Annotated in this window: 63 protein-coding genes and 1 pseudogene (2 of these 64 only partly in view); 31 read left to right on the top strand and 33 right to left on the bottom strand. The window is 68.3% G+C overall.

Annotation, left to right across the window (positions count from 1 at the left end; translation table 11 throughout):
• From ACZ5TV_RS11165 to ACZ5TV_RS11155, 3 genes are all read right to left on the bottom strand, one after another.
• Nucleotides 1-129, bottom strand: partial view of an RNase P subunit p30 family protein gene (locus ACZ5TV_RS11165; RefSeq protein ID WP_464383842.1) — the 5' portion only. It extends 711 nt beyond the left edge of the window; only the first 129 of its 840 coding nucleotides appear in the window; the start codon lies at nt 127-129; its stop codon lies beyond the left edge, outside the window.
• 140 nt (nt 130-269) lie between these two features.
• Nucleotides 270-467 carry a DUF5800 family protein gene (locus ACZ5TV_RS11160; protein WP_379783478.1) on the bottom strand — a complete coding sequence of 66 codons (198 nt, stop codon included), beginning with the start codon at nt 465-467 and terminating at the stop codon, nt 270-272.
• 123 nt (nt 468-590) lie between these two features.
• Complete coding sequence (locus ACZ5TV_RS11155; RefSeq protein ID WP_379783480.1) at nt 591-770, bottom strand: DUF5786 family protein; 180 nt, start codon at nt 768-770, stop codon at nt 591-593.
• A 197-nt stretch (nt 771-967) separates the two neighbouring features.
• Between ACZ5TV_RS11155 and ACZ5TV_RS11150 the strand changes: the two genes are divergently transcribed.
• Nucleotides 968-2,218 carry a polymer-forming cytoskeletal protein gene (locus tag ACZ5TV_RS11150; protein ID WP_464383841.1) on the top strand — a complete coding sequence of 417 codons (1,251 nt, stop codon included), beginning with the start codon at nt 968-970 and terminating at the stop codon, nt 2,216-2,218.
• Between the two features lie 2 nt (nt 2,219-2,220).
• Here the strand turns inward: ACZ5TV_RS11150 and ACZ5TV_RS11145 are convergent, their stop codons facing one another.
• The 4 genes from ACZ5TV_RS11145 to ACZ5TV_RS11130 form a co-directional block, all read right to left on the bottom strand.
• Nucleotides 2,221-2,997, bottom strand: a complete 777-nt coding sequence (locus tag ACZ5TV_RS11145) for a ribonuclease H-like domain-containing protein (protein WP_379783484.1) — start codon at nt 2,995-2,997, stop codon at nt 2,221-2,223.
• Nucleotides 2,998-3,096: 99 nt separating this feature from the next.
• On the bottom strand, nt 3,097-3,864 hold the full coding sequence (locus tag ACZ5TV_RS11140; protein WP_464383840.1) for a metallophosphoesterase: 768 nt from the start codon (nt 3,862-3,864) through the stop codon (nt 3,097-3,099).
• Complete coding sequence (locus tag ACZ5TV_RS11135; protein WP_464383839.1) at nt 3,861-4,562, bottom strand: J domain-containing protein; 702 nt, start codon at nt 4,560-4,562, stop codon at nt 3,861-3,863. The genes ACZ5TV_RS11140 and ACZ5TV_RS11135 overlap by 4 nt, the downstream gene beginning before the upstream one ends.
• A gap of 215 nt (nt 4,563-4,777) precedes the next feature.
• A complete protein-coding gene (locus tag ACZ5TV_RS11130) occupies nt 4,778-5,035 on the bottom strand; it encodes an MTH865 family protein (RefSeq protein ID WP_379783591.1) in 258 nt (85 codons plus the stop codon).
• A 142-nt stretch (nt 5,036-5,177) separates the two neighbouring features.
• Between ACZ5TV_RS11130 and ACZ5TV_RS11125 the strand changes: the two genes are divergently transcribed.
• The 11 genes from ACZ5TV_RS11125 (at nt 5,178) to ACZ5TV_RS11075 (ending at nt 13,787) form a co-directional block, all read left to right on the top strand.
• Entirely contained in the window at nt 5,178-6,230 is a 1,053-nt protein-coding gene (locus ACZ5TV_RS11125; protein ID WP_464383838.1) for a M42 family metallopeptidase, read from the top strand.
• Between the two features lie 98 nt (nt 6,231-6,328).
• Nucleotides 6,329-6,610, top strand: a complete 282-nt coding sequence (locus tag ACZ5TV_RS11120) for a 50S ribosomal protein L44e (protein ID WP_209484564.1) — start codon at nt 6,329-6,331, stop codon at nt 6,608-6,610.
• Between the two features lies 1 nt (nt 6,611).
• Nucleotides 6,612-6,785 carry a 30S ribosomal protein S27e gene (locus ACZ5TV_RS11115; protein WP_379782678.1) on the top strand — a complete coding sequence of 58 codons (174 nt, stop codon included), beginning with the start codon at nt 6,612-6,614 and terminating at the stop codon, nt 6,783-6,785.
• An 18-nt stretch (nt 6,786-6,803) separates the two neighbouring features.
• Nucleotides 6,804-7,604, top strand: a complete 801-nt coding sequence (locus ACZ5TV_RS11110) for a translation initiation factor IF-2 subunit alpha (RefSeq protein WP_379782675.1) — start codon at nt 6,804-6,806, stop codon at nt 7,602-7,604.
• A 52-nt stretch (nt 7,605-7,656) separates the two neighbouring features.
• Complete coding sequence (locus tag ACZ5TV_RS11105; RefSeq protein WP_379782673.1) at nt 7,657-7,839, top strand: RNA-protein complex protein Nop10; 183 nt, start codon at nt 7,657-7,659, stop codon at nt 7,837-7,839.
• A 96-nt stretch (nt 7,840-7,935) separates the two neighbouring features.
• Nucleotides 7,936-8,694, top strand: a complete 759-nt coding sequence (locus ACZ5TV_RS11100; protein ID WP_379782671.1) for a proteasome assembly chaperone family protein — start codon at nt 7,936-7,938, stop codon at nt 8,692-8,694.
• A gap of 92 nt (nt 8,695-8,786) precedes the next feature.
• A complete protein-coding gene (locus tag ACZ5TV_RS11095) occupies nt 8,787-9,953 on the top strand; it encodes a thiolase domain-containing protein (protein WP_464383837.1) in 1,167 nt (388 codons plus the stop codon).
• A 119-nt stretch (nt 9,954-10,072) separates the two neighbouring features.
• Nucleotides 10,073-10,510: a Zn-ribbon domain-containing OB-fold protein gene (locus ACZ5TV_RS11090; RefSeq protein ID WP_464384342.1), complete on the top strand. Its 438-nt coding sequence runs from the start codon at nt 10,073-10,075 to the stop codon at nt 10,508-10,510.
• Nucleotides 10,507-10,953, top strand: coding sequence for a GNAT family N-acetyltransferase (locus tag ACZ5TV_RS11085; protein ID WP_379780573.1), 447 nt, complete (start codon nt 10,507-10,509; stop codon nt 10,951-10,953). The genes ACZ5TV_RS11090 and ACZ5TV_RS11085 overlap by 4 nt, the downstream gene beginning before the upstream one ends.
• A 24-nt stretch (nt 10,954-10,977) precedes the next feature.
• A complete protein-coding gene (locus ACZ5TV_RS11080) occupies nt 10,978-11,844 on the top strand; it encodes an SDR family oxidoreductase (protein ID WP_379780575.1) in 867 nt (288 codons plus the stop codon).
• A gap of 122 nt (nt 11,845-11,966) precedes the next feature.
• Nucleotides 11,967-13,787, top strand: coding sequence for a S8 family peptidase (locus ACZ5TV_RS11075; RefSeq protein ID WP_379780577.1), 1,821 nt, complete (start codon nt 11,967-11,969; stop codon nt 13,785-13,787).
• Nucleotides 13,788-13,845: 58 nt separating this feature from the next.
• On the opposite strand, the gene ACZ5TV_RS11070 is transcribed toward ACZ5TV_RS11075, so the two are convergent.
• Entirely contained in the window at nt 13,846-14,352 is a 507-nt protein-coding gene (locus ACZ5TV_RS11070; protein ID WP_379780579.1) for a hypothetical protein, read from the bottom strand.
• Nucleotides 14,353-14,633: 281 nt separating this feature from the next.
• Between ACZ5TV_RS11070 and ACZ5TV_RS11065 the strand changes: the two genes are divergently transcribed.
• The 3 genes from ACZ5TV_RS11065 to ACZ5TV_RS11055 all read left to right on the top strand — a co-directional run bounded on the left by ACZ5TV_RS11065 (nt 14,634) and on the right by ACZ5TV_RS11055 (nt 17,767).
• Complete coding sequence (locus ACZ5TV_RS11065) at nt 14,634-16,559, top strand: beta-CASP ribonuclease aCPSF1 (RefSeq protein WP_379780581.1); 1,926 nt, start codon at nt 14,634-14,636, stop codon at nt 16,557-16,559.
• A 96-nt stretch (nt 16,560-16,655) separates the two neighbouring features.
• Nucleotides 16,656-17,093 (top strand): methylglyoxal synthase, encoded by a 438-nt coding sequence (locus ACZ5TV_RS11060; RefSeq protein WP_379780583.1) that lies wholly within the window; start codon nt 16,656-16,658, stop codon nt 17,091-17,093.
• A 44-nt stretch (nt 17,094-17,137) separates the two neighbouring features.
• Nucleotides 17,138-17,767 carry a DUF7332 family protein gene (locus ACZ5TV_RS11055; protein WP_379780585.1) on the top strand — a complete coding sequence of 210 codons (630 nt, stop codon included), beginning with the start codon at nt 17,138-17,140 and terminating at the stop codon, nt 17,765-17,767.
• A gap of 99 nt (nt 17,768-17,866) precedes the next feature.
• Here ACZ5TV_RS11055 and ACZ5TV_RS11050 read toward each other — a convergent pair whose 3' ends face one another.
• The 3 genes from ACZ5TV_RS11050 to ACZ5TV_RS11040 all read right to left on the bottom strand — a co-directional run bounded on the left by ACZ5TV_RS11050 (nt 17,867) and on the right by ACZ5TV_RS11040 (nt 19,720).
• Entirely contained in the window at nt 17,867-18,394 is a 528-nt protein-coding gene (locus tag ACZ5TV_RS11050) for a DUF6517 family protein (protein ID WP_379780588.1), read from the bottom strand.
• Nucleotides 18,395-18,521: 127 nt separating this feature from the next.
• A complete protein-coding gene (locus ACZ5TV_RS11045) occupies nt 18,522-18,848 on the bottom strand; it encodes a transcription factor S (RefSeq protein ID WP_379780590.1) in 327 nt (108 codons plus the stop codon).
• Between the two features lie 50 nt (nt 18,849-18,898).
• Complete coding sequence (locus ACZ5TV_RS11040; RefSeq protein WP_379780592.1) at nt 18,899-19,720, bottom strand: alanyl-tRNA editing protein; 822 nt, start codon at nt 19,718-19,720, stop codon at nt 18,899-18,901.
• A gap of 203 nt (nt 19,721-19,923) precedes the next feature.
• On the opposite strand from ACZ5TV_RS11040, the gene ACZ5TV_RS11035 reads away from it, so the two are divergent.
• Nucleotides 19,924-20,625, top strand: a complete 702-nt coding sequence (locus ACZ5TV_RS11035; protein ID WP_379780594.1) for an HD domain-containing protein — start codon at nt 19,924-19,926, stop codon at nt 20,623-20,625.
• 11 nt (nt 20,626-20,636) lie between these two features.
• On the opposite strand, the gene ACZ5TV_RS11030 is transcribed toward ACZ5TV_RS11035, so the two are convergent.
• Nucleotides 20,637-21,335, bottom strand: coding sequence for a TetR/AcrR family transcriptional regulator (locus tag ACZ5TV_RS11030; RefSeq protein ID WP_464383836.1), 699 nt, complete (start codon nt 21,333-21,335; stop codon nt 20,637-20,639).
• A gap of 133 nt (nt 21,336-21,468) precedes the next feature.
• Here ACZ5TV_RS11030 and ACZ5TV_RS11025 point away from each other — a divergent pair, with 133 nt between their 5' ends.
• Both ACZ5TV_RS11025 and ACZ5TV_RS11020 read left to right on the top strand, forming a co-directional pair.
• The gene (locus tag ACZ5TV_RS11025; protein WP_464383835.1) at nt 21,469-23,178 is read left to right on the top strand and encodes a COG1361 S-layer family protein; all 1,710 of its coding nucleotides are present in this window, start codon (nt 21,469-21,471) and stop codon (nt 23,176-23,178) included.
• A gap of 78 nt (nt 23,179-23,256) precedes the next feature.
• A pseudogene (locus tag ACZ5TV_RS11020) lies at nt 23,257-25,767 on the top strand (efflux RND transporter permease subunit); the annotation flags it as partial.
• Nucleotides 25,768-26,305: 538 nt separating this feature from the next.
• Here ACZ5TV_RS11020 and ACZ5TV_RS11015 read toward each other — a convergent pair.
• Nucleotides 26,306-27,337: a glutathione S-transferase family protein gene (locus ACZ5TV_RS11015; protein ID WP_379782352.1), complete on the bottom strand. Its 1,032-nt coding sequence runs from the start codon at nt 27,335-27,337 to the stop codon at nt 26,306-26,308.
• 268 nt (nt 27,338-27,605) lie between these two features.
• On the opposite strand from ACZ5TV_RS11015, the gene ACZ5TV_RS11010 reads away from it, so the two are divergent.
• Together ACZ5TV_RS11010 and ACZ5TV_RS11005 are read left to right on the top strand one after the other, a co-directional pair.
• A complete protein-coding gene (locus ACZ5TV_RS11010) occupies nt 27,606-28,478 on the top strand; it encodes a DUF7388 family protein (protein WP_464383834.1) in 873 nt (290 codons plus the stop codon).
• Nucleotides 28,479-28,521: 43 nt separating this feature from the next.
• Nucleotides 28,522-29,745: an NAD(P)/FAD-dependent oxidoreductase gene (locus tag ACZ5TV_RS11005; RefSeq protein ID WP_464383833.1), complete on the top strand. Its 1,224-nt coding sequence runs from the start codon at nt 28,522-28,524 to the stop codon at nt 29,743-29,745.
• Nucleotides 29,746-29,751: 6 nt separating this feature from the next.
• Here ACZ5TV_RS11005 and ACZ5TV_RS11000 read toward each other — a convergent pair whose 3' ends face one another.
• The gene (locus ACZ5TV_RS11000; protein ID WP_379781539.1) at nt 29,752-30,183 is read right to left on the bottom strand and encodes an Hsp20/alpha crystallin family protein; all 432 of its coding nucleotides are present in this window, start codon (nt 30,181-30,183) and stop codon (nt 29,752-29,754) included.
• Nucleotides 30,184-30,185: 2 nt separating this feature from the next.
• The gene (locus ACZ5TV_RS10995) at nt 30,186-30,341 is read right to left on the bottom strand and encodes a DUF7559 family protein (protein ID WP_379781537.1); all 156 of its coding nucleotides are present in this window, start codon (nt 30,339-30,341) and stop codon (nt 30,186-30,188) included.
• 32 nt (nt 30,342-30,373) lie between these two features.
• Here ACZ5TV_RS10995 and ACZ5TV_RS10990 point away from each other — a divergent pair, with 32 nt between their 5' ends.
• Entirely contained in the window at nt 30,374-31,885 is a 1,512-nt protein-coding gene (locus tag ACZ5TV_RS10990; protein WP_464383832.1) for a DNA methyltransferase, read from the top strand.
• Between the two features lie 5 nt (nt 31,886-31,890).
• Nucleotides 31,891-32,823, top strand: coding sequence for a hypothetical protein (locus tag ACZ5TV_RS10985; RefSeq protein WP_379781533.1), 933 nt, complete (start codon nt 31,891-31,893; stop codon nt 32,821-32,823).
• Nucleotides 32,824-32,968: 145 nt separating this feature from the next.
• On the opposite strand, the gene ACZ5TV_RS10980 is transcribed toward ACZ5TV_RS10985, so the two are convergent.
• The 3 genes from ACZ5TV_RS10980 to ACZ5TV_RS10970 all read right to left on the bottom strand — a co-directional run bounded on the left by ACZ5TV_RS10980 (nt 32,969) and on the right by ACZ5TV_RS10970 (nt 34,120).
• Nucleotides 32,969-33,364 (bottom strand): hypothetical protein, encoded by a 396-nt coding sequence (locus tag ACZ5TV_RS10980; RefSeq protein ID WP_379781531.1) that lies wholly within the window; start codon nt 33,362-33,364, stop codon nt 32,969-32,971.
• Between the two features lie 128 nt (nt 33,365-33,492).
• The gene (locus ACZ5TV_RS10975) at nt 33,493-33,948 is read right to left on the bottom strand and encodes a type II toxin-antitoxin system VapC family toxin (RefSeq protein WP_379781529.1); all 456 of its coding nucleotides are present in this window, start codon (nt 33,946-33,948) and stop codon (nt 33,493-33,495) included.
• Nucleotides 33,884-34,120 (bottom strand): antitoxin VapB family protein, encoded by a 237-nt coding sequence (locus ACZ5TV_RS10970; RefSeq protein ID WP_379781527.1) that lies wholly within the window; start codon nt 34,118-34,120, stop codon nt 33,884-33,886. Before ACZ5TV_RS10970 ends, ACZ5TV_RS10975 begins: the two co-directional genes overlap by 65 nt.
• A gap of 231 nt (nt 34,121-34,351) precedes the next feature.
• On the opposite strand from ACZ5TV_RS10970, the gene ACZ5TV_RS10965 reads away from it, so the two are divergent.
• Nucleotides 34,352-36,220 carry a radical SAM protein gene (locus tag ACZ5TV_RS10965; RefSeq protein WP_464383831.1) on the top strand — a complete coding sequence of 623 codons (1,869 nt, stop codon included), beginning with the start codon at nt 34,352-34,354 and terminating at the stop codon, nt 36,218-36,220.
• 2 nt (nt 36,221-36,222) lie between these two features.
• Entirely contained in the window at nt 36,223-37,092 is an 870-nt protein-coding gene (locus ACZ5TV_RS10960) for an MBL fold metallo-hydrolase (protein ID WP_379783927.1), read from the top strand.
• Between the two features lie 54 nt (nt 37,093-37,146).
• Here the strand turns inward: ACZ5TV_RS10960 and ACZ5TV_RS10955 are convergent, their stop codons facing one another.
• Nucleotides 37,147-37,767, bottom strand: coding sequence for an HAD family hydrolase (locus ACZ5TV_RS10955; RefSeq protein ID WP_464383830.1), 621 nt, complete (start codon nt 37,765-37,767; stop codon nt 37,147-37,149).
• Between the two features lie 127 nt (nt 37,768-37,894).
• The gene (locus ACZ5TV_RS10950) at nt 37,895-38,380 is read right to left on the bottom strand and encodes a DUF7321 family protein (protein WP_379779781.1); all 486 of its coding nucleotides are present in this window, start codon (nt 38,378-38,380) and stop codon (nt 37,895-37,897) included.
• Nucleotides 38,381-38,578: 198 nt separating this feature from the next.
• Here ACZ5TV_RS10950 and ACZ5TV_RS10945 point away from each other — a divergent pair, with 198 nt between their 5' ends.
• From ACZ5TV_RS10945 to ACZ5TV_RS10915, 7 genes are all read left to right on the top strand, one after another.
• Nucleotides 38,579-39,403, top strand: a complete 825-nt coding sequence (locus ACZ5TV_RS10945) for a DUF7319 domain-containing protein (RefSeq protein WP_379779779.1) — start codon at nt 38,579-38,581, stop codon at nt 39,401-39,403.
• A gap of 96 nt (nt 39,404-39,499) precedes the next feature.
• Nucleotides 39,500-40,156, top strand: a complete 657-nt coding sequence (locus tag ACZ5TV_RS10940; RefSeq protein WP_379779777.1) for a halocyanin domain-containing protein — start codon at nt 39,500-39,502, stop codon at nt 40,154-40,156.
• Complete coding sequence (locus ACZ5TV_RS10935) at nt 40,153-40,542, top strand: DUF7318 family protein (protein WP_379779775.1); 390 nt, start codon at nt 40,153-40,155, stop codon at nt 40,540-40,542. Before ACZ5TV_RS10940 ends, ACZ5TV_RS10935 begins: the two co-directional genes overlap by 4 nt.
• A gap of 7 nt (nt 40,543-40,549) precedes the next feature.
• Nucleotides 40,550-41,359, top strand: coding sequence for a cytochrome b (locus tag ACZ5TV_RS10930; protein ID WP_379779773.1), 810 nt, complete (start codon nt 40,550-40,552; stop codon nt 41,357-41,359).
• 4 nt (nt 41,360-41,363) lie between these two features.
• On the top strand, nt 41,364-42,182 hold the full coding sequence (locus tag ACZ5TV_RS10925; RefSeq protein WP_379779771.1) for a cytochrome b family protein: 819 nt from the start codon (nt 41,364-41,366) through the stop codon (nt 42,180-42,182).
• A gap of 33 nt (nt 42,183-42,215) precedes the next feature.
• On the top strand, nt 42,216-42,644 hold the full coding sequence (locus ACZ5TV_RS10920; protein ID WP_379779769.1) for a DUF7315 family membrane protein: 429 nt from the start codon (nt 42,216-42,218) through the stop codon (nt 42,642-42,644).
• A gap of 3 nt (nt 42,645-42,647) precedes the next feature.
• Nucleotides 42,648-42,920: a DUF7314 family protein gene (locus ACZ5TV_RS10915; RefSeq protein WP_379779767.1), complete on the top strand. Its 273-nt coding sequence runs from the start codon at nt 42,648-42,650 to the stop codon at nt 42,918-42,920.
• Between the two features lie 403 nt (nt 42,921-43,323).
• On the opposite strand, the gene ACZ5TV_RS10910 is transcribed toward ACZ5TV_RS10915, so the two are convergent.
• The 13 genes from ACZ5TV_RS10910 to ACZ5TV_RS10850 form a co-directional block, all read right to left on the bottom strand.
• Nucleotides 43,324-43,767 carry a DUF7313 family protein gene (locus tag ACZ5TV_RS10910; RefSeq protein ID WP_379779765.1) on the bottom strand — a complete coding sequence of 148 codons (444 nt, stop codon included), beginning with the start codon at nt 43,765-43,767 and terminating at the stop codon, nt 43,324-43,326.
• A 14-nt stretch (nt 43,768-43,781) separates the two neighbouring features.
• The gene (locus tag ACZ5TV_RS10905) at nt 43,782-44,624 is read right to left on the bottom strand and encodes an NAD(+)/NADH kinase (protein WP_379779763.1); all 843 of its coding nucleotides are present in this window, start codon (nt 44,622-44,624) and stop codon (nt 43,782-43,784) included.
• Between the two features lie 83 nt (nt 44,625-44,707).
• Nucleotides 44,708-46,033: a M28 family peptidase gene (locus ACZ5TV_RS10900; protein WP_379779761.1), complete on the bottom strand. Its 1,326-nt coding sequence runs from the start codon at nt 46,031-46,033 to the stop codon at nt 44,708-44,710.
• 95 nt (nt 46,034-46,128) lie between these two features.
• Nucleotides 46,129-46,716: a DUF420 domain-containing protein gene (locus ACZ5TV_RS10895; RefSeq protein WP_379779759.1), complete on the bottom strand. Its 588-nt coding sequence runs from the start codon at nt 46,714-46,716 to the stop codon at nt 46,129-46,131.
• Nucleotides 46,717-46,827: 111 nt separating this feature from the next.
• On the bottom strand, nt 46,828-47,880 hold the full coding sequence (locus ACZ5TV_RS10890; protein WP_379779757.1) for an NAD(P)-dependent glycerol-1-phosphate dehydrogenase: 1,053 nt from the start codon (nt 47,878-47,880) through the stop codon (nt 46,828-46,830).
• Between the two features lie 153 nt (nt 47,881-48,033).
• The gene (locus ACZ5TV_RS10885; RefSeq protein ID WP_379779755.1) at nt 48,034-48,726 is read right to left on the bottom strand and encodes a LysE family translocator; all 693 of its coding nucleotides are present in this window, start codon (nt 48,724-48,726) and stop codon (nt 48,034-48,036) included.
• Nucleotides 48,727-48,829: 103 nt separating this feature from the next.
• The gene (locus ACZ5TV_RS10880; RefSeq protein ID WP_379779753.1) at nt 48,830-49,555 is read right to left on the bottom strand and encodes a metal-dependent transcriptional regulator; all 726 of its coding nucleotides are present in this window, start codon (nt 49,553-49,555) and stop codon (nt 48,830-48,832) included.
• A 72-nt stretch (nt 49,556-49,627) separates the two neighbouring features.
• Entirely contained in the window at nt 49,628-49,924 is a 297-nt protein-coding gene (locus ACZ5TV_RS10875; protein ID WP_379779752.1) for a bZIP transcription factor, read from the bottom strand.
• 614 nt (nt 49,925-50,538) lie between these two features.
• Entirely contained in the window at nt 50,539-50,868 is a 330-nt protein-coding gene (locus tag ACZ5TV_RS10870) for a hypothetical protein (protein WP_379779750.1), read from the bottom strand.
• The gene (locus ACZ5TV_RS10865; RefSeq protein WP_379779748.1) at nt 50,869-51,141 is read right to left on the bottom strand and encodes a DUF7385 family protein; all 273 of its coding nucleotides are present in this window, start codon (nt 51,139-51,141) and stop codon (nt 50,869-50,871) included.
• A gap of 114 nt (nt 51,142-51,255) precedes the next feature.
• Nucleotides 51,256-52,272, bottom strand: coding sequence for an aldo/keto reductase (locus ACZ5TV_RS10860; protein WP_379779746.1), 1,017 nt, complete (start codon nt 52,270-52,272; stop codon nt 51,256-51,258).
• A 55-nt stretch (nt 52,273-52,327) separates the two neighbouring features.
• Nucleotides 52,328-53,182, bottom strand: coding sequence for an endonuclease V (locus tag ACZ5TV_RS10855; RefSeq protein ID WP_379779744.1), 855 nt, complete (start codon nt 53,180-53,182; stop codon nt 52,328-52,330).
• Nucleotides 53,183-53,664 carry the 3' end of a rhomboid family intramembrane serine protease gene (locus ACZ5TV_RS10850; protein WP_464383829.1) on the bottom strand. 484 nt of this gene lie beyond the right edge of the window, so 482 of the gene's 966 nt are visible here — the last part of the coding sequence; the start codon falls outside the window, past its right edge; it ends in the stop codon at nt 53,183-53,185.

The raw sequence follows: 53,664 nt of genomic DNA, 5'->3' as shown, positions 1-53,664 counted from the left end.
GGCGGGTCCGTCCGCTAACGCCTCCCGCGTGCGGACGACGAGCCCGTCGTACCCGTACCGCGCCGCCGTGGCGGCGTGGCGCGCGACGGTCGCGTCGCCGTCGGGATATGCGTGGACCGCCTCGTACATACGCCTCCATTCTCGCCGAGACGGTATCGGCGTTGCGCTTTCGGCGGCGGCCGCGGCGGGAACGGGGCACACGGACCGTCAAGACCGCACTTATAAGAGGCCGCCAGCGCGGCCGGTATACCACGTCGCCAGACCGGCCGCTATAACACGTCGCCGATCCGGACCGGCTCGCCGTCCAGTTCAGGGTCCGTCGCGACGATCTGGATGACCTCGTGGTCCGTCACGTCGCGGTACCCCTTTCCGGTGGCCTCCTCGATCAGGCTCTTTTCCAGCTCGAACTCGGTGCCCTCGTAAACGACGTCGACGCCGTCCTCGTTGAAGGTTAACTCCGTGCTCATAGGAGGCGATAACCAGGCGGGCGATAAAAGGGGCGTGACACGGCTGCGGACCGGATCCGGGGAGTCAATGCGGCCGCGGCGTCCGGATCCGCCTGGCCGTCCCAACCGTCCGGGTCGCTCGCGCTACTCCTCGTCTCCGTCCTTCATCTCCGCGAGGCGGCCGACCAGCTCGTCGGTGTCGGCGTCACCCTCTACGGAGACGTCGCCGTCGTGGTCGTGTTCGTGGACGTTCACCGCGCCGTCCTCGTCGGTGTCCACGTCCTGTTTCCCCTGTTCGCTTTCGTCGTACGATCCGAATCCCATATCGGGACGTTCCGGCCCCCGGTTGAAAAGAACGGTGACCGCCACGCGCTTCGGGAGGGACTCACACGCGCCGGCGGTTCGGGCCGACCGACTCGGCCGATCCGTTCGGCGGCGTCCGGGCCGATCCGGTTCCGTCGAGTCCGACGCGCGTCCGACGCCCCATATCGTTTATATCTCCCGGGGGATTGCGTTCGGGTGTGTCATTACGCGGGGGCGGTCCGATAGACGAGCTCGCGGTCCCCTCGGGGACCACCGTCGAGGAGCACGACGTCGTCGTCGACGGCGACGTGCTCGTCGGCGGCCAGTCGACCGTCGAGTTCGGGCTCCGCGGCCGCAACGTCGCGATCGGCGAGCGAGTCGAGGTCGGCGACGACATCGAGGCGGACGGCGATTGCCGGCTCGACACGTGGTGTACCGTCGACGGCAACGTGCTCGTCGGCGAGGACGCGTACCTCGGCGAACGCGTCACCGTCACGGGGCGACTGATGGTCTCCGGCGACCTCGACATCGGTGACGACGTGAACATCGAAGAGGGGTTCGAGGCGAACGGTTGGATCGTCATCCGGAACCCGGTCCCCACGCTCGTGTTCTACTTCATCGTGCTCTCGCAGCTGCTGCGGGCGGGCGAAACCGACGCCGCCGACGAGCTCGCGGAGGCGCTCGCCGACGGCGACGACGTCCGGGAACCGCTGTTGATCCCGCGGGGCGCGGAGGTATCAGACGACGCGTGGCGCGTCTCCACGCCCGCCAGCGTCGGCGACGACTGCCGGATCCACGGGAACCTGCGTGCCGAGTCGATCACGGTCGGCGAGCGCAACGAGGTCTTCGGCTCGCTCCGCGCCCGTGAGGGCGTCACCGTCGGTGCGGATACCACGATCCACGGCGACGTGACGACCCGTGGCGGGACGGTAACGGTACGGGCCGGCGCGCGGATCCTCGGGGACGTCTCCGCCGGCGACCTCGTCGTCTACGACGGCGCGGAGATCGACGGGACCCTCCGCGCCCGTGGCGAGATGAAACTCATTCAGTCGGTTCCGGAGGAAGACGAAACGGGATCCGGAGCGGAGGACGGGACGGAAACCGACTCCGAACCCGAGCTAGCGGATGAACGAGAGGAGGAGGCCGAATCGACGGGGCCCGAGGACGGAGACGAGCCTCAAAGCGAAGGCGAGGAAGCCGAATCCGAAGGCGAGGAAGCCGAATCCGAAGGCGAGGAAGCCGAATCCGAAGGCGAGGAAGCCGAATCCGAAGGCGAGGAAGCCGAATCCGAAGGCGAGGAAGCCGAAGACGGGGTGGCCCCCGACACCGACGAAGACGGGTCGACACAACCCGATGCCGACACCGCCACCGAGGCCGACACGGAGGACACGACCACCGGAGCCGGCGTGACGACCGAGGCCGAGGAGTCGGACGCGGCGGTCGGGGACGTGCCGAACGAGCCGCAGTGAGTTCAGCGCCGACCGAGTGAGCCGTCGAGCGTGGCGGGGAACACCGCCTCGTCGAGCCGTTCACACACCGTGTCCGCGAGCGTTCGCAGGTTCTCCGTGTCCTCGCGGTTGTACGACACCAGCGTGTCGAGCGCGTCCTCGTCACCGCGTTCGTACTCGTGCCACAGTCGAACCGCGTCACGTCCGGAGAGGTCCCGCCGGTCGCGGCCGATCCCGAGCTCCCGCTCGATCGGTTTCAGCCCGCCGGAGAGTCCGATCCGCTTACACGGGTACATGAGGTCGAGGTGCGGCGTGTCGACGTCGATCCCGAAGGCGGTCTCCAAGAACGGGACGTCGAACCGCGCGCCGTTGAACGTCGCCAGCAGGTCCGCCTCGCGGAACTGCCGTTCGAGCCGGCGATCGGTGAGGTCGTCGCCGGCGACGAGCGTCGTCGTCTCGCCGTCTTGATGGAAGCTGACGGTGGTGACTCGATCCCGGCGCTCGTCGAGCCCCGTCGTCTCGATGTCGAAGAAACACGTCGTGTCGCGGAACTCCTCGTAGAGCCGCCAGCGCTCGCTGCTCGGGAACTGCCGGTCGAAGTACGGGGCGTCGCGGTCGTCGAGGTGTGCCCGCGCGTCCGCGATGAACGACTCGATCCGGTCGGCGGTGGTCGTCCCGACTCCCGCCACGTCGACACCGCGGTCGAACTCGTCCCACGTGTGGACCCCCTGCTCCCAGAGGCGGCGCTCGGTCCGTTCGCCGACCCCCTCGACCGGGATGAAACTGTTCTCGATACGCATGTCCGGTGTGGGGCGACGGGCGGGCAAAAACCCCGCGGAGGTGACTTCTCCCTCACTCGATCCCAATGGTGTCCGTGGCGGAGCGCGTCGGGCGACCCCTCACAACAGCCGTCTGAGCTCGCCGAGCGGGGGGAACCGGAGCGCGTCGTCCGTCCCAGCGTCGTACACGACCGGTTCCAGCCGGTCCACGTCGTCGACGAGCGGGGTGTCGAGCTCGCTCGCGCGCCAGTCGGTAACCTCGACGCCGGGGGCCAACCGCGTGAACGCGGGGAGACAGAGAACGTCGCCGTCGCGGTCGCTATCGGCGTTGCCGTCGCCGTCGTGGTTTCCGTCGCCATTGCTCCCCTCGCCGTAGAGGAAACAGGGTCGGCGGTCCCCCTCGATCCCGATCGTCGGGTGAAGGTGCCCGAACACGTACAGGTCGGCCTCGTTGCCCGGCGGTTCGTGGCCGTGCGTGACTACGCACCGACCGAAGTCGCCGTCGGCGGCGACGACGAGCTCGTCGTGAAGCGGGCCGTCCCACGCGCCGGACAGCGCGGTGTCGTGATTGCCGGCGACGAGTTCGAGGTCGGCCCCTGCCCGTCGGCACGCGTCGTGGAGTCGGTCGAGCGTCTCCCGACTCCGGGCTGTGACCCGGTCGAAGGTGTGGACGACGTCGCCGGCGACGACGACCGTCCCCGGATCGAACCGCGAGAGGGCGGCCGCGAGCCGGTCGCCGAGGTCCTCGCCCTCGCCGAGCGGGAGCGACACGTCCGAGGCCTCGTCGCGACCGACGTGGAGGTCCGCGAGCACCAAGGTGTCGGCGTGGGCGAGATACGCCGCCCGCCCGTGGAACGCGATCCCAGGAACGACTCGGTCACCGGTCACCGTCGGACCCCGGTCTCGGATTCCGGGGGACCACCGTACTCACCCGCCGCGTTGCCCTCGGCGTAGTCGCTTGCGGTTGCGTACGCCTTCTGGACGCGTTTGAACGCCGCCCGGTCGCCGCCCCGATCGGGGTGGGTCTCCTTGACGCGCTCGCGATACGCTCGCTTCACGTCCGCGGCGTCCGCGTCGGCCGACAGGCCGAGCTCCGAGAACGCGGCGTCGACGCCGTCGGATCGGTCGGGGCGCTCCCGGAACCCCGCTCGGCGACCGGCCCGGTCGGCGCCGGAGCCCCACGACGGCTCCTCGACGTCGAACGGGAGCCTGCGGCCGAGCCCCCGACCGGGCATCTCGTGTTCACAGAGGATCGCGTACACGCCCTCGCCGTCGAGTCGGAAGTAGTCGTGTGCATCGAACGTGACCGCGACGTCGCGTTCGGGGAGATAGAAGGGAACGGTGACGCCGCCGATCGGGTGGTCCTCCTGGAACTGCTCGCCGATCGCAGTCAGGTACGCGCGGATCTCGGCGTGGCGGCGTTCGTCGCCGGCGGAGTCGGAACGGGCCCCAGTGCCGTGATCGGGCGTCGGGGCGAGGCGGCTCCCGGCGTAGAAGACGAGCGCGACCCCGACGGATGCGACGATCCCGAGCGCCGCCCCGAGGAGGATCCACGGCGGAACGACGGTGATTCCCTCGGCGACCACGACCGTGGTTACGGCTCCGTCCGTATCAACCTCACGTCGGGATCGAACCCTGGGAGCGGGCGGTGCGCGGCGGCGACGTGTTGACGGTACTGGGCGGTGTGCGGCGGCGACGTGTTGACGGTACTGGGCGGTGCGCGGCGGCGACGTGTTCCCCTACCGGGTGATACGCGGTGGGAAGCGAGGATGGGATCGGAGAAACCGAGTCAGTCGCGCGGTTAGATCATCCCCTTCGCTTCGAGGCCCTCCATCACGTCGTCGACGAGGGACTCGACGTCGTCGTAGGGGAACTCCTGTTCGCTGCCGAGTTTGGCGGCGAGCTCCATGGCAGTGAGGCTCACGTCGCCGGCCTCGAACTTCGTGCCCGGCCCGTTCGGGAGCGCCGGCACGAGGTCCATCTGGTTCTCGACCGGGTAGTCGGCCCCACCGAACGCGTCCATGAACTGTTCGCGGAGTTCCGCTTTGACATCTGCCATGCTCTCATGTGCCCGGAGCCCCCGCAAAAGCGTTGCGGAACCACAATAAACTTGTTTATGGTTTGGTTTGCGAGCGCGAGAGACAGCGGCGGCCGGTGCCGGATCCTGCGGTACTTTGAGCCTGGGGCGGCCAGCTGCGTGTATGTCGTTCGAGTTCGATTACGACCTGCTGTGTGAGCTGACGGAGGCCCGCGGGGTTCCCGGGTACGAAGACGCCGTCCGCGAGATCGTTCGCCGGGAGTTCGACGATCGTGTCGACCGCGTCCGAACGGACGCGATGGGGAACGTCGTCGGGACGATCGAGGGCGACTCGGACTACTCAGTCGCCATCGCCGCCCACATGGACGAGATCGGGTTCATGGTCCGGCATATCACCGACGAGGGGTTCGTCCAGGTCGACCCGCTCGGCGGATTCGACGCTCGTGTGCTCCGCGCACAGCGAGTGACCGTCCACGGCGAGGAGGATCTCACCGGCGTGATCGGTTCCGTCCCGCCGCACACCCTGACGGAGGAGCAACAGGAGAAGGACGACGAGGTGTCCGACGTGTTCATCGACCTCGGTCGCGAGAGCGACGAAGTCGACGACCTCGTGAGCGTCGGCGACCTCGTCACCCTCGACCAGACGACGACGCGGATGGGCGACCGCGTGACCGGTAAGGCGCTCGACGACCGCGTTTGCCTGTTCGCGATGCTGGAGGCCGCCGCGCGGATCGACGACCCCGAGGTGACGCTCCACTTCGCGGCGACCGTGCAGGAGGAGGTCGGCCTGCGCGGCGCGCGAGCGCTCGGCGTCGACATCGACCCGGACCTCGCGGTCGCGCTCGACGTCACGGTCGCCAACGACGTCCCGCAGATCGGCGAGGAGGCGGACGCCGTGACGGACCTCGGCGCGGGGACGGCGATCAAGCTCAAGGACTCCTCGGTGATCACCAGCCCGAAGGTCCACGGTCGACTCACCGACGTGGCCGAGGCCGAGGGTATCGAGCACCAACACGAGGTGTTGCCCGCGGGCGGCACCGACACCGCCGGCTTCCAGAACACCCACGGCGCGAAACCCGTCGGCGCGATCTCGATCCCGACGCGGTACCTCCACACCGTCACCGAGACCGCCGACGGCGACGACATCGCGGCGACGATCGACCTGTTGACCGCGTTCCTGGAGTCGGAGACGGGGGAGCACGACTACACCCTATAAATACGCGCTGCCGGGAGGGGGCCTGTCGAAGTGGCGTCCGCCACAGACCAAACTCGTTTTAAGCGTCGGTGTCGAACCGGGACCCAAGGTAGATATCCATGGAAATGCCACGTCGTTTCAACACGTACTGCCCTCACTGTGACTCCCACCAGGAGCACGAGGTCGAGAAGGTTCGATCGGGTCGGGCAACCGGAATGAAACGCGACGCACGCCAGCAGCGTCGTGCGCTCGCGACGATCGGCAACGCCGGCGGGTACTCGAAGGTTCCCGGTGGCGACAAGCCGACGAAGAAGACCCACCTGAACTACCGCTGCAGCGACTGCGGCAAGGCCCACATGCGCGAGGGCTGGCGCGCGGGCCGACTCACGTTCCAGGAGTAACATGGCGGGAAGCTTCTACCTCCTGGCGTGTGACGAATGCGGAAACGAACAGGTCGTCTTCGGCAAGGCCGCTTCCACGGTGTCGTGTGCCGTCTGTGGCGCGACGCTCGCGACCCCGACCGGCGGGGAGGCCGAGCTGCACGGCGAGATCGTCGAAACCGTTGAGGCACGGTAACCGCCTCGCCATCTCGATATGAAGTACAGCGGCTGGCCCGAACCCGGGGAGCTCGTGGTCGGCGAGGTCGACGAGATCGCCGACTTCGGCGTGTTCGTCGATCTCGACCAGTACGAGGAGAAACGCGGCCTCTGCCACATCAGCGAGGTCGCCTCCGGCTGGATCAAGAACGTCCGTGACCACGTCCGCGAGGGACAGACGGTCGTCGCCAAGGTGCTGGAGGTCGACGAGTCCTCCAACCAGATCGACCTGTCGATCAAGGACGTCAACGAGCACCAGCGCAAAGAGACGATACAGGACTGGAAGAACGAGCGAAAGGCCGACAACTGGATGCTCATCGCCCTCGGCGAGGACGTCGCCGACGAGCAGTACACCGAGGTGGCCAACGCGCTCCTCGTCGAGTACGAGTCGTTGTACGACGCCTTCGAGGCGGCCGCGATCCGCGGCGAGGAGGCCCTCGAAGACGTTGCGATCGACGAGGACGCGGTCGAGGCGGTCGTCGCCGCGGCCCGCGACAACGTCTCAGTCCCCTACGTCGACGTCACCGGCTACGTCGACCTCGAATCACCGGCACCGGACGGCGTCGACGACGTGAAAGCTGCCCTCGATGCGGCGGAGGGGAACGGCGAGATCCCCGACGGCGTCGAGCTCGAGGTGGGGTACGTCGGCTCCCCGGAGTACCGGATCAAGGTCCGCGCGCCCGACTACAAGACGGCCGAAGACCAGCTCGAGGCGGCCGCGGGGCGCGCCCGCGAGTCGATCGAGGCGGCCGGTGGTGCCGGCGAGTTCCATCGCGAGCGCCGCGAAGACGACGAGTAACCCCCCGATATCCGGTTCCTTCTACACCCCGAACCACGCACCGTCCCCGCCAATGCACTCCGACATCCGCGTCTGTTCGAACTGGGAACACGCCCACGAGCGTCCGGTGTACACGCTCGGCGATCGCTGTCCGAAGTGTGACGCACCCGCCGAGAACAGCGCTCCACCCCCGTTCGACCCCACCGACCGGTACGGCGAGTATCGGCGGCGAGCGCGCCCCGACGGCCCGGATTGACGCTGTCGGGCACTAGGGGAGTGCGGGAGCCGACCGAGGCCGTCGAGGACGCCCGAATAGCCACCCTCTTGTGACCGCCGCCCGTCCGAACTCGGTATGGAGGACATCGAGATCGACGAGGTGGCGACACCGGAGCTCGACGACCCGGTGCTGATAGAGGGGCTTCCGGGCGTCGGCCACGTGGGGAAGCTCGCAGCCGAACACCTGCTCGAGGAGTTCGACAGCGAGCTCGTTCGGCGGGTGTACGCGACGGAGTTCCCGCCACAGGTGAGCGTCGACGGCGAAGACGGGGTCGCGTCGCTGACCTGCGCGGAGTTCCACACGGTCGAAATCGACGAGGGACCGGACCTGCTCGTGCTCACGGGCGATCATCAGGCGGGATCGAACGAGGGACACTACCGGCTCACCTCGACGTTCCTCGACATCGCGGATTCGTTCGGTGCGGAGCGGGCGTTCGCGCTCGGGGGCGTTCCGACGGGCGAGCTCGTCGAGGAGTACACGGTGCTCGGCGCGGTCTCGGCGGCCGAACTCGCGGACGACCTCCGGGAGGCGGGCGTCGAATTCCGACCCGACGAGCCGGCCGGCGGGATCGTCGGCGTGTCGGGGCTCATTCTCGGATTGGGCGGGCGTCGCGGGTTCGAGTCGGCGTGTCTGATGGGGGAGACGAGCGGCTACCTCGTGGACCCGAAGAGTGCGCAGGCGGTGTTAGAGGTACTCGAAGCCCGACTCGGCTTCGAGATCGATTACGCCTCCTTGGAAGACCGAGCGGAGGAGATGGAGGAGGTCGTCGGCAAGATCCAGGAGATGCAGGAGGGTCCCGCGCTCCCCGACGACGACCTCCGGTACATCGGCTGAACCGGATGGCGATCCCGGGGGCCGTCGGCCGAACGGCACGACGGCCCACGGTTCCGGCAGACCTAAACGCTGTCCCTGATCATCGTTCGTGTATGACCGAGGTACGCGTCGCCGGAGTCGGGCTCACGCGGTTCGGCAGCCACCCCGAGCGCACGGGACGGGACCTGTTCGCGGAGGCGGCCGCGAGCGCGTTCATGGATGCCGGCGTCGATCCCGACGCGGTCGACGAGCTCAACTACGGGAACTTCATGGGAGCGCTCACCGAGCACCAGGGCCATCAGGCCCCGCTGATGGCGGAGGCCGCCGGACTCGCCTGTCCGGCGACACGGTACGAGGAGGCGTGTGCCTCCGCGGGCGTCGCGGTCCGGGAGGCGGTCAGAACCGTCCGATCCGGCGAGGCGGACGTCGTCCTCGCCGGCGGGATGGAGCGGATGACACACCTCGACACCGACGGGGCCACCGAGGGGCTCGCCATCGCGGCCGACGACCTCTTCGAGGTTCGCGCCGGGATGACGTTCCCCGGAGCGTACGCGCTGATGGCGCGCGCGTACTTCGAGGCGTACGGCGGGAGCCGCGAGGACCTCGCACACGTGGCGGCGAAGAACCACGCGAACGCCGTCCCGAACGAGTACGCGCAGTACCGCCGCGAGGTGTCCGTTGAGGAGGCGCTCGACTCGCCGCCGGTCGCCTCGCCGCTCCACCTCTACGACGCCTGTCCCATCACCGACGGCGCGAGCGCGCTCGTGATCGTCTCCGCCGACTACGCCGACGAACACGACCTCGACGCGCCGGTCGCAGTGACCGGATCGGGACAGGGAGCGGACCGGATGACGCTGGCGGACCGCGACCACCTCGCGCGGACGCCCGCGGCGACCGACGCCGCGACGGCCGCCTACGACGACGCCGGCGTCCGCTCCGACGACGTGGACGTCGCGGAGGTCCACGACTGTTTCACCATCGCGGAGGTGCTCGCGATCGAGTCGCTGGGGTTCGCGGACATTGGTGAGGGTATCACGGCGGCTCGCGACGGGCTCACGACCGCCGACGGCGATCTCCCCGTGAACCTCTCGGGCGGGCTGAAAGCGAAGGGGCACCCGGTCGGCGCGACCGGCGGATCTCAGATCGCGGAGCTGACCCGGTTGCTCCGGGGCGGCCACCCGAACAGCGACCGGGTGCCGGACGCCGAGGTCGGGGTCGCACACAACGCCGGCGGGACGGTCGCCAGCGCCGTCGTACACGTGCTGGAGGTGGCGGAATGAGCGACGGTGCAGACGACGGGGCGAGTCCCGGCGGCAAGGGTGACGGGGCGGGTAGCGACGGGGGAAGTGACGGCAGGGCGGGTAGCGACGGAGCGAGTGACGGCGGGGCGGGTGACGGAGTGTCCACCCCCCGGAACGCCGGCTACGACGAGTGGCTCGACGCGCTCGGTGACGGCGAGGGGTACGCGCTCGTCTGCCCGGCCGGCCACGGGTCGGTCCCGCCGCGGCGGCTCTGTCCGGAGTGCGGGTCGACGACGCTCACGGAAGCGCCGTTGCCGGCGGTCGGCACCGTCGAGACGGCGACCGTAGTGCACGTCCCGCCGCCGCGGTTCGCGGACGACGCGCCGTACGTCACGGCTATCGCCGCGTTCGGCCCGGTCCGACTGACCGGCGTTCTCAAGGGAGTCGCGGTCGACGACGATGCGGATGATAGCGAGGGCGGCGAGGACGACGGGAATTCACCCCTCGTCGGGTTATCGGTGGAACCGGGCGTCGAGACGCGTTCGACCGACGGCGGGGCGGTGGTCGCGTTCCGACCGGTCGACGAGGGAGTGTGAGCCTTCCCACGGGCTACGCGCTGCGGGAGTCGACCCCCTCGGTCGCGGCGTTCATCCGACTCAGGCGGGCGGCCGGGATGGCCGACCGGTCCCGCGAGGCGGTCGCACGGGGGCTCCCGAACACGACGTACGGGGTCCACGTCGTCGAGGTCGGCAGGGGGGATCCGGGCGACGAGCCGGTAGGCATGGCGCGGATCGTCGGGGACGGCGGCAGCGTCTTCCACGTCTCGGATATGGCCGTCGCGGACGCACATCAGGGCCGGGGGATCGGGACGGCGATGATGGACGCACTGGTGGCGTGGCTTCGGGGGAACGCGCCGGACGGCGGGTACGTCAACCTGCTCGCGGACGTGGACGGGTTCTACGAGCGGTGGGGGTTCGAGGAGTCCGCACCGGCGTCGAAGGGGATGTGGGTGCGGACGGAGGCGCTGTCCGAGCGGTGACGCCGCGGCCGGGTCGGGAGAGTTATGCCGGCGGGGGCCGACGCACGATCCGTGCAGAAGACGGTACTCATCACCGGGTGTTCCTCGGGCATCGGTCGCGCGACGGCACACGCGTTCAACGACGAGGGGTGGACGACGTACGCCACCGCGCGGAACCCCGCCGACGTCGAGGCGCTCGGCGAGGCCGGGTGTGAGATCGCGACGCTCGACGTGACGGAGCAAGAAGACGTCGACCGTGTCGTCGAGCGGATCCTCGACGAGGAGGGGGCGATCGACGCGGTAGTGAACAACGCCGGATACGGGCAGTTCGGGCCGATAGAGGACGTCACCACGGAACGGGTCCACCACCAGTTCGACGTCAACGTGTACGGCCCACACCGGCTGATCCGGGCGGTGTTGCCGGCGATGCGCCGCGAGCGGGAGGGGACGATCCTCAACGTCTCCTCGGTCGCGGGGCGAGTGGCGTTCCCCGGCGGGGGCGTCTACGCCGGCTCGAAGTTCGCCGTCGAAGCGATGTCCGACGCCCTCCGAAACGAGGTCCGTGACCACGGGATCGACGTCGTCGTCGTCGAGCCGGGGCCGGTGAAAACGAACTTCTCGAAGCGGGTGGCGCGCGAGGCCGACCCCGAGGAGGCCGAGGGGATCGAACGCTCCGGCGCGTACGACGAGTTCTACGCGCTGTTCGAGGACACCCAAGCGATCGGCGGCGACGGCCCCGGGTCGGTCGAACCGACGCTCGTGGCCGAGGAGATCCTGAACGCCGCAAGCGCGACGAAACCCCCCGCCCGTGTCCAACCGGGTACGGTCGCGCGGGTCGGCGTCCTCGCCCGACACCTCCCAGACGCTCTCCGCGACAAGGGGTTCGACCTGATCCGGAAGTTCACGTCGTAGAGTCGGTCGGCCCCGATTCTGGCCCGACAACCGGCTCGGTTCCGAATTTATTGAGGCCCGACCCGTAATATTTGTTGACTGACTCACAAAAGAAATAAGTGTGTGAGAAAGTAGCACGAGTCATGTCAGAATCTGGCATGTCATTCAGTCGTCGTGACGTGATACTGACGACCGCCGGCGGGGTCAGTGTGGCCGGATTGAGCGGCAACGCCGCCGCGACTGACCGTGTCGAGGTCAACGTCGGGTTCGACAACGCGGCGGGACAGGCCGCGGCGACGAACGCCGCGACGGAGGTCAAACGGCAGTTCGCCTTCGACGCGATGACGATCCGCCTGCCGCTGGAGGCCGCGGAGAACCTCGCCGGAAACCCGAACGTCCGGTACGTCGAGGAGAACGGGACGATGCGCGCTCTCGATCAGACCACGCCGTACGGGGTCGAGATCACCGATGCCGACGTCGCCATCGACGACGGGAACACGGGCGACGGCGTGAGCATCGCCGTTCTCGACACGGGGATCGACGCCCAACACGAGACGCTGGAAGAGAACCTCGGTGAGGGGTGGGCGACGGACGACGCCGCCTGTACGACCGATTGCGGCGGCGGGCCGTTCGGCGGCGGGAACGATATCGACGAGTGTCTCGAGGAGTGGGACGACGACAACGACCACGGGACCCACTGTGCGGGGACGGCTGCCGCCGCGGACAACGGTGCGGGGGTACTCGGCGTCGCTCCCGACGCGACCCTTCACGCGGTGAAAGTGCTCCAGTGTGACGGGAGCGGGTCGTTCGACGACATCGCCGCGGGTATCGAGTGGTCGGCGGACCAGGGCCACGACGTCCAAAGTATGAGCCTGGGTGCCGACAGCGACTCCGACGTCGTCTCCGACGCGCTGGAGTACGCCGCCGACAAGGGCGTCGTGATGGTCGCGGCCGCGGGAAACAGCGGCCCCTGTACCGACTGTGTCGGCTTCCCGGCGCGACATCCGGAAGTGATCGCCGTCTCCGCGACCGACGAGAACGACGACCTCGCCGACTTCTCGTCGACCGGCCCCGAGGTCGAGCTCGCAGCGCCGGGCGTCGACACCCTGTCGACGATCCCCCGCGACGACTACGACGAGTTCTCCGGCACGTCGATGGCGTGTCCGCACGTGTCGGGCGCGGCGGCCACCCTGATCGCGGACGGAACCACGGACCGCGAGGCAGTCCGCGCGGAGCTGAAGGAGGCCGCCGATGACATCGATCTCGAGGAGAACGAGCAGGGTGATGGACGCCTGAACGTCGCCGCGGCGGTCGACTCGGACGACGATGACGATGACGAAGACGACGATGACGGAGAGGAAGCGGAGTCCGTCTCAGTCGTCACCGGCGATGCGACCGAGGTCGGCGAGACGACGGCCACGCTTACCGGCGAGGTCACGGAGCTCGACGGCGTAGACGACGCGGACATCGGGTTCGAGTACGGCGAGAGCGGCGGCGACCTCCCGAACGCCGTCGACGCCGGCACCGTCTCGGACGCCGACGCGTTCGACGCGACCGTCGACGGCCTCGACGCCGACACGGAGTACGAGTTCCGTGCCGTGGCGGAAACCCCGGAGGACGACGACGAGGGTGCCGTCCTCGCGTTCACGACCGACGAGGAGGAGGACGATGGCGGCGACAGCGCCCCGGTTATCGACGGGTTCGACGTCACCGACGACAGCAACCCCCAATGGACGCGTCACACGGTCGACTGGGCCGTCTCCGACGAGGACGGTGGCCTCGACTCCGTGACGAGCGAGCAGTTGGAGGGTGGCACCGTCGTCGACAGCGTCACCTCGAATGTGAGCGGCGACTCGGCCGACGGGAGTCACGACCTGGAGAGTCGGGGCACATCGGTCGACGAGGTTCGCCTCACGGTGACCGACGACGCCGGTACCGAGACTACCGAAACACAGGGCGTCTGAGACGGCCGATCTCGATCGGCCAGAGATCTGTGTCGACCGAGCAGGTCGACATCGGCGATCAGCGGTCGACGTCGGTAACCGCGAACGGGCTCTCCCCTTCTCGCCACTCCCAGCCGGGGAGCCGCGTTTGGAACCCGGCAGCGAGTGCGGCGTCGAGGTCGTCGACCCCGGCGTTCCCCGCGCCCGACGCGGTCGCGTCCTCGTCGACGTGGACGTCGGCGAAGTGGAACGTCGCCTGCGCTAACAGCGAGAGCGGTCGACCACCGGCGATCGTGGCGGCGAGCTCCCGGCCCAGCACCTCGTCGACGACGAACCCAGGGTAGTCGCCCTCGACATCCAGCTCGCGGAGGATGGCGCTGTACCCGGCAACGTTGACGGCGACCTCGCCGTCGGCGAAGACGGTGTCGACCTCACGGCGGTACGTGTCGGCGTCGATCCGGTCGACGTCGGTATCGAACAGCTCGCCCAATCGGTCGCGGGTGTCGTTGAGGATCGGGACGACGACGGGGGCACGATCGCGGATCCAGTCGTACTCGTCTCGGACGCTCTCGGTCGTCACGCGCATGGGATCCGTGGGAACGCCGGCCGGTATCGGTGTTGCGGAACACTGTCGGGAGGGAGACGAGTGACGGCGTGACATCCCTCCGTTTGCGAAGGCTTTTATAACGAAGGGAATGTAGTTGCTCACAAGCGGGTTTTCGCTGGCTGTTCCCGCACGGTACGCTACGGACAGTGCTTCCACTATGTCTACCGCTACCACGGTCGAGCGATCGACGACGCCTCGTGTGTCGTCGACCGACGAAACGACCCGGCGGCGGTGGCGAACCCGACGGCCCGCAGTGAGCTATGAGCCAAGTCGATACGCAACTCGAGAATCTGAAGTCAACGATAGAACAGGAAGTTCCGGACGACGTGAGCGTCACGGACGTGAAATACGAGGGGCCGGAGCTGGTCGTGTACACTCGCGACCCGAAGCGGTTCGCCGGTGACGGCGAACTGATCCGGCGGCTCGCCTCCAAACTCCGAAAACGGATCACGGTCCGCCCCGACCCGAGCGCCCTCTCACCACCCGATCAGGCGGAGTCGACGGTCCGTGAGGTCATCCCCGAGGACGCCGGCGTCACGTCGCTGGACTTTCACGAGGATACCGGAGAAGTCGTGATCGAGGCCGAGAAACCTGGAATGGTGATCGGCCGGCGCGGCTCCACGCTCCGTGAGATCACGAAGGAGGTCGGGTGGACGCCCGAGGTCGTCCGGACGCCGCCGATCGAGTCCTCCACCGTCTCGAACGTGCGGAGCTTCTTGAAGAACGAGCGCGAGGAGCGTCGCGACGTCCTCGAACGGGTCGGGAGACAGATCCACCGCGAGGAGATGTCCGACGACGAGTGGGTCCGGATCACGACGCTCGGCTGCTGTCGCGAGGTCGGCCGGGCCGCGTTCATTCTCAACACGCCCGAGACACGCATCCTCATCGACTGTGGCGACAAACCCGGTGCCGAAGGAGAGGTTCCGTACCTCCAGGTGCCGGAGGCGCTGGGTGCCGGCGCACAGAACATCGACGCCGTCGTATTGACTCACGCCCACCTCGACCACTCCGCGCTGTTGCCGTTGCTGTTTAAATACGGCTACGATGGCCCGATCTACACGACCGAGCCGACTCGTGACCTGATGGGGCTGCTCACGTTGGACTACCTCGACGTGGCGGCGAAGGAGGGACGCACCCCGCCGTACGAGTCCGCACAGGTACGGGAGGCGATCAAACACACCATCCCGCTGGAGTACGGCGACGTCACCGACGTCGCGCCGGACGTGAAGCTCACCTTCCACAACGCGGGCCACATCCTCGGGAGTGCCGTCACCCACTTCCACATCGGCGACGGGCTGTACAACGTCGCCTTCTCGGGCGACATCCACTACGAGGACACCCGCCTGTTCAACGGCGCAGTCAACGACTTCCCCCGCGTCGAGACGCTCGTCTTGGAGTCGACGTACGGCGGTCGCGACGACTACCAGACTGACCAGGAGGACTCCGAGGAGGCGCTCAAACGCGTCATCAACGAGACGTACGAGCAGGGCGGAAAGGTGCTCATTCCGGCGTTCGCGGTCGGCCGGTCACAGGAGATCATGCTGGTCCTGGAGGAGGCGATGCGCGAGGGCGATATCCCGACGATGCCGGTCCACCTCGACGGGATGATCTGGGAGGCAACGGCGATCCACACGACGTACCCGGAGTACCTCCGGGACGACCTCCGAGATCGGATCTTCCACGACGACGAGAACCCGTTCCTCGCCGAGCAGTTCAACCACATCGACGCCGGCGAGGACGAACGTCAGGAGGTCGCCGACGGCGACCAGTGTATCGTCATCTCTACCTCCGGGATGATCGAGGGCGGACCGATCATGTCTTGGCTCCGTCACATCGGTCCGGACCCGGACTCGAACCTGGTGTTCGTCGGATACCAGGCACAGGGGACGCTCGGTCGCCGGATCCAGAACGGCTGGGACGAGATCCCGGTCGACGGCTGGGGCGGCGGCGGTCGCGGCGACACCCTCACCCTGGAGATGGGGACGGAGGTCGTCGACGGCTTCTCCGGCCACGCCGACAGGCAGGGCTTGGAGAACTTCGTGAAGACGATGAACCCACGTCCGGAGAAGGTGCTCTGTGTCCACGGCGACGAGCGCTCCGTACAGGACCTCTCATCGGCGCTGTACCACGATTACAACATGCGGACGTTCGCGCCGAAGAACCTGGAGACGTTCCGGTTCAAGTAGGCCGTTCTCCCGTACTGCGTGGCGGTTCGTTCTCGACGGAGTGGCGACCGTCGCATCGACGCGAGCGTTTAACAGCCGTCGGGGCGACATCGCGCCATGCGCATCGCGCTCATCGCTCACGACGAGCTGAAAGACGAGATGGTCGCGTTCGTGACCGCTCACGTCGACACCCTCGGCGACCACGAGCTGATAACCACCGGGACGACCGGGACACGAATCGCCAACGAGACCGGGCTGGACGTGAACCGACAGGCGTCAGGCCCGCTCGGCGGCGACCTCCAGATCGGCGCGATGGTGGCGGACGGCCGGATCGACGGGCTCGTGTTCCTCCGTGACCCGCTCACCGCACAGCCGCACGAGCCGGACATCTCCGCGCTTTTGCGAGTGTGTGACGTGAAGGACGTGCCGGTCGCGACGAACCTCGCCTCCGCCGAGCTCCTCGTCGGCGGACTGTTGGAGGGGGGCGTGGCGGTCGACCCCGATCTCGTCGACGACGAGTCGCCGCTCACCGGTCCCGAGTATCAGGAGGAATAGTCGGGAGGACGGCGTTTATATCGGAGAGGACGTAGCCACGACCGATGGCGAACCGAGGATCGGACACGGGCGGGGCGGCGACCGCACGCGGAGCGTCGATGGCACGCGGAGCGTCGGGTACCGGTCGTTCGCGGCGTGTCGAATCCGCCGCTCTCGTGGTCCGCGTTGTGTCCGTCGCGCTCGCGATGCTACTTTTGACGACGCCGGCCGCGGGGGTAGCCGGCGGAGAGATAGCCGGTGGGAACACGGAGATCGCTGGGGGAAACGCAGGGGACGTCGCCAGTGAGGTCCACGACGCCGACGACTCGGCCGATCGGGACGCCCCGTTGACGAGGTGTTTCGTCGGCGACGGCTACCCGCTCTCGATCGGGAACGGGTCGGCGACCATCGAGGCGGCAGTGCACCTCTCGGTCCTGACTGATCCGGCCGCGGGCGACGAGTTCGGCATCGAGCTCGCCGGGACGATGGATCACGAGCCGATCGTGACGCTCGCGGCGGGGGTCCGGTTCGACGCGCCGGGGCTGCTCGCGACGGGTGTGAACCCGTTCGCGGCGTTCGACCTGTTGTACACCTACGAACTCCGGCTCCCGATGTTCGACGGCGTCGTGGACGACTCGGCGTACCGCGAGGACCGCCCGCCAGTCGGGTCGGCCGCGGGGACCGTCCCGTGTTGAGGTAGCCGCGGGAGTCCGGCGGTCGTGGCGGTCCGGCAGTCGTGGCGGTCACGGAGGTCGCGGAGGTCGTCGCAGTCCGGTAGTCTGGCACTCTAGCGATCACTCTGGTCGGACGCCGCGAACGAGGCCGAGCAGCTCCCGACGGGCGGCGTCGGCGTCGACTCCGCCCTGACCGTCGATCCGATAGGCACCGCCGGCGAGCAGATACTCGTCGGCGACCCACACCGCGAGGAGCGCCTCGACGGGGACGGACCCACCGGCTTCGGCGGAACATCGCCCCCGGAACGTGACGAGCGTCGCTTCGCTGGCGGACGGGTCGTCGACGGCGAGCGTCCGTTCCTCCTGGAGTGTAACGTCCTCGATGTCGCGGTCGGCGAGGCGCTCGCGGAACCCCGCCTTCGCGCGGTTCTCGACCAGACGGGTGAGCGCCGGGTTCGGGTCCCCGCCCGGTCGGATCCGGAGTCGACTCGCGAAACAGAACGGCCGGGGGTCGTCGAGGTCGGTTCGCTCGTAGCGCACGGTCTCCGCCGTCACCGAGACGGGACCCGCGGCGAACGGCCGTTCCGTGGTTCGTTCGACGCGCCGCCACCCTTCGAACCGATCGGCGGAGACGACCGGTGGATCCATACGCGCCGTTTCGGGAGGGAGTGTATAAACGACCGGGGCGGTGGTAGGCTGTGGACGGGTGGAGGGAGAAAGAGGACGGTCTCCGAGAGACGACGGACGACTGTGGGTCGACCGCTGCCGGGACCCGTTAGTGGTCGTCCTCGCGCCACTTGTGTTCGCAGTCGGTACAGACGAAAAAGCGGGTCTCCGACTCGTCTGCCGAACGGATCTGTTGCATGTACCAGTACGCCTGGTCGTTGCCGCATTCGGGACAGTGTGCCGTGGTCGTCGGGAGCCCCTTGTCTTCGGCGTCGCTGACGTCGATGACCTCCGACTCCTCCTGTGACTCCGTGATCCACGCGTCCTCCGACGCCGACTCGTCGCGGCCGGTCTCGTAGCCACAGGAACCGCACACCCAGTGGTCCTCACCCTCGCCGGACTTCATCATCGATCCACACTCGTCGCAGAACTTCATGTCCGAACCAGCAACGGCCGATATATAAGCGACGGGATCCCGAGCGAGCCTCAGGCGTGTGCGGCCAGCGCGAACCGGACCCGTTCCTCGTCGCTCCCCTTCGTCTCGCGCCCGGTCACGACGAGCTCCCCGATCTCACCCGTCGACCGCACGTGCGTTCCCGCACAGGCGGTGCGGTCGTACGGCTCGTCGTCCCCGTACGGCTCGTCGTCCCCGTACGCATCACCGTCGCCGTGCGGTTCGTCGCCGCCGATCTCGACGATCCGTAGCTCGGTGATCGAGTCGGGCAAGAGGTCGATCCGGGTCCGGTCCGTATCGAGCGTCGCCTCCGCGGTCGTCCGGTCCATCGTGTACCGCTCGACCGGGTAGTCGGCCGCGACGAGCTCGTTGAGCCGCGTCTCGATCCGGTCGAGGTCGGCGTCGTCGAACCGGTCGTACGCCGCGTCGAGGTGGGCGTGATCGGCGTACAGCTGGTTGCCGGTCGTGGGGGCGTCGAACTCCCGGAGCAACAGCGCCGACAACAGGTGTTGGGCGGTGTGATACCGGGCGTGTGCGTCCCGGCGGTCGGGATCGATCTCGCCGACGACGCGGGTCCCCTCGGGAGGAGTCCATCCGGAGTCGTCCCCGTCGACCGCGCCGTCCTCGTCAGGCGTGAGCGTGTGGTAGATCGTATCGCTCTTTTCCACGTCGACGACACGCCAGCGGCGGTCGGGATCGTCGGCGACGTAGAGGATGCCCGTGTCGTGCGGCTGACCCCCGCCGGTCGGGTAGAAATGCGTCCGGTCGAGAACGACCCGGTCGTCGAGCGCGCGTTCGACGGTCGCTTTGAACCGGCGAACGGAGTCGTCCGCGAGATACAGCTGTTCGGTCATACGATCCGGGAGCTGCCGCGCGGACTTATATGATCCACGTCGACGACAGGGACGGAGGGCCGAGAGGGACGGAGACGGAGGGCCGAGAGGGACGGAGACGGAGGGCCGAGAGGGACGGAGACGGAGGGGCGAAAGGGCGTCGTAACGACTAAGAACGAAACGCCCGTCGGTTACGGTAATGAATCACGAGTTTTTCGCCCGAGGTGGTCCCCGTGGGCGTCGAAATTAAGGAGACGGAGGTGAGCGACGAGGATTTCGAGGAGATGAAGCGGTTCGTTCGGGACTACCTCGCGGCCAGCGTCGAGAGCGAGGAGGACGGCGGTCGGATGCGGTGGTACCCGTGGCACTCCGCGGAGTACCGGTTCAACCACATCCTCAACGTCGTCGACCTCGCCGAGGAGATCGCCGAGGCGGAGGGTGCCGACGTCGACGTCGTCCGCGTGGCCGCGCTGTTCCACGACGTCGCCAAACTGGAGGCGGACCAAGACGTCCACGCCGAGGCGGGCGCGCGGGTCGCCCGCGAGTACCTCCAGAGCCGGGGGAACTACCCCGAGTCGTTCATCGACGAGGTGTGTGGCTCGGTGGTCGACCACTCCTACACCGGCGACCTCGCCGACGTTCCCTTGGAGAGCCGGTGTCTTATCGAAGCGGACGTGCTCGACAAGGTCGGCGCGAACGGGGCCGTGTTGATGCTGTTGCGGATGGGGTACGAATCTCGGACACACATGGACGCGGCGAAGATGATCGACCGGGTGCTCGATCGCGGCCGCGACCACACCGACCGGATCGTCTCCGACACCGCCGAGAGCATCGCCCACCAGCGGATCAAACGCGTGCGGTGGCTGCGCGAGTGGCTCGAAGCCGAAGTGAGCGAGATGGACGCCGACGGCGTCACGGAACGGTAGGTCGTCGCCAGTCAGGCGTCCGGATCGACGGCCGGAAGGGTCGTCTCTAGGTACCGGTGTATCCCGCGCTGGACCGACGGGATCCAGTCGTGGTCGTTCGTGGTCGCCCAGCGGAGCATCGCGCCGGAGGCGAGCGCCTGGAGCGTCGCGGCGACCTCGGCCGGCGTAACCGCGTCGCCGGCGGGGGACCGCGCGGCCTGAACGTCCGCATCGATCGCGGCGTCGGCGTCCGGATCGGCCGCAGCGTCCGCGTCGATCGTGGCGGCCGCCTCCCGAACGCTTTGTTCTAAGAACGTCTGGAACACCCGGTCGCTCCGGTCGAAGTGCGCCCGGTAGGCGTCGTCGGTGGCCGCCTGTGCACGCAGCTCGACGACCGCGGTGAGGAACCGCCCGTCAGGGGCGTGCCCGGAGTCGGTCTCGGACGGGTCAGTCATCGCCGCGACGTACGTGTCGAGGCGCGCACGGGGTGGGAGGTCGAAGGCGTCAGCGGAGAGTGCCGACTCGAATCCGTCGAGCAGGAACTCCAGGAGGTCCACTAACAGCTCGTCTTTCCCGTCGTAATGGTGATAGACGAGCGAGGGGCTCTTATCGAACTCCTCGCCGATCCGCTGTATCGTGAGATCGGCGTAGCCGTGTTCACAGAGCGCACGGAACGCCGCGCCGAGGATCGCCTCGCGCGTGTCCGCCGGCTCCGTGAACGGGTCCTCCATACCCGGTGTACTCCGGCAGGGTATATATCGCTCTTGATTGAACGTTCATTCAACACGCTTATGCCGCCGCCGGGCGAGACGAACGTATGACTCGACTCGGTGTGGCCGGACGGTCGGCACTCTGGAGGCAGCGATGAGAGGGGACGACCCGGGGCGGACGGCGACGACCGCCGCGCTCGTAGCGGCGTGTCTCGTCGCGCTCGCCGCGGGCGTCGCGTTCGCCGGTGTCGCCGCGGAACCGACTGCCGACGGCACGGGAACGGGCGTTACGGCCGACCTCTCGGACGGCGCGCTCGCCGACGGGACGGTCGCACAGAGCGGGGGCCAGGTACGCGGCTCGCCAGTGCTCGATCTGTTCCTCTCACAGCCGACCGTGCCGACGGGCGGCCCCGCCACGGTGACCGTGGACGTGCTCAACACCGGAGAGATGGATTTCGGTAACGAGCTCGACCCGCGGGTGACGACCGCGCGGAGTCTCCGGCTGGAGGCGGAAGCCGACGACGACGCCCCGATATCGGTCGAATCCGGCGAGGTCGCGATCGGCGACGTCCCGACCGGCTCCCCGACTTCAGTCCCGATCGAACTCGCCGTCCCAGACGACACGCCGGCGGGCGAGTACGACATCGAGGTGACCGCGCGCTACCGCTACACCGCACAGATCCTCCCCGAGTTCACGAACCACAACGACCGGCGGGGTATCGACCGATTCGATCTCACGGTGGTCGTCGACGACGGTGCCCGGTTCGCGATCGTCGACGCCGAAACCGACGCGCAGGTCGGCGGCGACGGGGACGTTCGGGCGACGCTACAGAACGTCGGCGAGGAAACGGCCCGGGACGCTGTCGTCTCCGGAAGCGCGAGCGGGAGCGGCGTCGTCCTCGGCGACGGCACCGGAAGCGACGTGTTCGTCGGCGACTGGGCACCCGGAGAGAACCGGACGGTGACGTTCGACTCGACGGTCAGCCCGGAGTTCGTGGGCGACCGCTACGTGCTCCAGTCGACCGTCGAGTACCGCGACCGCGACGGCGTCGAGACCACCGCCGCACCCTCGCGGACGGGTGTCTCCCCGATCCCGGAGCAGTCGTTCAGCCTTGACGACGTCGAGGGGGCGCTCGAAGTGGGATACTCGGGGACGGTTTCGGGGACTCTCACCAACGACGGGCCGCTCGCGGCCGAGGACGCGGTGTTAGTCGCTGAGCCACAGAGCGCCCGCGTCACCCTCGGCGAGGACCGGTACGCGCTCCCCGACCTGGCGGACGGCGAGTCGGTCGACTTCTCGTTCGACGCCGACGTGAGCGGGCAGGCGGACCCCGGCCCGCGACAGGTTCGGTTCACCGTCGAGTACACCGCCGGCGACGCCACGATGACGGCGTCCGCGAGCGACCGCGTACAGGTCACCCCCCGGCAACCGGAGTTCGACGTGGCGTCCGACGGCACGTCGATCCCCGCGGGCGAGACGCGGCGGGTCACCTTCGAGATCACGAACCAGCGCCCGGAGACGTTGTCGTCGATCAACGCCGCGCTCTACGCCGACAGCCCGCTTACGGCGGTCGAAGACGAGGCGTTCGTCGACGAGCTCGAACCGGGGGAGTCGACCGAGATCTGGTTCGAGGTCACCGCGGCCGGTGGCGCGAACGAACGGACCTACCCCGTCGAGCTCGACTTCCGATACGACGACGAGCGCGGGAACGACCGGATCTCCGACGTGACCCAGTACCCGATCGACGTGACCGCGCCGCTAACGGACGACGACGGGCTGCCGACGCTCCTCATCGTCGTCGGCGTCTTGGCCCTCGTCGCCGTCGTCGGTGGGGCGCTCTGGTACCGCGGTCGCGAGTCGTAGTCGAATGACTGATCCGGCCCGCGACCCGGTCGTACGCGAGGGTCGCACGCGACATGTGCGGCGTCGCACGCGACCCGAATGCCGCACGTGGGGGCGGCCGTGACCGCCGCCGACCGGTTCGTCGAGCGCGTCGACGCCGAAGTGACGGAGCGGCCGGCGCTCGTCGTCGTCGCGTTCCTCCTCGTGAGCGTCGTCGCCGCCGGCGGGGTCGCCGCGGTTACCACGGCCGCGGGAGCCGACCAGTTCACCCAAGACATCCCGGCCCAGCAGGCGCTCGACGACATCGACGAGGAGTTCGAGTCGGCGATCGGCGGCGAGGTCACCTCCGCGCAGCTGCTCGTTTCCGACGACAACGTGCTCTCGCGGCCCGCGCTCGTCCGGATCCTGGAGACACAACATCGCCTGGAGACGCGGTCGACGCTCCGGGTCGGGTCGACGACGAGCCATGCCAACGCGGTCGCGACGCAGCTGGATCCGACGGCGGAGACCGCCGCCGAACAGCGCGACGCCGTCGCGGAGGCGACCCCACGCGAGCTGCGGACGGCCATCGAGGAGGCCGATGAGGCGGGAGCGGTAGGCGCACAGGTGTCCACCGACTACAACCCGACCGCCCAGCGGGCGGGCACCGCCATCGTCGGCGTCACCTACGACCTCCCGGGCGCGGCGACGAGCGAACGCGTCGAGACGCTCCAGACCCGTAGCGTCGGGATCGTGGACTCGGTTCCGGGGTCCACCGCCGGCGAGAACGTCATTCTCTTCGGCGACGGGATCCTCCAGAACGAGATCACCGCGCTGTTGACCGACACCGCGATCATCGTGTTCCCGGCGGCGCTGCTGTTCATCCTCCTGTTCCTGCTGTTCGCCTACCGCGACCCGATCGACATGACGCTCGGGCTCTCCGCGCTCGGGATGTCCGTGCTGTGGACGTTCGGGTTCATGGGGTACGCCGGGATCCCGTTCTCGGACGCGCTCATCACCGTCTTCCCGCTGTTGTTGGCGGTCGGGATCGACTTCGGGATCCACATCATCAACCGGTATCGCGAGGAGCGGCTCGCGGGCGGCGGGATCGGCGAGTCGATGCGGATCACGACCGACCAGCTCGTGATCGCGTTCCTCCTCGTGACGATCACGACCGTGTTCAGCCTGCTCGCCAACGTGGTGAGTCCGTTCGAGCCGAACCGTGACTTCGGGATCGTCGCGGCCGCGGGAATGGTGTTCACCCTGCTCGTGTTCGGGATCTATCTCCCCGCCGCGAAGGTGCTCGTCGACCGGGGGCGCTCGCGGCTCCCCATCCCCGAGTTCGGGACGACGCCGCTGGGTGAGGGCGGTTCCGTCCTCGGCCGAGCCCTCCACGTCGGCGTCGACCTGTCCAGGCTCGCGCCGATCGCGGTCGTCCTGCTCGTGTTGGTCGGCGGGGCGGCGGGGGCCGCCTACGGTACCGGCGTCGACACCGAGTTCTCCGAGGAGGCGTTCTTCCCCGACGAGGACCGCCTGGAAACGTACTCGCAGTTACCGGAGCCGTTCGCGCCGACGCAGTACACGTTCCTCCAGGTGTTGACGCTGTTCGAGGAGGAGTTCGAACAGGACTTCGTCGGCTCCGTCACGCTGTACGTCGACCAGTCGGTCCGCGACGACGACGCGCTCGAACTGATCGATCGCACCACTCGGAACCCGCCGGACACCTTCGAGTCGACGGACCGGCGCGCGGACGCGACGAGCATCGTGACGGTGATCGACGACCACGCCGCGGCCGACCCGGCGTTTCGGCGGACCGTCGAGCGGAACGACCGCCTCGGCAACGGGGTCCCGGACCGGAACGTCGACGAGGTGTACGACGAGCTCCTCGCGTCGCCGGCGGAGGGGCAGGCCAGGGGGTACCTCGCCGCCGACCGCGGTAGCGCCCGGATCGACTTCACGATCCGCCCGGGCGTGGACAACAGCCAGGCGGTCGCCGACGTGCGCACACTCGCCGAGCGGACGCCGCTCGACGCCGTGGCGACCGGCGAGCTCGTCGTCAACGAGTCGGTGATCGACATCCTCCTCGAATCGGCCGTCGACAGCCTGATCGTCGCATTCATTCTCACCGCCGTCTTCCTGACCCTCTCGTACCGGTATCTGGAGGGGAAGGCCGTCTACGGCCTGCTCAACCTCATCCCGGTGTTGGCGACGGTCGGGCTGCTCGTCGGGTCGATGCGCCTCCTCGACATCCCGCTCACGCCGATCAACGCGCCGATCCTCTCGGTGTCGATCGGGCTGGGCGTGGATTACACCGTCCACTTCGTCCACCGCTTCGTCGACGAGTACAAGGCCGGCCGGCCGATCCAGGAGGCGCTCGACGTCACCATCGGCGGCACGGGCGGCGCGCTCACCGGGAGCATGCTCACCACTGTCACCGGGCTCGGCGTGCTCTGGCTCGCCGTGATCCCGCTGATCCAGGACTTCGGCGCGCTGCTCGCGCTCGGCGTGTTCTACGCGTACCTCTGTTCGATCGTGTTGGTCCCCTCGCTGGTGGTCGTCTGGGACCGCTTCGGCTCACGGGTCGGGCTCGGGCTAGAGGCGAACATCCGTGAGGACGAGCCGAACGCCGGAACCGGGGCCGGGACCGCCGGTGCGATCGGCACCGGAACCGCGAGCGCGGGCGTCGTCGACGGCGTCCGAGACGAGTCGGTCGGCGGGGACGACTCCGAGGGCTTCGACGCGGCGAATGAGAGCGTCGATAGCGACGGCGACGATGAGAGCGTCGATAGCGACGGTGAGAGCGACGGCGACGGTGAAAACGACGGCGACGGTAAGAGCGACGGCGACGAACCGTTCGGATGGCTCGACACGGACGAGAACGGAACCGCCGAATCCCCCGAAACAGCGACTGACACGGTGTCCGACCCTGACCGTGCGGACGGCGAGTCGGGGGCCGACGGGCCGGATCCCTTCGAAGGGTTCGATCGACCCAACGAGTCCGAGCGGGGTGAGAGCGATCCCAACGATGGGGACGGAGGCGACTCGGACGAACCGGACGACTCGGACGAACCGGACGACTCGGACAAACCGGACGACTCGGACAAACCGGACGAAGAAAACGACTGACTGGGCGGTCCCGAAACCGCTCGACGGATGGCCCTGTGCCCGATCAGTCGTCGGCGTTCGGCGTCGGGGGCGACCCGGTCAGTCGGTCGCGGTCGTGTGGGGCGTCCCAGTCGAGGTCGGGGCCGCGGGCGATGATCCCGGTCGGCGTCACGTCCGGATGGGTCGTGTAGTAGTGCTCCTTGATGTGGTCCATGTTCACCGTCTCGGCGACGCCCGGCGTCTGGTACAGGTCACGCAGGTACGGCCAGAGGTGCTCGTACTGGTGGATGAACTTCCGGTTACACATGAAGTGGGTGTGGTACACCTGGTCGAACCGGACGAGCGTGGTGAACAGACAGATGTCGGCCTCGGTGAGCGAGTCGCCGACGAGGTACCGGCGATCCGCGAGGTGCTCGTTCCAGTGGTCGAGCGCGTCGAACAGCTCGTCGACCGCCTCGTCGTAGGCCGCCTGGGAGGTCGCGAACCCGGCGCGGTACACGCCGTTGTTGACGGGCTCGTAGATCTCGGTGATGGTCTCGTCGACGGCCGCGACCGTCGCCGCGTCGTCGGCGTCCGGGAGCAGGGAGACGTCGTTGCCGAGGTCGGCGAAGGCGGTCGAGAGGGTCCGCAGGATCTCCCGGGACTCGTTGTTGACGACCGTCTCCGTCTCGGTGTCCCAGAGCACGGGCACGGTCACCCGGCAGGTCGCGTCGGGGTCGGCCGCGACGTACAGCTCGCGGAGGTAGTCGCTCCCGTGGAGCCGGTCGGGGGTACAGCCCGCTTTCTCCGGGGAGAACTGCCAGCCGCCCTCGCCGCGCCACGGGTCGACCACGCTGACGTCGATGGCGTCTTCCAACCCGAGCAGCGACCGCGCCAACAACGTGCGGTGTGCCCACGGGCAAGCGTACGAGACGTACAGGTGATACCGACCCGCTTCCGGCTGGAATCGCTCGTCCGGCTCAGCGTCGATGCCCTCGGGCACGTCGCTACCGGCGATCCAGTTCCGGAACGTCGTCTCCCCGCGCTCGAACGCGCCCTCCTCGTTGGTGGTCTCGTACACGTCCGTCCGCCACTCACCGTCGACGAGTTGGTTCATACCCGATGTACGGGCTCGACGCCTAAAGAACGGCCGGAGACACCGGTGTTACCGGGAGACAGACGCGACGCGGCGGCGTTACGGCGGCCGAACGAGTGCGTCCGGGAGAATATTGCCACACCGCGACGGGTTTAACCGACCGCGAGCGGTACCCGCTCCCGTCATGGCTGCACAAGCGATGGATCGAGTTCCGCGACGGTACTGAAACGCGTCAGGTGCGACGCAAACCCGCTTCCTGCCCCCGATCCCGAACCGACGGTGATCGACGATGAGCGACCACGGATCGATGCTCGCCGACGACCGCACCGGTGACTCCACTGGCGAGCCAGCCGTCGTTCGAGCCGGCATCGACGCCGCCGCGATCAAGCCCGCCGAGTGCGACGTCTCCCGGGCGGCAGCGCTCCCGGTCGATCGACTCGTGATCGATTACGAGGGGCGCGAGCACCTCCCCGACGCCGAGACGCTCGGCCGACTGGCCGCCGAAACTGCGCTATCCGTCACGACGCCGGTCCGCGCGGACGGGTTCGACCCGCTCGGCGACGACTCGCTGCTCGACCGGATCCCCGACACCGCCGGCCGCGTGCTCGTCGCCGGCCACGGGGCGTACCTCGACGAGACGGAGTCGTCGCGGGCGGTCGCCCCGCGGCTCGGGGCCGCAAAGGAGCGGACCCCCGACGCGTGGGTCGGCACCGAGGGCATCGAGCGCGTCGCGCTGGCCGCCGGCGGGACCCAGTTCGAGCTGCTCTCGCGGTCAACCGAGCGCGACGTGCGCGCGCTCCGTGCGGCCGGCTTCGACGGCGACCTGGCCCTCTACGCGCCCACCGTCCTCACCGACGACGAGGACGCGGTGCTCGACGCCGTCGGCGACTACGTCGCCCGCCGCCGGCCCGTGGCGCGCGCGCTCGAACGGAACGCGGACGGGTCCGGCGGATCCGGGGACGCGACCGACGCCAGCGGGGGGACCGCAACCGACGCGACCGCGACGGGGCGGACCCGAGAAGTGCTCTCGACGGCCGCCCGCGACTTCGCCCTGGTCGGGTCGCCGGAGACCGTCCGCGAGCGCGTCGAGACCCTCCGCGAGGCCGGCGTCGATCACGTCGTCGGCTACCCGGCGCGCGGCCTCGACGAGTTCCGGTCGTAGCGAGAGCCGTCGCGTTTACGACGGCGCGCCGCGATCGGCCCGCATGAATCGCGACTCGTGGACCGAAACCGATCCCCCGACGGTCGGCGTCGTCGGCGGCGGCGCGGTGGGCGTCACCGCGGCGGCCGACCTCGCCGCCCGCGGGGCCGACGTAACGCTGTTCGACCGCGGCGAGCTCGCGAGTGGCAGCTCCGGACGAGCTGCGGGGGTCCTGTACGACGCCTACGCGGAGGACGTCGACGCCGCGCTCGCCGCCCGCGCGATGGACCGGTTTCGCACGTTCGACCGGACGCTTCCGGGGTTCTCGTTCACCGCGTGCCCCTACGTTATCGCCGTCCGGGAGGGGGACCCGGACGCCGACGCGGTGCCGGAGATGGTCGAGCGGATGCGCGAACACGGCCGGGAGGTGTCGGTCGTCGATCCCGACGCGCTCGGCGAGCGGTTCCCGCTTCGGACGGACGACCTCGCCGTCGCCGCCGTCGCCGAAGGGGCCGGCTGGTGTGACCCCGCCAGCTACGTCGGCGCGATAGGCGACCGCGCGCGCCGTGAGGGCGTCCGGATCGAGACCGGAACGCCGGTCGCGTTCGACGGACCCGTCGCCTCACGGCTCCGCGTCGGCGGGTCGGTCCGGTCGTTCGACGCGGTCGTCCTCGCGGCCGGCGCACACACCGGTCGCCTGCTCGCTTCGGGCGGGGTCCGGGTCCCGATCAAACCGTACCGCGTGCAGGCGCTCACGAGCCGACCCCCCTACGACGGCCCGATGACGTACGACGCGACCGCCGGGGCGTACTTCCGCCCGCATCCGACGGGACTCCTGGCGGGCGACGGTACGGAACCGGTCGAGGCCGACCCCGACGAGTACGACCGGACGGCCGACGACTGGTTCCGGGAAGACGTTTCGGCAGTCCTCGCGGAGCGCGCCGACTACGTCCCCGAGGTCGAGCGGTCGTGGGCGGGTCTCTGTACCGCGACGCCCGACGGCGACCCCCTCGTCGGGCCGGTCGGTGCGCCCTCGGCGGGCGTGTTCGTCGCCGCCGGCTGGCAGGGCCACGGGTTCATGCGCGCGCCGGCGATGGGCGAACACGTCGCGGAGGGAGTGGTGGCGTCGCTGTCGGCCGGGTCGGACGTGAGAGCGGGATCACGGTCCGCGCGGTCGCCGTGGGTCGACGCGTTCGACCCGAACCGGTTCGACGGCGACGAGGAGTTCGAGATCCGCGAGGGAATGAGCGTGGAGAGCCGTGGCGAGCACGGTTCCCGAAAGCACTAACCGCAGCTACTCGTCGGCGTCCGCGTCCTCCTCCTCGACGACCTGCACGTCGTCGGCGACGCCGTCCTTCGGGATCTCGACTTCGAGGGTGCCGTTGCGAGTGAGCGTCGCGGTGGCACCCTGCGGGGTCACGTCGGCGTCGGCGGGGAGGGTGGCGCTGCCCGACAGGGTGAGTCCGCGACCGGGGAACATCAGTTCGAACCCGTCGTAGAACTCGCGGAAGCGGTCGAGTCGGACTTCGACCGTGTGATCGAGGAACTTCACCTTGACGTCCTCGCCGCGGACGCCGGGTGCGTCGAACACGACGAGGTACGCGTCGTCGCTCTCGAGGAGGTCGTACGAGAGCGGCCGTCGCTCCTGCATCTTGCTCCAGCCGCGACCCACCTTCTCGAGCGCACGGCGGAACACGGACCGGCCGGTGTCGACGATTCGGGCCACCGTCAGACCTCGATCTCGGCGAGCTCGCTTCCGCCACAGTACGGGCACGTCAGGTCGCCGACCGCGTGGTCGTCGGGGACGTCGTAGGTGTAGTGGTTCTCGAACATATCGAGGTCGCAGTCGTCGGTGAGACACTCGACCTCCTTCGTTGCAGGCATGTGTGCAGATACGGCCGCGCGACTAATCAACGTTGGCCTCGAATCACGGCGATAGCGGCGCGGGCGATAGGAGTGGCAGCGGCGAGGGCGGTAGCGGCGAGGGCGGCAGCGGCGAGGGCGGTAGCGGCGAGGGCGGCAGCGGCGAGGGCGGTAGCGACGAGACTGACGCGATCGGACCGCCGAGCGGTCGTCGGGAGAGGATGCGGGCGGACCGTGGAGGGATCGACGAAAGAGCGGCACCGACGGCTTCATTAGACGGACTCACCCACCGATCGGTAATGGGCGACCTCGACGGGATCGAGCCGGCGTGGCGGACGCTGAAACGCAAGTGGGAGCACAGCTTTCACCCGATGTGTTCGTACATGGGGATGTTCCCCGCGTCGCTGCCGCACTACTTCGTCCGGAAGCTGACCGACGAGGGGGACGTGGTGCTGGACCCGTTCTCGGGTCGCGGGACGACGGCGCTCCAGGCGTGTGTCGACGGGCGGGTCGGGATCGGCAACGACCTCAACCCGATGGCGTACGTGCTCACCCGCGCGAAGGTGAACCCGCCGCCGTCGGCCGCGGTCGCCGAGCGGCTCGACGAGCTCTCCGCGGCGTACACCCGACCGCCGATGGACGACGTACCGGACCGGATCCGAATGCTGTACCACGAGCGGACGCTCGGGCATCTCGTCTACCTCAAACGCGAGTTCGGCCTGGGAGAGCAGGGGGTCCCGGAAGACCTTCACGCGCTGTCGGACGTGGACAACTTCATCGCCGCGATGCTGCTCGGCGTGATGCACGGCCAGAGCGACGCGTACCTCTCGGTGCCGATGCCGAACACGTTCTCGATGTCGGAGAACTACCTCGGCAACTACATCGAGGAGGAGGGGTTGGAGGTCCCGGACCGAGACGTGTTCCAGAAGCTGCTCGAACGGCTACGGACCGTGTACAGCGACGGGCGGCCGGAACGGCGCGGTCACGCGGTGTACGGTGACGTGCGCGACCTCCCCGAGGCGCTGGCGGAGATCGATGACGCCGGGGGCGACGTCGGCGACGGCGTCGACCTCCTGTTCACCTCCCCGCCGTACCTCAAGGTGCTCAAGTACGGGCTCTACAACTGGATCCGGCTCTGGTTCCTCGACGAGGAGCCCGACGTCGTCGACGAGCGGCTGGACGACGAGCTCGATCTCGCGGAGTACCTGGAGTTCATGACCGACACCCTCCGCGTCGCCGACGAGGTCCTCGACGACGAGACCGGCGTCGCGGCGTTCGTCATCGGTGACGTCGACCAGGGCGACGAAGTGATCAACCTCGCCCGCGAGGTCGCCGACGCGGTCGTCGAGCCGATGGACGGGTTCGAGGTCGGCGGGATCGTCGAGGACCGCGTCCCCGACAACGAGAAAGTATCGCGGATCTGGGGCGAGACGAAGGGCGAGGCGACGGAGATCGACCGTATCCTGATCGCTCACCGGGGCGAGTTGACGATCAAGGAGGACCCCGACGGGCTCAAAACGAAGACCGTGCGCGGGACACAGGAGACGCTCGGCTCGTTCGGGTGACTCCCGTGTCTACCGAACGCCCCCGTCCCGTCTACGGGGTCGACTTCAGCGCCGCCGAGCGCGACGCGGGCGGGAAGACGTGGATCACGACCGGAACAGTCGTCGACGGTGGCATCGAGATACGGAGCGTCGAGCCGCTCGTCGAGTTCTTGAGTCTCCCATCGGCGGCCCGTTCCGAGGCGTTGCGGGCGCTCGCCGACTGGATCCGCGGGCTCGACGAGGCCGCGGTCGTCGGCCTCGACGTCCCGTTCGGGCTGCCGGCGTTCCTCGTCGAGGCGGCGGGATACGGCTCGTGGCGGGGATTTATAACTGATTTTCCGGGGTCGCTGGTTGGTGACGCCGATGGCGACGCCACGGATCCGGTCCGCGCGTTCGCGGAGCGGTGTGTCGCGCTGACCGACGAGTACGGCGAGGGAACCTACGACAAACGCCGGACGGACGCCGCCGTGGGCGCGCGCTCGCCGTACGGGTTCATCGCCGACACGATCACCTTCTACGGGATTCGGGACGTGCTCGCGCCCGTCGTCGACGACGTTCGGGTCGCACCGATGGACACCGCGGGCGACATAAAAGGAAACGCTCTCGAGTGGCGACCTGACGCCCCGGCCGGCCCGACCCTCGTCGAGACGTACCCGGCCGCGGTGTTCGACGCACTCGGCCTGTGTCGGACGAAATATAAAGGGGCGAGCGACGCGGAGACGACCCGACGGCGGCGGAACGCGGAGGGGTTGGCCGCGACGGGCGAGCTCACATATAAATCGGGCGAGCGTCTCCTCGACCGGATCGTCGCGAACGGCGGCGGCGACGCCCTCGACTCGGTCGCCGCCTGTCTCGGGGCGTTCGGCGCGCTCGAGAGCGGGTACGCCGTCACCGGCGACTCGGTCGATCCGGAGGCCGTCGCGGTCGAGGGGTATATATACGCGCTGCGGGGTCGCTGAGTGGCGGGTCGTCCTTGCAGTGGGTCCGTACTGCAGTGCGTTGCCGATGCGGTGTGCCGTTGGTACGGTGAGTGGTCGCTCCGACGAGGTGGCCGACTTCGGGGAAGATCACTTATATACGCAGCAGGGGCCGCTCGTGACCTCCTTATATACCCGCGCTGCGCAGCCGCTCGGGAACCACGGTTCGTTCGGCGAGGAGGACGAGGAGCGTCCCGAGCGCGACGCCGACGAGGACCCCGGGGCCGTACGGGAAGAGCGCGGGCTCGAACGCCAGAGAGATACCGAGCAGTAGCGACGCGAGCAGTATCCCGCCGCCGAAGGCCACGTAGGTGAGCGTCTCCAGCCGATCTGGCGGAAGTCGATCCCGCGCGAGCCACGCGAGCGGTCCGAAGACGATGACGGTCGCCACGGCCCAGCCGGCAGCGACCCCCCACGGTCGGGGGTCGGCGGCGGCGAACTGGACGACGCCGAACACACAGAACAGGCCGATCGCGACGTAGCTGCCGAGTCGCTGGCGGCGGGAGGGCTTGTCCGGGGACATACGAGGCGATGTCGTTTCCAGGGGTAAAACGATACGGTACGACGCGACGGATACCTCCGCCTGAAGGCGGAGGAGGATGTCACGTCGAAGATGGCGTATCGGGAGGATACTGGCTGTCCAGTGTGCGTTCAGTAAGTCTCTACTTCGACATCGAGGCGTTCGAAGTCTTCGACGTTTCGTGTGAGAACGGGCTCCTCGACGACGTCGGCTGTCGCACCGATAATCACGTCACCGTCACCGACCGCATTCCCTTCGCGCATCAGTTCGTCGGAGAGACGCCCTGCTTTCCGCATTACGGCTGTATCGGCGGGTTGTATGGGCTTCGAGGCGAGGACGTTCTCAACCTTCTCGCGTTCCTCACCCGACTGTCCTGAGCGAGCGATACCGTAGTACAGCTCGAACAGCGTCATCGCTGAAAGCCGCTGTTGGATCAGCTCGGTTTCTAACTCCCTCGCTTTCTCCACGGCGTCTTCATCGCCGTTCATCAGGTCGATCAGGAAGGATGTGTCCCGGAGCACGCTACGCTTTCTCCATCTCTGCCGTGATCCGCTCCAACTCATCACTCCGACGATCGCGCCGTTCATCGATGGCTTCGCGGAAGGCGTCGGCCTCTTCGTCGCTGAGGACCCCCGCGAGTTCCAGCAGGGAGCGCTCGCCTGCAAGCCTCAGAACGACGTCTGAGAAAGTCTCCTCTTCGCGTTTGCGGGCTTCCAGTCGCTCGTAAGCGTCCTCGGAGAGGCGGATGCTCTTCGACATGTGCATACAGTTGTATGCAGACTCGCAAAGACCTTTCCTGATGACGGCATACGTTTGCCGGATCCGCGATGAACCGCTCGACCGGGCGATCGAGATATTGTCGTCGTATCTGTGAGGCACCCGCCGTTGCCTGGCACCTCACGACTTTTCGACCGTCTGTCGTATCGACGATGCGACCGTCCCGGCCCATCCGCACGCGTTTTCCGTCTCGACCGAGTACGGGACGGCAATATGACCGTTCCGCCCGCGTCCGGCGGCGGCTCCGCCCCGCCGCGTCCGACGGACCTCGCCGTCACCATCGTCGACGGCTACGTCGACGAGCCGGCCCACTTCGGCGTGCCGCCGTACGTCTCGACGTATCCGCGGTACACCGCCGGCGCGCTCGTCGACGCGGGGGTTCCCGAGTCGTCGATCACCTACCACACGATCGACGAGCTCCGCGAGGACCGGTCGAAACACGCCGACGTGGCGGACGCCGACCTGTTCGTCTACGTCGGCGGGATGACGGTTCCGGGAAAGTACGTCGGCGGGACGCCCGCCGAGCCCGACGAGGTCCGCGAGCTCGGCTGGACCGCCGACGGCGTCACGCTGCTCGGCGGCCCGGTGCGGTTCGGCGTCGGGGAGGAGAACGCGGGTGCACAGGAGATGGAGCGCGACGACCTCGATTACGAGTTCGTCGCCAAAGGGGACGTCGAGGCCGCCGCGTACGACCTCGTCGACTCCGGGCTCGAGGGGTTCAACAACCGGATGCGCGACAACGCGGAGGTGGACCGCTGGGCGTCGAAGGGAGCGTTCGTCGTCGAGCAGCATCCGAACCACCCCGACTACCTCATCTGCGAGATGGAGACTTCCCGGGGGTGTGCGTACCGCTGTTCGTTCTGTACGGAGCCGCTGTACGGCAACCCCGCGTTCAGGGCGGCGCGCTCCGTCGTCGACGAGGTCGACGCGCTCTCGGACCGAGGAGTGAAACACTTCCGGCTGGGCCGACAGGCGGACATCCTCGCGTTCGGCGGCGACGGCGAGGCCCCGAACCCCGACGCGTTACGCGAGCTGTACGGCGGCATCCGCGCGGTCGCGCCCGACCTGAAGACGCTCCACCTCGACAACATGAACCCGGTGACGATCACGGAGTACCCCGAAGCCTCCCGGGAGGCGATCCGGGTCATCGCCGAGCACAACACGCCCGGCGACACGGCGGCGTTCGGGCTCGAATCCGCGGATCCCGTGGTTCAAGAGCAGAACAACCTGCTCGTCACCGCCGAGGAGTGTCTGGAGGCCGTTCGCGTCGTCAACGAGGAAGGTGGGTGGCGACCGGGCGACGAGCCGGCCGGCGCACCCGGGGGCGTCCCGGGCCCGAACGACGAGTATCGGTACGGCCCCTCGACCGGTCCGGACGCCTCGCCGCGGCTCCCGAAACTCCTCCCCGGGATCAACCTCGTCCACGGGCTGACGGGCGAGCGGCCGGAGACGTACGAACACAACAAGCGGTTCCTCCAGTCGGTGTACGACGAGGGGCTGATGCTCCGCCGGATCAACATCCGACAGGTGATGGCGTTCGCGGGCACGGAGATGGCCGAGACGGGCGCGGAGATCGCTCAGGAGCACAAAGACCAGTTCCAGGCGTACAAACGCGAGGTTCGCGAGACGATCGACAACCCGATGCTCGACCGAGTGGTGCCGCCGGGAACGGTCCTGCCCGACGTTCACTTGGAGTACCACCAAGACGGAAAGACGTTCGGCCGGCAGCTCGGGACGTACGCGCTGCTCGTCGCCGTTCCCGGCGAGCGCGAGCTCGGGACCGCCATCGACGTGGCGATCACCGACCACGGCTACCGGTCCGTCACGGGCGTCCCCTACCCGCTCGACATCAACGCCGCGTCGATGAACGAGCTGACCGCGATCCCGGGGATCAACCGAAGCAAAGCGGGCGATGTCGTCGTCGGCCGTCCGTACGACTCCGTCGACGACGTCGACGCCGGCGTGGCGGACCTCTCCCGGTTCGCGGTCGCCGGCGACACCGCCGTGTCGATCCCCGGCCGCGACACGCCGGGATCGGGCCCCGGGCCGGACGCGCGTTCCCCGCTCGGGCGGGGTGACTGAGGGTGTCGCCGTCGGATCCGCCCGGGAACCCGGGATCGTCCGGCGCGTCCGGGGACCCGACATCGGCGGAAGCCTCGGGAGCGACCCGCTTCGAGGTCCCGGTCGACACGCGGGCACCGACGGGGACGACGAACGCCTACCTCGTCGACGGCCTCCTCGTCGATCCGGCAGCCGAGACGGACGCACTCGACGCCGCGATCGAGCGGATCGGCGTGGGCGCGCTTGACGCCATCGCCGTCACCCACTCCCACCCGGACCATGTGGGTGGCGTCGCCACCTACGCCGATCGCACCGACGCGGGAGTGTACGCGCACGCCGACCACGTCGATCGCTTCAGGGCGGCGACGGGTGTCGACCCGGATTCGACGTTCCGCGACGGGGATCTCCTCGGATCGACGGGGGTCCGCGTCCTCGATACACCGGGTCACGCGCCGGATCACGTCGCCTTCGCGGTCGAGGGGGGCGCGACCGAGGGCGGCGCGGACGCGCCACGGGAGCTGCTCTGTGGGGACCTCGCGGTCGCGACGGGCAGCGTCGTGGTCGGAGCGCCCGAGGGCGACATCGCCGCGTACCTGGAGAGCCTCGAAGGAGTCCGTGACGCCGGATACGACCGGCTTTGGCCGGGTCACGGTCCCGCGATCGACGACCCGGAGAACGCCTGCCAGCGGCTGATCGACCACCGGCTAGCGCGCGAACGCCGCGTGCTTGAAGCGGTCGGGAACGGGGCGACCGACCTCGACGGGGTGCTCGCCGCCGCTTACGAGAAGGACCTGTCCGGCGTCGAGGATCTCGCACGGGCGACCGTCCGAGCGCATCTGGAGAAGCTGGTCGCGGAGGGGCGGGTCGACGACTCGTGGGGCGAGCGGGCGTAAGGTCGGCCGGGCGTACGGTCGGCTTCGGGGGGCGCCGGCAAAGCGTCGTGCCGGCTACGGCTCCGCCTCGAGCTCGCCCGCGATCGACGCCAACGGGGTCTCCGTCACGTCGACGAAACGCCCGCCGACGTCGACGACGCCGCCGTCGGTAGTCGGGTCGTCGCCGACGTGGATCAGGGACGCGGGCTCGACGCCGAGCGCCTCGGCAGCGGCTTCGAACGCCTTCGCGTGGGGTTTCCGCCAGCCACAGCCGACGCTCGTCGTCACGGCGTCGAACTCGCCCCGGAGCCCGGCGCGGATCAGCGTCCGCGGGACGAGTTCGGGGACGGCACAGTTCGAACAGAGGCCGACCGGCCCCCGTTCGGCCGCGGTCCGCACCGCGGACAGGGCCCCGTCGCGTCGGGTGACATCGGGGTCGAACGCCGCGATGACGGCGTGTCTGACGACGCTGTCGGCGACGTTCACGCCGCGGGAGTCGAGCGCGGCCGAGACGTGTGCCGGGATCGGGACCTCCGCGCCCGCCGGCGCGTCCACGTGCCGCTCGCCGTATGCAACGTGCCAGTCGTCCGGAACCCGGACGTCGCGGGACTCCAGTTCGCGTGCGACTATCTCGGCCGGATCGGCCGGGTAGTCCACGTCGACGAGCGTGCCGAAGAGATCGAACGTTACTGCCACGATACGCGTCATACGTGGAAACCGGGATTGAACCTGTCGGTCGGGGATCCGCTCGTCTCCGGTGGTCGGAATCCGCTCGTCTCTAGCGGTCGGATCCGCCCGTCCCCGACACTCGACCCTCCCGGCGTCAGGACAACAGCGGGACCAGATGGAGGACGTAGAACCGATACAGCCCGGTCAGCCACGCACAGAACCAGAGGAGCATGAACCCGGCGACTCCGACCCGGAGGCGACTCCGCCAGTGACCCATGTCCTCGTGGATCTCGTCGATATCGACGTCGGGATCGTCGTAGGCGTCCGCGTTCCGTTTCGCCTGAAAGATGCGAACGATCCCGGTGAGTGCGAACACGAGGAGCGCGTACGCCTGGAGCCCGAAGAAGGCGTGGATAACCGCATCACCGGTGAGCTGGCCGAGGATCCGCGGGAGCATCCACGTGAGGATCGGGAGGGTCGTCAACAGGAGTCCGACGACGATGTATCGCAAGTGGCGGGTCAACACGTTCCACGTGACCGTCTCGGCGTCGATCATGATCCACGCCCCGTACAGCAGGAACGGGAGGCTCGCGGTCACCGACAGCCCCGCCACCGCCGCGATCACCGACTCGTCGACCATATCGATCGGTTGGGCCCCGAGCGCGTAAAGCCCCGCGATCCGCGACCGGACGCCGATCATGGGAGCGGCGGTTTCGGTTCCCGGGGAGCAGGATCTACGGCGGCCACCGGCGGCGGTTCCCGCGGTCGGTCGAGAACGATTCCCGCGCTCCGACGACGGACGAAAACAGTTACCCGTCGGAGCACGTACCGGCGTTCGATGGACGACTCCCCGACGCGGTCGGAGCCCGATGGACCCGGCGAGGAGCCCGATGGACCCGACCCCGGTGTCGAGAGCGGGACGGAGACGGACGACGGGAGCGGCGACGCCGACCTCGATGCCCTCCGGGAGCGGGTCGACGCCGAGTACGATTTCGACGACTTCGGCCCGGAGGACATGGCGCGGATGAGCGCGGAGGAGTGGGACGCCGCATTCGATCCCGACACGTGGATCACGGGCGACCGGCTGCTCGAACGGGTCGAGGCCGAACTGAAATCGCGGATCGCCCGACGGGAAGTGTTCGGACTCCTCGAGCGCGTCCGCGAGGACGGCGAGGAGCGGATCGTCGTCTACTCGGACGAGGGGTACGCGATCGTTCGTCCCACGGGGGAGGTGAGCGGGCGGGGGACCGTCCTCAGGGACGTGGAGCCGATCGTCGCGCTGGCGGCGATGGAGTCGTACGAGGTCCCGGAGCCGCCGGCGGACTGGTCGCTCCCACATCCGGATACCGTCCCGGAGGGAACCGGCGAGTTCGGGAACCTGATGATCCAGGTGGTCGCCGCGGTCCTGACGATCGCCGGCGGGGCGCTCCTCGGCGCGTCCGTGTTCACCGATCTCGAGGGCGTGATCGCCCCGGCAGTCGGGCTGGCGTTCCTCCTCGCAGGCGTGTTCCTGTTCGCGATGGTCGCGAACGCGCGACTGTCGGATCGGTTCCGCTCGGAGGAGTACCGAAACCGCCTGCGCGCCCTCCGCGAGGCGGAGGAGCGACCCGACTTCGTGCCGGTCGATGGGGAGGTCGTCACCGACGAGAACGAGGACGGGTGAAGCTGCCGAATTCGACCGTTTCAAACATCCTACCACGCACCGCGCGAACGCCCACAGTCGGTGGGTTTAAGCGCGCGCCGTCCTGAGTGAGCCTGTATGAAACGGCGGGACTTCGTGCGAACGGCCGGCGGTGCTACCGCCGCCCTCGCCGCCTCGAACGCGGCCACCGGATCGGTCGCGGGACAGGGGGCGGGAGAGCCCGATTTCGAGGGGTACCTCGGCGGCGTCGACGGGGGGTTTCAGGACCTCCGCGGCCAGGACGAGGTACGCGTCGAGGTCGGCGCGAGCGGGAACGGTGGCAACCTCGCGTTTAGCCCGGCCGGGATCTGGATAGACGAGGGAACGACGGTGGTCTGGGAGTGGACCGGCGAGGGCGGCGGCCACAACGTCGTTACCGACGGGGAGAACACCGACTTCGAGAACACCCACGACCTCGACAGCGGGAGCCCGGTCGACGAGGCCGGCCACGAGTACGAGCACACGTTCGAGGACCCCGGTCGAACGGGGTACGTCTGTGTGCCCCATCGGGGCGTCAACATGTTCGGTGCGGTCGCCGTCGGCGACGACGTTCCCGTCATCGAAGCCGGTGGCGCCACCGGCTGGCCGGAGGACATCGCTCACGTCGGCGTTCCGATCCACGCCCACTGGGTCGGGATCGCGTCGATGTTCGGGATCATCCTCACGTTCGTGTTCACGTTCTACATGTTGAAGTACGGCGAGTCCGCCCACACGGGACACGGAGGTGGCCGATGAGTTCAAGCGGCTCCTCGTACGGCGACATCCACCGGTACGAGCCGGCCCGCGAGAGCACTGCCGCCGCCATCGCGATCGTGCTCCTCACGGTCATCGAGGTCGTCTTCGTCTTCCTGTTCGTCTATGGCCTGATGTTCGGGTGGGCGTCGACGGAGTTCGGCAACATGTACATGGGCGCGTTGTTGGCGCTGATCTTCGTCGATCTGGCGTTCATCCTGCTGTTGTATCGGAAGGAGTTCCTCCCGGACGTGATGATCGTCAAGAAGCGCCGCAGAAAGTGGGAGGACCTGTACGTCCGTGAAGAGGACAAAGACGGCGTCGGCGTCGACACCGGCAACGCCGTGGAGACCCTGAAGCGGGCTGTCTACCCGTACTACAAGAAGTGATCACCCAATGAGCCTGAAAAAGAACGACGAGATGGACCACAACGCGTGGCTCAAGACGCAGGACTTGACGGTCATCGAGACCGCCTTTCTGACCACGCTCATCTGGATGGACAAGCGGCTGCGCATCGTCGACTACCTCGAACTGCTGGAGACGATGTACTACCGCGCGAACCTCCAGATGCCGAAGAGCCACACCGAACAGTACGATCTGGACAACAAGTTCTGGTACTGGTACCCGCTGTACTCGCTGGGGTCGCTGTCGATCATCGCGTACCTCGTGGCGGCGGTCTCCGGCGCGCTGTTGGGGTTCTACTACTCCCCGTCGACCGCTGGCGCTGTCGCACAGGGTGACCCGACGGCGGCGTACGACTCCCTCGTGGAGATCATGCAGGACGTTCAGTTCGGGTTCATGCTCCGCTCCATCCACCGCTGGTCCGCCCAGTTCATGGTGGCGGCGGTGTTCCTCCACATGCTCCGGGTGTACTTCACCGGCTCCTACAAGGAGCCGCGTGAGGTCAACTGGATCCTCGGGATCGTGCTCATCGGCCTGACGCTACTGTTCGGGTTCTCCGGATACGTCCTGCCGTGGAAGCAGCTGTCCTTCTGGGCGGCACAGATCGGCGTCGAGATGGCGCTCGCAACCCCCTTAGTGGGTGAATGGGCGGCCCAGCTACTGTTCGGGGGGTTCACCCTCGGGCAGGCGACGCTCGTGAGAATGTACATCCTGCACGTGTTCGTCCTGCCGTTCGTGGTGACGGCGCTCATCGCGCTCCACGTCGGCATCGTCTGGGTGCAGGGGATCGCGGAGCCGCACTAATACAATGACCGACGACACCAATACACCGACCGACGCGACCGACGCCGAGCGGGCGGTGACCGACGGCGGAACCGACGAGGAAGCGCGCACGGACGGGGGGCCACCGGCGACGGTGCCGCCGGACGACGAGACACCGACGTGGACCGAGCGGAAGGAGCGGTCCCAGGGGCTCTCCCGTCTCACTTATCAGTACTTCGAGCGGTCCCGCCGCGAGGACGAGGACCTCCGCGCGGAGTCAACGTACGTCGAACGTGACGTCCTTGGCTTCCCGGCGTGGCCACACGAGACGATCCGGAACCTCGCTATCACGAGCTTCTTCATCGGGGTCATGCTTCTCGTGTCGGCGATCCTCCCGCCACACTTCGGGGATCCGGCGAACCCCGGGTCGACGCCGGCGGTCATCCTGCCCGACTGGTACCTCTACTGGTCGTTCGGGCTGCTCCACCTCGACCCGATCAACCCCGAACTCGCGATCCTCGGCGGCGACAAGGTTATGTCCGACGAGCTGTACGGGCTCGTGGCACACGGCGTGATCTTCGGAGTCATCACGCTCGTGCCGTTCCTGAACAAGGGGAGCGCTCGGCGCCCGGTCGAGGAGCCGTTTTGGGCCGCAGTAGGCGTCTCCGGCGTGATATTCTCGGTCACGCTGGGGGTGCTCGCCATCCAGAACTTCGTCCCGATCGAGCTCGATCTGCTGTTGAACCTGGTGTTCCTGCTGCCGATCGTCGGCGCGGTCATCACCTACGCCGTGTTGAAAACCATGCGCGAGGGGTACATGTACGACCTCAATCGCCGGTACTACATGCTGCGGCCGCCGAAGTAGCGGCGACCGGTCGTTTTCTGTACACGTTATACTATGTCCGATACCGACAACAGTGAGTTTCAGGCGGTCGACGACACCGGGGACCCGATAGCGAAGGACGACCCCGACGATCCACGGAACGAACCGGTCGGTCCACGTGTCGGTCCAGACGGTCGCGAGATCGTCGTCCCGCTTCGGCTGTACAAAACCGTCACCGCGTTCTCGACGCTCGCCGCGGTGGTGGCGTACTTCATCGGGTTCACGCTCGTTGACGCGGCGACTCTCCAAGTCAGCTTCATCAGGGCGACGATCGTTTATCTCCTCGGCGTGGTCGGGCTCGCACCCGCAGAGGGGGTGTTAACCGCCGTGCTTGCGATCGTCGGGATCGGCTCGATCCTGTTCGGAACGGCGGTGTACGTCCTGGGGACGCGGTTCAGGGCTCAGGGAATGGGAAAGGCTCAAGAGGACTCCAGCGAAGGATAACACATGGCAGACGAGTTCATCAAAGGGCTGACCCTGTTCACCCTCGGGGGTCTCGGCTGGATCACCTTCGGCGGGTGGTACCGGACGCCCTCGTACTACGATCTGAGTCAGCTGTTCGGTCCCGCTCAAGGGGTCAACTCCGTGTACGACGAGATCGGAGTGCTCGCCGGCGACGCCTTCTTCTGGCTGATGATCGTCGGACCGATCGTGTTCTGGGTGTTGCTTCCGGCCGGTAGGCAGCTCCGCGAGTCGATGGCTGACGACGCCGCGAACTGACACGAACCCACCGCCTACTGCGAGGCGATCGGTCGGCCGGTCCGTTCTCTCACTTCGTTCACCGCCTGTAGCGAGGCGTTCACACGGTCGGATCTGCGAGGGATCTCGACGTTCGGCGGTCGATACGTGTCACTATCGAGGTCAGGTCGAGTGAACACACGAGTCCCCGACGACACGGTCACCGGCCGGGTTCGGAGACACGCCAAGATCGAGTGACGACAGAGGGACTCGAACGGTAACCACCGAGCGTCGAACCGATCGACGTGAGACGAAGACGCCCTCATCCCGGAGTCGAACAGGGGGTTCGGACGAACGACACGAAGCGGAACTCGTTCGATGCGAGCACGGAAGCAACAAGAAGGGGAACCGATGCGGGACGAGCGACCGACGAGAACCGCCGCGACTACGCGACCACGCCGCCGCTCCACACGTCCGCGACGAGGAAGAACAGCGCGTAGTAGGCAGCGTACAGCAGGACGAGCGCCGAGGAGACGATCGCGCTCTTCGGTGCCTCGATCGTCATGTCGTTCCGGGCCTCGACGTTACGCGACTCCAGCTCGAAGAGGTCCGCGAGCAGCATGGTCACGACGAGCATCGAGAGGACGGTTCCCCCCGTCGGCGCGTCGATCGCGAACAGCGCGCTCAACAGCAGCAGGCCGACGTTCGTGAACACGTGCGGACCGTACGATTCGACGCTGTCCCCGGACTGTCCCTGTTGGACGTGCCGCTTGTGGGCGACGTGCCGGGTCGCGAGGTTCGCGATCGCCATCGTGAGGATCGCGAACGGCAAGATCGGCCCGACGACCGACAGCCAGTCGAGGGGGACGAGGAACTGCAGTGGATCCATACCTCCGTTTCCGTTCACGAGTTATTAGAACCTTTCCGATCGGTGGCGGGATCGACGCCGTCTCCGGGGTTCGGACCGGTGCCGTCCACCAAGAGGTCGACGTGAGCACCGACCCCGATCCTGACCGGTCGGCCCGCGGGGATCCGCTCTCGGCGACCGCCGTCGACAACTATCGAGACCGCCTCGACGTCGCGTTCCACGGAGAGCGCCACCTCTCCGTCGACAACCCACGTATCGCGTCTCGTCGTGAACGGCGCGATGGGAACGACTGCGAGTCCCGCACCCGGAGTGATAACGGGTCCGCCCGCGGCGTTCGCGTACCCCTCGCTCCCCAGTGGCGTCGCGACGACGACGCCGTCCGACCGGACCGTCACGTGACGCCGCCCGGGGATCTCGATGCCGTACTCCGAGATCCGAGCGGGCTCGTCCGTCACCAGCGCCACGTCGAGCGCGGCGTGGTACGTGTTCGTCCCGCCAATATCGGCCGCCAGGACCGGGTGTGGAACGGTTCGTGTGGTACCGTCCAGCAAGTGCCGGATCGCCTGGTCGATGCTGTTCCGGTCGTTCCCGACTGCGTCGTCCACCGTGACCGTGTTCCCGGCGAGCGGGTCGGGCAGGCGCTCACGGAGCGGATACACCGGCGTCTGGTCCGCATCCACCGACCCATCGGAGGCCACGGCGCGACGGACCACGTCGTGGATAGCGTCGTCACCGAGCGCGACGACGGCGTCGGCGTCGGCGTCGGCTGACGGCGGATCGACGAGCTCGCCACCCGCATCCCCGACCGCCCGTCGAGCGCGGCTCGTCCGGTCGTCGTCGGGACCGACGACGGCGATCCGGGACGGCGGATCTCCCATACGCGAGGGGTCCGCGCGGCACGATGGAAAAACCCCCGGTTCGGGGGCGAGGGGAGGGTGGCTATGAACGAAGCGTCGCCGCGTCAGAACGGCCAGTCACCGGTGACCTTCATTCCAGTCGCCGCCCCGCTCTCCTCCAGCGACGCCGCGAGGCGGTCGGTGTCGGCCCGAGGGATCGAGACGTCGTCTCGGGCGAGGTCGACAGCGAGGGCGGTGAGGAGGATCGACTGTTCGCGGAGGTTCCGAACGTCGAGCTTGTCGAGGGTGTCGGCAGCGGTGTGGCCCCAGCCTCGCCCGCGGTCCTCCGTCTCGCCGGACACCATGTAGCCGGGGATCCCCCGCTGGACGAACGGCCAGTGGTCGCTGTGGGGGACGACCCCCTCCCCGAGCGTCACGGGATGGTCGAACCGATCCCGGAGTCGCTCGCCCGCGGCGGCGAGTTCGTCGAAGTCGTGATGGTCGAGTTTGAGGGTGCGGCCGAACACGTTGCTGTCGACGTTGATCACGGCTTTCACCGCCTCCGGATCGACGTCTGCTGCTGCTTTCGAGGAGCCGACGAGGCCGACTTCCTCGGCACCGAACGCGGCGAATCGAACGCGAGTGTCCAGTGCCGACTCCCGGTCGGCGAGCGCGCGAGCGACCTCGACTATCGTCGCCGTACCCGCGCCGTTGTCCATCGCGCCCTCCGCGATGTCGTGGGCGTCGACATGCGAGGAGACGAGAAGGTACTCGTCGGTGTCGGGACCGAGCTCGGCGACAGCGGTCCCGCTCGTCGCGTCGGGGGTCGTACAGTCGACGTCGACGGTCACCGTCTCCTCCTCGTGTCGGCGGATGAGCCGCGCGCCGACTTCCTTGCTCACGCCGACGGCGGGGATCTCGCCGATCGGGTCGTCGGGGGTCCCGACGCTCCCCGTCGGTGGGAGCCCGCCCTCGACGTGGTTCGCGAAGACGAACCCGGCCGCGCCCGCGTCGACGGCGTGGTAGTACTTCTCGCGGCGGTGGACGAACCGGTCGAACTCGTCCGGCACGGTCGTCGAGACGACGGCGATCGCCCCGTCGAGCTCGGCGGCAGCGGACTCGAACTCCGCGGGAGTGCCGTAGCCCACATCGACGAGCTCACCCGTCGCGCTCGCGTCCGGTGATCGCGGGAGTGCGATACAGGACCCCTCGCCGGCGGCGAGCGTCGTCTCCCCCTGACGGACCGCGCTGTCCCCACGCTCCCACCCCTGGATGTCGAACGGCTCGATCCGGGCGTTACGCGCGCCGACGGCGTCGAACGCGTCACGGGTGTGTTCGAGCGCATCGCGTTCGCCCGACGACCCGGCCATGCGGTTCCCGACATCGACGAGGGTTTCGAGGTGGTCCCAGCCGATGTCACTCGTGAACGTATCACCGATCCACTCGGTCATGCGTGAGCCTGATCGGGCGGCGCGTTAAGCGGTTCGGTGCCGGAACCAACGGCCGACAGACCGTGCGGAGGACCGGGACTCGACACCGCGGCGGCTCAGTACGTGAAGCCGTACACGTGGTTCAACATGACGTAGGTGACCACGCCGAGGACGAGCGAGAGCAGCCACGAGCCGGCAGCGATCCGTCCGACCGTGGCGTGTGGTACCTCCGACCGGAGCTCGTCAACGGAGTGAGTGAGCCCCAACAGGAGCGCGTAGAGCACGACGGGGACGGCGACGATCGACAGCAGGATGTGGATCCCGAGCATGACGAGGTAGACCGTCCCGACGAGCTCGGGGCCATCGAAGTACTTCGTCCCGCCACCGGCGACCCGCGGGACGTAGATCCCCAAAAAGAGGAGGATCAGCGCGAACGACGTGGTCATGGCGGCCGCGTGTTTCCGTACCTCGCCGTTGCGGATCCAGTACCAGCCGAGCGAGAGGGTGAGGATCGTGAGCGAGTTGACGGCCGCGATAGCGTGCGTGAGGAGGTCGACGGTCGACCGGGAGAGGTCGGGGAACAGCGCCTGGAAGCCTGGAACGAGGAACGCGCCGAGCACCGCGCCGTATCCGACGACGGTGAGGAGGGCCACGGTCGCCGCGGGGCGGCGTTTGACGCGCTCGCGAACGCTGGCTGCGGACATACCCGAACGAGGGGACGAACCGATAAGTCGGCTTCGGGTTCTCCCGTTCGGCGGGTCGACGTCGCGAGCCAGGGGGCCGGCTCCCGGTCGATGTTCCTGTCCGACCGGTGACTACCGGTCGATGACGCCGGTCGCGGTCGCGACCTCGATGGCGGCCTCCTCGTTGATCCCGCCCTGAAGGATGGTGTAGCGGTCGCGGATCTCGTGGGCCGTCGTCATCGCCGCGATCAGTTCCTCGTCGTCGACGCCGAGCTCCGCGGCGGTCGTCGGCGCGTCGAGCTCGGCGAGCGCCTCGCGGATCGCGGTCCAGCGGCCGTTCTCGCCGCTGTGGAGGTACTCGGTCACGATGGACGCGACGCCGACCTGGTGGCCGTGGAGCGCCTTCCCCGGCGCGATCCGGTCGAGCTGGTGGGAGATGAGGTGCTCCGCGCCGGAGGCGGGCCGCGAGGAGCCCGCGATCGACATCGCGACCCCCGAGGAAACGAGCGCTTTCACCACGACCCACGAGGACTCCTCTAACCCGGGGCGGATCAAGTCGGCGTTCTCGACGAGCAGCTCGGCGGTCATCTCCGAGAGCGCGCCCGCGTACTCGCTGTACTCGACGTTGCGGAGGCGGTTCGCGAGCCGCCAGTCCTTCACGGCGGTGTAGTTGGAGATGATGTCCGCACAGCCAGCGGTCGTGAGCCGCCACGGCGCGTTCGCGAGGAACTCGGTGTCCGCGACGACCGCGAGCGGCGGGTCGGCGGCGACGGAGTGGCGCGTGTCCCCTTCGGGGATCGACGACCGCCCCGAGACGATCCCGTCGTGGGAGGCGACCGTAGGGACGGAGACGAAGCCGACATTGAGGTGGTCAGCGGCCATCTTCGCCGTATCGATCGGCTTCCCGCCGCCGAGCGCGACGAGGAAGCCGGGATCGACGGCCTCCGCGGTCGCTTTGAGCTCCTCGACCGCATCGAAAGAGGCTTCTTCGACGACGGCGGTCGCGGGGTCGTCGAACTGCGCGCGCACCCGGTCACCGGCGATCTCGTTCGGCGTCGGGCTCGTCACAATGAGCGGTCGGCCGGTGAGGTAGAGCTCGCCCACCGCCGCCCCGAGGTCGTCGACCACGCCGTGGCCGACGAGGACGTTCCGCGGGAGCTTGATCCACGTGGACTTCTCGAACATATCGGAGCCACACGCCCGCGGGTGAAAGCCGTTGTCCATGGCGGCCATCCGATGCGCCGCCACGGAGCACGACGGCCCAAGCACGACGGCTCGAAGCACGACGGCTCAAAGCACGGTGACCCGAACGGAACGCTCAGAGCGCGGCGACGCGACTCACCACGCCAGCAGCGTCGTCGCGGCATCGACGAGGAAGTACACCCCGAACCCCGCGAGCACGACCGCCGACCCGACGGCGACCACCGGCGAGAACGCCTCGATCCGCCGCTCGGCGACGACGAGCCCCGCCGGGAACAGCGTCACCCAAGCGCCGACGCCACAGAAGAACCCGACGATCAGCGCCGGCGAGCCGGTGGCGACGACGAGCGTTCCCGCGAGCTCCGAACCGACGACCGGTAGATACGCGAGCACGTCGAGCTCGCCCGGGCGGAGCAGCCCGACACCCACCGTGAGCCAGAACAACACCTGGAACGGGTTCGTCAGCGCCAATAACAGCGCTTTCTGGAACCCTTTCCCGTCGTCCACCATCGGGTCCTCCCCCTGCGTCGGCCGGAACGACGCTCGCGCGCCGCGCACCGCGCCGACCGCGAAGTAACACATCAGGAGGCCGCCGACCGCGACCATGGCCGTCTGCAGCCGTGGTACCGACTCGATGACGGCCACGACGCCGACGTACGCGAGCACGAAGAAGGCGACGTCGGCGGTGGCCGCGCCGAGCCCGGCTTTCGCTCCCGCGGTCCAGCCGCGCAGCACCGACTCCTCCGCGATGACCGCGTTCATCGGCCCCGGCGGTGCCGCGAGCGCCAGTCCGAACAGCGCACCGACCGCCAGCGTCCCGACCGTGTTCACGGCCACGTAGAGGCCCGTTCGCGTGAAAAACCTCGCGGACGGACTGTCGGCACGACTGGCCAGGAGTGAACATCACCCCCGAGAGTCGGTGACCGATGCGGATCTATCGCCGCTCGCGTCGGCGGTCGTCGTCGCTCTCGTCGCGCCCGCGGCCGTCCTCACCCTCGTCGCGTCCGGCGTTCTCGACACGGATCGACTGTGCAACCTCGGTCGGGAGGCTCTGTTCGCCCGCCGGGGTCCGGACGGTGATCATCCCGAATGGGGCGACGTCGGTGACTTCGATCGTCGTCCCCGGCGTGATCCCGGCGTCGGCGAGGTACTCGAGCTCCGCCTCGTCGCGGTCGGAGACTCGGGTGACGACGAGCCGGTCACCGGCGGGATGGTCGGAGAGCCGAGGGCCGCTCCCCTCGTTGACGGGTTCGAGGTCCGCGCCCGGGATCGGGTCGCCGTGCGGGTCGAACTCGGGGTCGCCGAGCGCCTCGGCGACGCGCCGTTCGAACTCCTCGGAGATGTGGTGTTCTAACGCGTCGGCCTCGTCGTGAACGTCGCTCCAGTCGTAATCGAGGTGATCGGCCAGGAACGCCTCCAGCAGCCGGTGGTGGCGGACGACTTCGAGCGCGACCGCCTCCCCTTCGGCGGTGAGCTCGACCCCTTTGTACGGCTCGCGGTGGACGAGGTCGCGATCGGCGAGCTTCGAGAGCATGTCCGTCACCGTCGGCGGGGTCTTGTCCACGTACTCGGCGATGGCGGACGTCGAGACGGGCGGCCCCTCCTCGGCCTGGAGGACGTAGATCGCCTTGAGGTAGTCCTCCATCACGTCGCTGAGCATTTATATACCGTTACTGGAGACGATTCAAATACCTACCGGGACCGATCGTCGGTCGGGTGCCGTCTCGGGTGGTCAGGTGCCGTCCCCGTCAGGCGCGTCAACGCCACCGTCGGTCACGCGGTCGCCACGGCCGTCATCGGCCTCCAGCTCGTCGACCCGTCGGCGAAGCGTCTCTTTCTCCTTGATCAGCGCGTTGACGGTCGCTTCCAGGTCCGCGATCCGATCGGTCCACGTGATGTACGCGTAGCCGGCGGCGAACCCGATCACCAGCCCGATCAGGCCGCCACCGAGGAACCCGACGAGCGTCATGACGGACAGGAACAGGGCGTCGAAGATGTCCTCGGCATCAACGGGGAGAGCGAGAACCATACGAACTGCTGCTCGGCGGAAGTAAAAAGGGTTTTGTCGCCCGCGGTCCCTCCAACCCGCATCGAACACCGCTTCAATCGATCGTTCGGGCTTCGTCTCGGTTCGTGCTGGGACTGTAGCAAGCGATAGCCGGCGCGGATATCCCAGTACGGGTGACAGTTGGTTATAAATAACCGAGCAGTGTTGTGACGGCAGTTTATAACTCGTTACTGTCGGGGCGACTGCGTTCAGCATGCCAGCCGTTCGATTATAAGTGGACAGTTATGGATCGACGGTGAACTCATCCAACTCTCCACCTCGAACCGCGACCGCACCTCACACCTCGCCAACCTCGTCGGCGGCGGCTTTGTCGCCGGCTGCCCGTGGCGCGTCGCGCCACGCTGTCACCGACGCTCGCCGGGGCGCGCCACCACAGTAGCTATTTATAAGTAACCGCCGGCATCGCTCGCGGTCGAGTGTGACCCGTCTCGCCGGAGTCGTGTTGTGCTACCCACTCCCGTCACGGACCGAAATGCGCTTTCCGATCCCCTCAGTCCCTCCGGGTCGGATATAAGAGCGCCACCGTGATCGGTCGCCATTGAGACGGCACCGTCGACCACGGAACCACACTTGACTCACTCCTCGGCGGGCGGTCGGTTCGCGATCCGCGAAGCGAGCTCGCGGGCGGCCGCGACGTGGTCGTCGGCCTCGCGATCGCCCGTGCCGTCGATCCCCGAGAGCAGTTCGACGATCTCGCCGGCGCGCTCCCGAATCACGTCGTCGTCGACCGGCCCTGCCGCGATCTGTCCGGCGAGCGCCTGCGCCTCACCCAGCCGCCAGCCGGCCTCGCGTTCGACGGGGCGCACCTCGGTCGCGACGAGGTGGTCGTGGAGCGACTCGACCGGGTCGAACGCTTCCCCGTCCGACGGGTCGTCGGCGTGGCCTCCGCTCCCGTCTCCCGGCATTTACTCGTCGTGGATGAACACGAGTCGTTTCTCGTCGGTCGTCACCAAGCAGAGCTCGATCCCGTCGCGAGTCGCGCCGATCCGCTGCCAGCCGTGGTCGCTGACGAACAGCGTCTGGAACACGCCCAGGTCGCAGTCGGGGTTCGGACAGCCGACGCCCGCCGCGTTCTTATATACGGTCGTCCCGCCACCGGATCCCTGTCGGACCAACCCGTCAGTCAGCGAGCGCAGCTCCTCGTCCGACATCGGACTCCCCGTGTCGTCGTCTCCCATACACGCGAATTCACGGGCGACGGTATAAAAGCGACCCGCCGGCTGGACCGATCCGGGAACGTCGAGCCGGGCCGATCCGGGAACGCCGAGCCGGGCAGCCGCCAGTCGTCCCGATCAGTGGCCCCAGCGACGACCGTCCTCGTCGTAGCGGGCGTCGGTTATCCGGTCGTGTTGGTCCCGGCTCATCGAGACATCGGCCGCGCCGAGGTTCTCGTCGAGCTGGTCGACCGTTCGCGCGCCGACGATGGGAACACAGGTGAACTCGCGCTGGTCCATCAGCCACCGCAACGCGACCTGCGCGGGAGTCGCGTCGAGCTCGTCGGCGACCGCCCGGACCTCGTCCAGCACCTTCCAGCCGCGCTCGGAGAGGTAGAACCGCTCGAACCGCTCGTCGAAGCTGCCGCGGGAGCCATCGGGTGCCTCGACGGATTTCGGGTCGTCAGGGTCGGCACGCGTGTACTTGCCGGTGAGGAACCCGCCCGCGAGCGGCGAGTACGGACAGACAGCCAGATACTGATCGGCGACGACAGAGAGGTACTCCTCGACGTCCTCGTAGTAGCCGGCGTGGAACAGCGGCTGGGTCACCTCGAACCGCTCGTAGTCGTTGACGTCGGACTGCCAGAGCGCCTTCGTGAGCTGCCAGGCCGCCATCGTCGACGCGCCGAGGTAGTTCACTGTCCCCTCCTCGACGAGCGCGTCGAGCGTCGACAGCGTCTCCTCGATCGGGGTGTCCTCGTCCCAGCGGTGGATGTAGTACAGGTCGAGGTAGTCGGTGCCGAGCCGGTCGAGCGTCCCCTCGACCTGGTTCCGGATGTGAGTGCGCGAGAGCCCCGAGCCGTTCGGGTTCGTGTCGTCGAACCCGAAGTACACCTTCGAGGCGATGACGTACTGCTCGCGCTCGCGCTCGGCGAGCCAGTTTCCGATATACGACTCGCTGGTGCCGTTGGGGTCGCCGTACACGTTGGCGGTGTCGATGAAGGTACCGCCGCGGTCGGCGAACGCGTCGAGCAGTTCGTGTGCCGCCGCCTCGTCGGTTTCGAGGACGCCCCCCGTCTTCCGGCCGAACCGCCACGTACCGAAACAGAGCTCCGACACCCGCGTACCCGTGGAGCCGAGCTGCCTGTAGTCCATGGTCGAACCAACTCCACCGACTACTAAAAGCGTAGCCGTCGATCGGCCCCGCCGATCAGTCGCCGTCGACCAGTCGGCGTTTCACCCGATCCGCGTGCGCATCGGCGAGCCGGGTCGGCTCCGGGAGCTTGTAGCCGGCACACAGCGCGGCGACGAGATCGACGGTCGTCGCCGCCGACACGCGGTGGCCCGGACTCACGTACACGGGGTTCACCCACCGGCTGTTCGGGTACTGCCGCGACTGGTAGGCGTGGCCGATCGTCGTCCCCGCCGCCGCCGTCTCCACCGTGTCGTCGGCACGGATCGGGGTTCGCCAGCCCGCGGGTCGCTCGTCGACCGGCTCGTCGGGCTCGCCACACAACAGGCCCTTGGCGACGCCGAGACCCGCCACATCGCGGATGACGCCGATGTGCGTCGCGATCCCCGCCTCGCGGAAGTGGATCCGGCCGGAGCCGTCACAGACGAGCAGGTCGGGATCGACGGCGAGCGCGTCGAGCGCGGCCAGCATCGACTCTCCCTCCCGGAAGGCCAGAAGTCCCGGAACGTACGGGATCGAGAGGGGCGTGAGGGCGTGGGCGTACTCGATCACGGTCCCGTCGCGGATCGCCACGACGGCGGAGACGGCGCGGTCGCCGGCGTCGCCGGTATTCGCGCCCGAGTCGTCACCTCCGGTCAGAAACGCCTGGTCGATCCCGACGACGACCGGCGCGTCTGGATCGCCCGCGTTCGGCGTGGGGTCCGGGAGTCCCGTCGTGAGGTCGAACGGCTCATCGATCGCGACCGCGCCAGGATCGAACCCGACCGCGTCCGTGAACCTCGCCGTCGCGGCGATCTCGCGCTGGAGCGCCGTCATCGACTCGTGCGAGAGCGACGGGTCGGGGCGGAACTCGGGGCGGGGCGTTCGCGACATCTACCGGCGACCCGGCCCGCCCGGTCCTCCTGGCCCGCCCGGCCCGCCGGGACCGCGGATCCCGCCCCCGGCGCGCACGCCGCCCCGTCCACGCGCAGAGCGGGCGAGCCCCTCGTTTTGCCGCCCGAACACGAGGCCAACAACGAACCCGAGCAGGTGTGCGAGGTGGGCGATCCTGTCGAGTCCCGCCGCGACCGCCAAGCTCGGATCGAGGACGAACGCGAGTGAGACGACGGCAGTCCCCCACGTGAGATACTTGAGCTTCATCGGGATGATGAAGAACAACAGGATCTGGAGGTTCGGCCGCCAGACGGTGAGCACGCCGAGGATCGCGAACGTCGCGCCGCTGGCCCCGAGCACCGCGACGGGCGCGTTCGTGAGCAGCCCCACGAGCGCGTGCCCGAGCCCCGCCACCATCCCGGCGACGAGGAAGAAGCCGACGAACTTCTTCGATCCGACCGCACGCTCCACGAGCGGGCCGA

It is taken from the genome of Halorubrum tibetense (assembly GCF_055396225.1).
Note: the sequence above shows the minus strand (reverse complement) of the source record. Positions and strands in the feature narration are given on the sequence as shown.

What these genes read in the sequence shown, in the direction of transcription:
- ACZ5TV_RS11060 (WP_379780583.1), top strand. Translation starts at nt 16,656, where the DNA reads ATGCGCATCGCGCTCATCGCTCACGACGAGCTGAAAGACGAGATGGTC.
- ACZ5TV_RS10925 (WP_379779771.1), top strand. Translation starts at nt 41,364, where the DNA reads ATGACCGACGACACCAATACACCGACCGACGCGACCGACGCCGAGCGG.
- ACZ5TV_RS10895 (WP_379779759.1), bottom strand. Translation starts at nt 46,716, where the DNA reads ATGTCCGCAGCCAGCGTTCGCGAGCGCGTCAAACGCCGCCCCGCGGCG.
- ACZ5TV_RS11040 (WP_379780592.1), bottom strand. Translation starts at nt 19,720, where the DNA reads ATGACCGAACAGCTGTATCTCGCGGACGACTCCGTTCGCCGGTTCAAA.
- ACZ5TV_RS10890 (WP_379779757.1), bottom strand. Translation starts at nt 47,880, where the DNA reads ATGTTCGAGAAGTCCACGTGGATCAAGCTCCCGCGGAACGTCCTCGTC.
- ACZ5TV_RS10935 (WP_379779775.1), top strand. Translation starts at nt 40,153, where the DNA reads ATGAGTTCAAGCGGCTCCTCGTACGGCGACATCCACCGGTACGAGCCG.
- ACZ5TV_RS11025 (WP_464383835.1), top strand. Translation starts at nt 21,469, where the DNA reads ATGAGAGGGGACGACCCGGGGCGGACGGCGACGACCGCCGCGCTCGTA.
- ACZ5TV_RS11160 (WP_379783478.1), bottom strand. Translation starts at nt 467, where the DNA reads ATGAGCACGGAGTTAACCTTCAACGAGGACGGCGTCGACGTCGTTTAC.
- ACZ5TV_RS11050 (WP_379780588.1), bottom strand. Translation starts at nt 18,394, where the DNA reads ATGGATCCACCGGTCGTCTCCGCCGATCGGTTCGAAGGGTGGCGGCGC.
- ACZ5TV_RS10900 (WP_379779761.1), bottom strand. Translation starts at nt 46,033, where the DNA reads ATGACCGAGTGGATCGGTGATACGTTCACGAGTGACATCGGCTGGGAC.
- ACZ5TV_RS10875 (WP_379779752.1), bottom strand. Translation starts at nt 49,924, where the DNA reads ATGGTTCTCGCTCTCCCCGTTGATGCCGAGGACATCTTCGACGCCCTG.
- ACZ5TV_RS11100 (WP_379782671.1), top strand. Translation starts at nt 7,936, where the DNA reads ATGGAGGACATCGAGATCGACGAGGTGGCGACACCGGAGCTCGACGAC.
- ACZ5TV_RS11045 (WP_379780590.1), bottom strand. Translation starts at nt 18,848, where the DNA reads ATGAAGTTCTGCGACGAGTGTGGATCGATGATGAAGTCCGGCGAGGGT.
- ACZ5TV_RS11105 (WP_379782673.1), top strand. Translation starts at nt 7,657, where the DNA reads ATGCACTCCGACATCCGCGTCTGTTCGAACTGGGAACACGCCCACGAG.
- ACZ5TV_RS10965 (WP_464383831.1), top strand. Translation starts at nt 34,352, where the DNA reads ATGACCGTTCCGCCCGCGTCCGGCGGCGGCTCCGCCCCGCCGCGTCCG.
- ACZ5TV_RS10915 (WP_379779767.1), top strand. Translation starts at nt 42,648, where the DNA reads ATGGCAGACGAGTTCATCAAAGGGCTGACCCTGTTCACCCTCGGGGGT.
- ACZ5TV_RS11080 (WP_379780575.1), top strand. Translation starts at nt 10,978, where the DNA reads ATGCCGGCGGGGGCCGACGCACGATCCGTGCAGAAGACGGTACTCATC.
- ACZ5TV_RS11070 (WP_379780579.1), bottom strand. Translation starts at nt 14,352, where the DNA reads ATGCGCGTGACGACCGAGAGCGTCCGAGACGAGTACGACTGGATCCGC.
- ACZ5TV_RS11125 (WP_464383838.1), top strand. Translation starts at nt 5,178, where the DNA reads ATGTCGTTCGAGTTCGATTACGACCTGCTGTGTGAGCTGACGGAGGCC.
- ACZ5TV_RS11015 (WP_379782352.1), bottom strand. Translation starts at nt 27,337, where the DNA reads ATGAACCAACTCGTCGACGGTGAGTGGCGGACGGACGTGTACGAGACC.
- ACZ5TV_RS10920 (WP_379779769.1), top strand. Translation starts at nt 42,216, where the DNA reads ATGTCCGATACCGACAACAGTGAGTTTCAGGCGGTCGACGACACCGGG.
- ACZ5TV_RS10940 (WP_379779777.1), top strand. Translation starts at nt 39,500, where the DNA reads ATGAAACGGCGGGACTTCGTGCGAACGGCCGGCGGTGCTACCGCCGCC.
- ACZ5TV_RS11115 (WP_379782678.1), top strand. Translation starts at nt 6,612, where the DNA reads ATGGCGGGAAGCTTCTACCTCCTGGCGTGTGACGAATGCGGAAACGAA.
- ACZ5TV_RS10880 (WP_379779753.1), bottom strand. Translation starts at nt 49,555, where the DNA reads ATGCTCAGCGACGTGATGGAGGACTACCTCAAGGCGATCTACGTCCTC.
- ACZ5TV_RS10980 (WP_379781531.1), bottom strand. Translation starts at nt 33,364, where the DNA reads ATGTCCCCGGACAAGCCCTCCCGCCGCCAGCGACTCGGCAGCTACGTC.
- ACZ5TV_RS11030 (WP_464383836.1), bottom strand. Translation starts at nt 21,335, where the DNA reads ATGGAGGACCCGTTCACGGAGCCGGCGGACACGCGCGAGGCGATCCTC.
- ACZ5TV_RS10975 (WP_379781529.1), bottom strand. Translation starts at nt 33,948, where the DNA reads ATGAACGGCGCGATCGTCGGAGTGATGAGTTGGAGCGGATCACGGCAG.
- ACZ5TV_RS10870 (WP_379779750.1), bottom strand. Translation starts at nt 50,868, where the DNA reads ATGCCGGGAGACGGGAGCGGAGGCCACGCCGACGACCCGTCGGACGGG.
- ACZ5TV_RS11095 (WP_464383837.1), top strand. Translation starts at nt 8,787, where the DNA reads ATGACCGAGGTACGCGTCGCCGGAGTCGGGCTCACGCGGTTCGGCAGC.
- ACZ5TV_RS10995 (WP_379781537.1), bottom strand. Translation starts at nt 30,341, where the DNA reads ATGCCTGCAACGAAGGAGGTCGAGTGTCTCACCGACGACTGCGACCTC.
- ACZ5TV_RS11130 (WP_379783591.1), bottom strand. Translation starts at nt 5,035, where the DNA reads ATGGCAGATGTCAAAGCGGAACTCCGCGAACAGTTCATGGACGCGTTC.
- ACZ5TV_RS11010 (WP_464383834.1), top strand. Translation starts at nt 27,606, where the DNA reads ATGAGCGACCACGGATCGATGCTCGCCGACGACCGCACCGGTGACTCC.
- ACZ5TV_RS11005 (WP_464383833.1), top strand. Translation starts at nt 28,522, where the DNA reads ATGAATCGCGACTCGTGGACCGAAACCGATCCCCCGACGGTCGGCGTC.
- ACZ5TV_RS10970 (WP_379781527.1), bottom strand. Translation starts at nt 34,120, where the DNA reads ATGTCGAAGAGCATCCGCCTCTCCGAGGACGCTTACGAGCGACTGGAA.
- ACZ5TV_RS11145 (WP_379783484.1), bottom strand. Translation starts at nt 2,997, where the DNA reads ATGCGTATCGAGAACAGTTTCATCCCGGTCGAGGGGGTCGGCGAACGG.
- ACZ5TV_RS11155 (WP_379783480.1), bottom strand. Translation starts at nt 770, where the DNA reads ATGGGATTCGGATCGTACGACGAAAGCGAACAGGGGAAACAGGACGTG.
- ACZ5TV_RS11065 (WP_379780581.1), top strand. Translation starts at nt 14,634, where the DNA reads ATGAGCCAAGTCGATACGCAACTCGAGAATCTGAAGTCAACGATAGAA.
- ACZ5TV_RS11055 (WP_379780585.1), top strand. Translation starts at nt 17,138, where the DNA reads ATGGCGAACCGAGGATCGGACACGGGCGGGGCGGCGACCGCACGCGGA.
- ACZ5TV_RS10930 (WP_379779773.1), top strand. Translation starts at nt 40,550, where the DNA reads ATGAGCCTGAAAAAGAACGACGAGATGGACCACAACGCGTGGCTCAAG.
- ACZ5TV_RS10945 (WP_379779779.1), top strand. Translation starts at nt 38,579, where the DNA reads ATGGACGACTCCCCGACGCGGTCGGAGCCCGATGGACCCGGCGAGGAG.
- ACZ5TV_RS11075 (WP_379780577.1), top strand. Translation starts at nt 11,967, where the DNA reads ATGTCAGAATCTGGCATGTCATTCAGTCGTCGTGACGTGATACTGACG.
- ACZ5TV_RS10855 (WP_379779744.1), bottom strand. Translation starts at nt 53,182, where the DNA reads ATGTCGCGAACGCCCCGCCCCGAGTTCCGCCCCGACCCGTCGCTCTCG.
- ACZ5TV_RS11120 (WP_209484564.1), top strand. Translation starts at nt 6,329, where the DNA reads ATGGAAATGCCACGTCGTTTCAACACGTACTGCCCTCACTGTGACTCC.
- ACZ5TV_RS10950 (WP_379779781.1), bottom strand. Translation starts at nt 38,380, where the DNA reads ATGGTCGACGAGTCGGTGATCGCGGCGGTGGCGGGGCTGTCGGTGACC.
- ACZ5TV_RS10860 (WP_379779746.1), bottom strand. Translation starts at nt 52,272, where the DNA reads ATGGACTACAGGCAGCTCGGCTCCACGGGTACGCGGGTGTCGGAGCTC.
- ACZ5TV_RS10865 (WP_379779748.1), bottom strand. Translation starts at nt 51,141, where the DNA reads ATGGGAGACGACGACACGGGGAGTCCGATGTCGGACGAGGAGCTGCGC.
- ACZ5TV_RS10905 (WP_379779763.1), bottom strand. Translation starts at nt 44,624, where the DNA reads ATGGGAGATCCGCCGTCCCGGATCGCCGTCGTCGGTCCCGACGACGAC.
- ACZ5TV_RS11110 (WP_379782675.1), top strand. Translation starts at nt 6,804, where the DNA reads ATGAAGTACAGCGGCTGGCCCGAACCCGGGGAGCTCGTGGTCGGCGAG.
- ACZ5TV_RS10910 (WP_379779765.1), bottom strand. Translation starts at nt 43,767, where the DNA reads ATGGATCCACTGCAGTTCCTCGTCCCCCTCGACTGGCTGTCGGTCGTC.